At 42.6% G+C, this 55,206-nt stretch carries 59 protein-coding genes and 2 tRNA genes; 1 reads left to right on the top strand and 60 read right to left on the bottom strand.

Translation table 11 applies throughout. From position 1 onward, the window contains the following. Positions 1-281: 281 nt before the first annotated feature. From lysS to metG, 47 genes are all read right to left on the bottom strand, one after another. Entirely contained in the window at positions 282-1,781 is a 1,500-nt protein-coding gene (gene lysS / locus V6D41_RS20715; RefSeq protein WP_333519487.1) for a lysine--tRNA ligase, read from the bottom strand. 91 nt (positions 1,782-1,872) lie between these two features. Continuing rightward, entirely contained in the window at positions 1,873-2,874 is a 1,002-nt protein-coding gene (gene dusB, locus V6D41_RS20710; protein ID WP_333519486.1) for a tRNA dihydrouridine synthase DusB, read from the bottom strand. A 13-nt stretch (positions 2,875-2,887) separates the two neighbouring features. After that, positions 2,888-3,106 carry a helix-turn-helix domain-containing protein gene (locus V6D41_RS20705; RefSeq protein ID WP_014112324.1) on the bottom strand — a complete coding sequence of 73 codons (219 nt, stop codon included), beginning with the start codon at positions 3,104-3,106 and terminating at the stop codon, positions 2,888-2,890. Continuing rightward, positions 3,058-3,561: a 2-amino-4-hydroxy-6-hydroxymethyldihydropteridine diphosphokinase gene (gene folK, locus V6D41_RS20700; RefSeq protein WP_148964478.1), complete on the bottom strand. Its 504-nt coding sequence runs from the start codon at positions 3,559-3,561 to the stop codon at positions 3,058-3,060. Before folK ends, V6D41_RS20705 begins: the two co-directional genes overlap by 49 nt. Continuing rightward, on the bottom strand, positions 3,558-3,920 hold the full coding sequence (gene folB, locus V6D41_RS20695) for a dihydroneopterin aldolase (protein ID WP_148964477.1): 363 nt from the start codon (positions 3,918-3,920) through the stop codon (positions 3,558-3,560). The genes folK and folB overlap by 4 nt, the downstream gene beginning before the upstream one ends. After that, positions 3,913-4,770, bottom strand: a complete 858-nt coding sequence (gene folP, locus V6D41_RS20690) for a dihydropteroate synthase (RefSeq protein WP_333519485.1) — start codon at positions 4,768-4,770, stop codon at positions 3,913-3,915. Before folP ends, folB begins: the two co-directional genes overlap by 8 nt. Then, positions 4,752-5,633 (bottom strand): aminodeoxychorismate lyase, encoded by an 882-nt coding sequence (gene pabC, locus V6D41_RS20685; protein WP_333519488.1) that lies wholly within the window; start codon positions 5,631-5,633, stop codon positions 4,752-4,754. The genes folP and pabC overlap by 19 nt, the downstream gene beginning before the upstream one ends. Continuing rightward, positions 5,633-6,217: an aminodeoxychorismate/anthranilate synthase component II gene (gene pabA, locus V6D41_RS20680; protein ID WP_148964475.1), complete on the bottom strand. Its 585-nt coding sequence runs from the start codon at positions 6,215-6,217 to the stop codon at positions 5,633-5,635. Before pabA ends, pabC begins: the two co-directional genes overlap by 1 nt. 13 nt (positions 6,218-6,230) lie before the next feature. Beyond that, positions 6,231-7,643, bottom strand: a complete 1,413-nt coding sequence (locus V6D41_RS20675; RefSeq protein WP_333519484.1) for an anthranilate synthase component I family protein — start codon at positions 7,641-7,643, stop codon at positions 6,231-6,233. A 163-nt stretch (positions 7,644-7,806) separates the two neighbouring features. After that, a complete protein-coding gene (gene cysK / locus V6D41_RS20670) occupies positions 7,807-8,733 on the bottom strand; it encodes a cysteine synthase A (protein ID WP_148964473.1) in 927 nt (308 codons plus the stop codon). A 75-nt stretch (positions 8,734-8,808) separates the two neighbouring features. Beyond that, positions 8,809-9,702, bottom strand: a complete 894-nt coding sequence (locus V6D41_RS20665; RefSeq protein ID WP_333519483.1) for a peptidyl-prolyl cis-trans isomerase — start codon at positions 9,700-9,702, stop codon at positions 8,809-8,811. Between the two features lie 48 nt (positions 9,703-9,750). Next, positions 9,751-10,626, bottom strand: coding sequence for a redox-regulated molecular chaperone HslO (hslO, locus tag V6D41_RS20660; RefSeq protein ID WP_333519482.1), 876 nt, complete (start codon positions 10,624-10,626; stop codon positions 9,751-9,753). Between the two features lie 11 nt (positions 10,627-10,637). After that, complete coding sequence (locus V6D41_RS20655) at positions 10,638-11,414, bottom strand: type III pantothenate kinase (RefSeq protein ID WP_333519481.1); 777 nt, start codon at positions 11,412-11,414, stop codon at positions 10,638-10,640. Between the two features lie 190 nt (positions 11,415-11,604). Then, positions 11,605-13,518 carry an ATP-dependent zinc metalloprotease FtsH gene (ftsH, locus tag V6D41_RS20650; protein ID WP_148964469.1) on the bottom strand — a complete coding sequence of 638 codons (1,914 nt, stop codon included), beginning with the start codon at positions 13,516-13,518 and terminating at the stop codon, positions 11,605-11,607. Positions 13,519-13,615: 97 nt separating this feature from the next. Then, complete coding sequence (gene hpt / locus V6D41_RS20645) at positions 13,616-14,158, bottom strand: hypoxanthine phosphoribosyltransferase (RefSeq protein WP_333519480.1); 543 nt, start codon at positions 14,156-14,158, stop codon at positions 13,616-13,618. Continuing rightward, positions 14,155-15,573 (bottom strand): tRNA lysidine(34) synthetase TilS, encoded by a 1,419-nt coding sequence (tilS, locus tag V6D41_RS20640; RefSeq protein WP_333519479.1) that lies wholly within the window; start codon positions 15,571-15,573, stop codon positions 14,155-14,157. The genes hpt and tilS overlap by 4 nt, the downstream gene beginning before the upstream one ends. A 103-nt stretch (positions 15,574-15,676) precedes the next feature. Further along, positions 15,677-16,693: a protein kinase domain-containing protein gene (locus V6D41_RS20635; RefSeq protein WP_333519478.1), complete on the bottom strand. Its 1,017-nt coding sequence runs from the start codon at positions 16,691-16,693 to the stop codon at positions 15,677-15,679. Next, a complete protein-coding gene (locus tag V6D41_RS20630) occupies positions 16,659-17,396 on the bottom strand; it encodes a VWA domain-containing protein (RefSeq protein ID WP_333519477.1) in 738 nt (245 codons plus the stop codon). Before V6D41_RS20630 ends, V6D41_RS20635 begins: the two co-directional genes overlap by 35 nt. An 84-nt stretch (positions 17,397-17,480) precedes the next feature. Then, a complete protein-coding gene (gene spoIIE / locus V6D41_RS20625; RefSeq protein ID WP_333516850.1) occupies positions 17,481-19,964 on the bottom strand; it encodes a stage II sporulation protein E in 2,484 nt (827 codons plus the stop codon). A gap of 200 nt (positions 19,965-20,164) precedes the next feature. Next, positions 20,165-20,236, bottom strand: a tRNA-Glu gene (locus tag V6D41_RS20620). A 9-nt stretch (positions 20,237-20,245) separates the two neighbouring features. Beyond that, a tRNA-Met gene (locus V6D41_RS20615) sits at positions 20,246-20,322 on the bottom strand. A 167-nt stretch (positions 20,323-20,489) separates the two neighbouring features. Beyond that, the gene (locus tag V6D41_RS20610; protein WP_003218379.1) at positions 20,490-20,876 is read right to left on the bottom strand and encodes a S1 domain-containing RNA-binding protein; all 387 of its coding nucleotides are present in this window, start codon (positions 20,874-20,876) and stop codon (positions 20,490-20,492) included. A gap of 80 nt (positions 20,877-20,956) precedes the next feature. Next, entirely contained in the window at positions 20,957-21,334 is a 378-nt protein-coding gene (divIC, locus tag V6D41_RS20605) for a cell division protein DivIC (RefSeq protein WP_087991866.1), read from the bottom strand. A gap of 17 nt (positions 21,335-21,351) precedes the next feature. Next, the gene (gene yabQ, locus V6D41_RS20600; protein WP_087991867.1) at positions 21,352-21,987 is read right to left on the bottom strand and encodes a spore cortex biosynthesis protein YabQ; all 636 of its coding nucleotides are present in this window, start codon (positions 21,985-21,987) and stop codon (positions 21,352-21,354) included. Further along, positions 21,984-22,286 (bottom strand): sporulation protein YabP, encoded by a 303-nt coding sequence (yabP, locus tag V6D41_RS20595; protein ID WP_087991868.1) that lies wholly within the window; start codon positions 22,284-22,286, stop codon positions 21,984-21,986. The genes yabQ and yabP overlap by 4 nt, the downstream gene beginning before the upstream one ends. Before the next feature lie 78 nt (positions 22,287-22,364). After that, entirely contained in the window at positions 22,365-22,625 is a 261-nt protein-coding gene (locus V6D41_RS20590) for an RNA-binding S4 domain-containing protein (RefSeq protein ID WP_087991869.1), read from the bottom strand. Between the two features lie 2 nt (positions 22,626-22,627). Further along, positions 22,628-24,097 (bottom strand): nucleoside triphosphate pyrophosphohydrolase, encoded by a 1,470-nt coding sequence (mazG, locus tag V6D41_RS20585; RefSeq protein ID WP_333519476.1) that lies wholly within the window; start codon positions 24,095-24,097, stop codon positions 22,628-22,630. Beyond that, positions 24,087-25,685 (bottom strand): putative polysaccharide biosynthesis protein, encoded by a 1,599-nt coding sequence (locus tag V6D41_RS20580; protein ID WP_333519475.1) that lies wholly within the window; start codon positions 25,683-25,685, stop codon positions 24,087-24,089. Before V6D41_RS20580 ends, mazG begins: the two co-directional genes overlap by 11 nt. 188 nt (positions 25,686-25,873) lie before the next feature. Continuing rightward, complete coding sequence (spoVT, locus tag V6D41_RS20575; RefSeq protein ID WP_333519474.1) at positions 25,874-26,410, bottom strand: stage V sporulation protein T; 537 nt, start codon at positions 26,408-26,410, stop codon at positions 25,874-25,876. A 135-nt stretch (positions 26,411-26,545) separates the two neighbouring features. Continuing rightward, entirely contained in the window at positions 26,546-30,079 is a 3,534-nt protein-coding gene (gene mfd / locus V6D41_RS20570; protein ID WP_333519473.1) for a transcription-repair coupling factor, read from the bottom strand. Positions 30,080-30,148: 69 nt separating this feature from the next. Beyond that, positions 30,149-30,379, bottom strand: a complete 231-nt coding sequence (gene fin / locus V6D41_RS20565) for an anti-sigma-F factor Fin (protein WP_087991873.1) — start codon at positions 30,377-30,379, stop codon at positions 30,149-30,151. A 59-nt stretch (positions 30,380-30,438) separates the two neighbouring features. Next, positions 30,439-31,005, bottom strand: coding sequence for an aminoacyl-tRNA hydrolase (gene pth / locus V6D41_RS20560; protein ID WP_333519472.1), 567 nt, complete (start codon positions 31,003-31,005; stop codon positions 30,439-30,441). A 106-nt stretch (positions 31,006-31,111) separates the two neighbouring features. Continuing rightward, positions 31,112-31,729, bottom strand: coding sequence for a 50S ribosomal protein L25/general stress protein Ctc (locus V6D41_RS20555; RefSeq protein WP_148964458.1), 618 nt, complete (start codon positions 31,727-31,729; stop codon positions 31,112-31,114). Positions 31,730-31,812: 83 nt separating this feature from the next. Next, complete coding sequence (locus V6D41_RS20550; protein ID WP_064814082.1) at positions 31,813-32,766, bottom strand: ribose-phosphate diphosphokinase; 954 nt, start codon at positions 32,764-32,766, stop codon at positions 31,813-31,815. Positions 32,767-32,788: 22 nt separating this feature from the next. Continuing rightward, positions 32,789-34,159, bottom strand: coding sequence for a bifunctional UDP-N-acetylglucosamine diphosphorylase/glucosamine-1-phosphate N-acetyltransferase GlmU (gene glmU, locus V6D41_RS20545; RefSeq protein WP_333519471.1), 1,371 nt, complete (start codon positions 34,157-34,159; stop codon positions 32,789-32,791). A 191-nt stretch (positions 34,160-34,350) separates the two neighbouring features. Continuing rightward, positions 34,351-34,644: a septation regulator SpoVG gene (gene spoVG / locus V6D41_RS20540; protein ID WP_087991877.1), complete on the bottom strand. Its 294-nt coding sequence runs from the start codon at positions 34,642-34,644 to the stop codon at positions 34,351-34,353. Between the two features lie 197 nt (positions 34,645-34,841). After that, positions 34,842-35,219, bottom strand: coding sequence for a 2-iminobutanoate/2-iminopropanoate deaminase (gene ridA, locus V6D41_RS20535; protein WP_003218344.1), 378 nt, complete (start codon positions 35,217-35,219; stop codon positions 34,842-34,844). Beyond that, positions 35,216-36,073: a pur operon repressor gene (gene purR / locus V6D41_RS20530; protein ID WP_087991878.1), complete on the bottom strand. Its 858-nt coding sequence runs from the start codon at positions 36,071-36,073 to the stop codon at positions 35,216-35,218. The genes ridA and purR overlap by 4 nt, the downstream gene beginning before the upstream one ends. A gap of 55 nt (positions 36,074-36,128) precedes the next feature. Next, positions 36,129-36,998, bottom strand: coding sequence for a 4-(cytidine 5'-diphospho)-2-C-methyl-D-erythritol kinase (ispE, locus tag V6D41_RS20525; RefSeq protein ID WP_148964481.1), 870 nt, complete (start codon positions 36,996-36,998; stop codon positions 36,129-36,131). 146 nt (positions 36,999-37,144) lie between these two features. Beyond that, positions 37,145-37,330, bottom strand: a complete 186-nt coding sequence (locus V6D41_RS20520; RefSeq protein ID WP_003218333.1) for a small, acid-soluble spore protein, alpha/beta type — start codon at positions 37,328-37,330, stop codon at positions 37,145-37,147. Positions 37,331-37,491: 161 nt separating this feature from the next. Continuing rightward, positions 37,492-37,752: a biofilm formation stimulator Veg gene (gene veg / locus V6D41_RS20515; RefSeq protein WP_003218330.1), complete on the bottom strand. Its 261-nt coding sequence runs from the start codon at positions 37,750-37,752 to the stop codon at positions 37,492-37,494. Positions 37,753-37,955: 203 nt separating this feature from the next. After that, complete coding sequence (prtG, locus tag V6D41_RS20510; RefSeq protein WP_087991880.1) at positions 37,956-38,828, bottom strand: sporulation-specific protease PrtG; 873 nt, start codon at positions 38,826-38,828, stop codon at positions 37,956-37,958. A gap of 159 nt (positions 38,829-38,987) precedes the next feature. Next, positions 38,988-39,866 (bottom strand): 16S rRNA (adenine(1518)-N(6)/adenine(1519)-N(6))-dimethyltransferase RsmA, encoded by an 879-nt coding sequence (gene rsmA, locus V6D41_RS20505; RefSeq protein ID WP_087991881.1) that lies wholly within the window; start codon positions 39,864-39,866, stop codon positions 38,988-38,990. Then, a complete protein-coding gene (gene rnmV, locus V6D41_RS20500; RefSeq protein ID WP_333519470.1) occupies positions 39,859-40,419 on the bottom strand; it encodes a ribonuclease M5 in 561 nt (186 codons plus the stop codon). Before rnmV ends, rsmA begins: the two co-directional genes overlap by 8 nt. 145 nt (positions 40,420-40,564) lie before the next feature. Then, positions 40,565-41,878 (bottom strand): ubiquitin-like domain-containing protein, encoded by a 1,314-nt coding sequence (locus tag V6D41_RS20495; RefSeq protein ID WP_333519469.1) that lies wholly within the window; start codon positions 41,876-41,878, stop codon positions 40,565-40,567. Positions 41,879-42,033: 155 nt separating this feature from the next. Further along, the gene (locus V6D41_RS20490) at positions 42,034-42,801 is read right to left on the bottom strand and encodes a TatD family hydrolase (RefSeq protein WP_148964453.1); all 768 of its coding nucleotides are present in this window, start codon (positions 42,799-42,801) and stop codon (positions 42,034-42,036) included. 78 nt (positions 42,802-42,879) lie between these two features. Then, on the bottom strand, positions 42,880-44,874 hold the full coding sequence (gene metG / locus V6D41_RS20485; RefSeq protein WP_333519468.1) for a methionine--tRNA ligase: 1,995 nt from the start codon (positions 44,872-44,874) through the stop codon (positions 42,880-42,882). A 500-nt stretch (positions 44,875-45,374) separates the two neighbouring features. Between metG and abrB the strand changes: the two genes are divergently transcribed. After that, positions 45,375-45,659, top strand: coding sequence for a transition state genes transcriptional regulator AbrB (gene abrB, locus V6D41_RS20480; protein WP_087993958.1), 285 nt, complete (start codon positions 45,375-45,377; stop codon positions 45,657-45,659). 46 nt (positions 45,660-45,705) lie between these two features. On the opposite strand, the gene rsmI is transcribed toward abrB, so the two are convergent. The 13 genes from rsmI to csfB all read right to left on the bottom strand — a co-directional run bounded on the left by rsmI (position 45,706) and on the right by csfB (position 54,973). Next, entirely contained in the window at positions 45,706-46,584 is an 879-nt protein-coding gene (gene rsmI / locus V6D41_RS20475; RefSeq protein ID WP_333519467.1) for a 16S rRNA (cytidine(1402)-2'-O)-methyltransferase, read from the bottom strand. Next, positions 46,559-46,858 (bottom strand): GIY-YIG nuclease family protein, encoded by a 300-nt coding sequence (locus V6D41_RS20470; protein ID WP_148964450.1) that lies wholly within the window; start codon positions 46,856-46,858, stop codon positions 46,559-46,561. The genes rsmI and V6D41_RS20470 overlap by 26 nt, the downstream gene beginning before the upstream one ends. Beyond that, positions 46,845-47,588 (bottom strand): tRNA1(Val) (adenine(37)-N6)-methyltransferase, encoded by a 744-nt coding sequence (locus tag V6D41_RS20465; protein ID WP_087993955.1) that lies wholly within the window; start codon positions 47,586-47,588, stop codon positions 46,845-46,847. Before V6D41_RS20465 ends, V6D41_RS20470 begins: the two co-directional genes overlap by 14 nt. Positions 47,589-47,646: 58 nt before the next feature. Beyond that, positions 47,647-48,006: a replication initiation-control protein YabA gene (gene yabA, locus V6D41_RS20460; protein WP_087993954.1), complete on the bottom strand. Its 360-nt coding sequence runs from the start codon at positions 48,004-48,006 to the stop codon at positions 47,647-47,649. A 14-nt stretch (positions 48,007-48,020) separates the two neighbouring features. Beyond that, positions 48,021-48,848, bottom strand: a complete 828-nt coding sequence (gene ricT / locus V6D41_RS20455; protein ID WP_060397760.1) for a competence/sporulation regulator complex protein RicT — start codon at positions 48,846-48,848, stop codon at positions 48,021-48,023. Positions 48,849-48,850: 2 nt separating this feature from the next. Further along, positions 48,851-49,840, bottom strand: coding sequence for a DNA polymerase III subunit delta' (holB, locus tag V6D41_RS20450; protein ID WP_087993953.1), 990 nt, complete (start codon positions 49,838-49,840; stop codon positions 48,851-48,853). Positions 49,841-49,851: 11 nt separating this feature from the next. After that, positions 49,852-50,292 carry a YaaR family protein gene (locus V6D41_RS20445; RefSeq protein WP_087993952.1) on the bottom strand — a complete coding sequence of 147 codons (441 nt, stop codon included), beginning with the start codon at positions 50,290-50,292 and terminating at the stop codon, positions 49,852-49,854. Positions 50,293-50,304: 12 nt separating this feature from the next. Next, positions 50,305-50,634, bottom strand: a complete 330-nt coding sequence (gene darA, locus V6D41_RS20440; protein WP_148964448.1) for a cyclic di-AMP receptor DarA — start codon at positions 50,632-50,634, stop codon at positions 50,305-50,307. 74 nt (positions 50,635-50,708) lie between these two features. Continuing rightward, on the bottom strand, positions 50,709-51,347 hold the full coding sequence (tmk, locus tag V6D41_RS20435) for a dTMP kinase (RefSeq protein WP_148964447.1): 639 nt from the start codon (positions 51,345-51,347) through the stop codon (positions 50,709-50,711). Then, complete coding sequence (locus V6D41_RS20430) at positions 51,344-52,783, bottom strand: aminotransferase class I/II-fold pyridoxal phosphate-dependent enzyme (RefSeq protein WP_333519466.1); 1,440 nt, start codon at positions 52,781-52,783, stop codon at positions 51,344-51,346. Before V6D41_RS20430 ends, tmk begins: the two co-directional genes overlap by 4 nt. Positions 52,784-52,865: 82 nt before the next feature. Next, a complete protein-coding gene (locus tag V6D41_RS20425; RefSeq protein WP_148964445.1) occupies positions 52,866-54,014 on the bottom strand; it encodes a toxic anion resistance protein in 1,149 nt (382 codons plus the stop codon). Positions 54,015-54,032: 18 nt separating this feature from the next. Further along, a complete protein-coding gene (locus V6D41_RS20420; protein WP_148964444.1) occupies positions 54,033-54,647 on the bottom strand; it encodes a 5-bromo-4-chloroindolyl phosphate hydrolysis family protein in 615 nt (204 codons plus the stop codon). Between the two features lie 131 nt (positions 54,648-54,778). Then, a complete protein-coding gene (gene csfB, locus V6D41_RS20415) occupies positions 54,779-54,973 on the bottom strand; it encodes an anti-sigma-G factor (RefSeq protein WP_148964443.1) in 195 nt (64 codons plus the stop codon). Between the last annotated feature and the right edge of the window lie 233 nt (positions 54,974-55,206).

Genomic DNA, 55,206 nt, shown 5'->3' with positions numbered 1-55,206 from the left:
GCTGTGCGATTTATATAAAAAATGAATTAACAGGTACGTTTTGTCTTGTTTAGTTTTCAAAGATCATTTTGTTCACTTCGTTTAAGCGACTTTATTATTATATCTCGTTAACTCAGTGAAGTCAATAACTTTTTTCAAAGTTTTTTTCGTTATCGCCTTGTTTAGCGGCAACGAATAATAATATACCACCTTGTAAATAATAGTGCAATAGTTTTTTTGAAGAAATACTTAAGAATTTAAAAAGAGCGACATCCCTTAAATAGAGATGCCGCTCTTCTTTATTAACGCTGTCTCATTTGTGGGAATAACAGCACATCGCGAATAGAAGGTGCATTGGTCAGCAGCATAACCAGACGGTCAATACCGATGCCTAAACCTCCTGTTGGCGGCATACCGTATTCCAGAGCTTCAACAAAGTCTTCATCCATTAAATGAGCTTCATCGTTACCGGCTTCACGTTCTTTTAATTGCGCTTCAAAGCGCTCTCTTTGATCAATAGGATCGTTCAGCTCAGTAAACGCGTTTGCATGTTCACGGCCAACGATAAACAGTTCAAAACGGTCTGTGAAACGCGGGTCCTCAGGATTTTTCTTAGCAAGAGGAGAGATTTCTACAGGGTGTCCGTAGATAAACGTTGGCTGAATAAGCGTTTCTTCAATTTTTTGTTCGAAGAATTCGTTGATGATATGGCCTACTGTCATAGAATCTTTTATCTCTACGCCATGTTCATTTGCGTATTCACGCGCTTGTTCAACAGAAACCTCTTCCCAGAAATCAACGCCAGTCGCTTCTTTGACCGCATCAACCATGTGGATTCTTTTCCATTCCGGTTTAAGGTCGATTTGTTCTTCCCCGTATTGGATCGTAGTTGTTCCAAGCACTTCTTGGGCGATATGAGCAACGAGGTTTTCAGTTAAGCTCATGATATCTTTATAGTCCGCGTATGCTTCATATAACTCAATCATCGTGAATTCAGGGTTATGACGTGTAGAGACACCTTCATTACGGAAAACACGGCCGATTTCATATACTTTTTCTAATCCGCCGACAATCAGACGTTTTAGGTGCAATTCGATTGCGATGCGCATATAGAGCGGAATATCTAACGCATTGTGATGGGTGATAAACGGACGTGCAGAAGCGCCCCCAGGAATGCTGTGCATTGTTGGTGTTTCTACTTCTAAGTATCCGTGATCATCAAGGTATCTTCTCATAGCTTGAATGATCTTGCTTCGTGCGATGAACGTATGTTTGCTGTCTGGATTTACGATAAGGTCCAAGTAGCGCTGACGATATCGCTGCTCAACATCTTTCAAACCATGGTATTTGTCAGGAAGCGGACGAAGCGCTTTTGTCAGCAATTCAAAAGAAGTTGCTTTAACAGATAATTCGCCTACATTTGTTTTGAAGACTTTTCCGGTTACGCCGATAAGATCACCGAGGTCAGAAGACTTGAAGACTTCGTATTGCTCGTCACCAACACTGTCTTTTCTTACGTAGATTTGGATTTGGCCTTCTAAGTCCTGAAGATGCGCAAAGCCGGCTTTTCCTTTGCCGCGTTTTGTCATCATACGGCCTGCGATTGTAACTTCAATCGCTTTTTCTTCCAACTCTTCTTTAGTTAGATCTTGATATGCCGAAATAACTTCCTGAGACTGATGAGTTCTCTCAAAACGTTCGCCGAACGGATCAATGCCGTTATCTCTCAGCTGATTCATTTTATCGCGTCTGACTTGCAGCTGGTCGTTCAATTCTTCATGGTTTTGCTCTTCTTGACTCATTGTTATCACTCCATTACAGATATTGTTTCATGAAAGAAGCAGAAAAACTGCCAGCACAAAACTGGCAGTGAGCAGCAAATAGAGGTGAGTATTATCCTACTTTTGCGTCTTGAAGCTCTTTTGCCTCAACTTCAACAGTAAATGCATCTAAAAGCTGTACAAGCTCTTCTCTTGTCTCGCAATGATTGATTTCATTACGAACATTTGCATTGCCTTTTACACCTTTTAGATACCAAGCAGCGTGTTTTCTCATTTCTCTTACCGCTACGTTTTCACCTTTTAAGTTAATCAGGCGGTCAAGGTGTAGTTTGCATACCGCCATTTTTTCGCGTACTTGCGGCTCTTCTTTTAATTCACCTGTTTCAAGGTATTGAACCGTACGGTAAATCATCCACGGATTGCCCAGTGCGGCCCGTCCAATCATGACACCGTCTACTCCTGTTTCCTCAAGCATACGCTTAGCATCTTGCGGCGTTTTGACATCTCCGTTTCCGATAACCGGAATCGATACTGATTGTTTTACTTCTTTGATGATGTCCCAGTTTGCCGTTCCTTCGTACATCTGAACTCTTGTACGGCCGTGGAGCGAAACTGCTTTCCCGCCCGCACGTTCTACAGCTTGTGCGTTTTTTATTGCGTAAATGTGGTCTTCATCCCAGCCCATTCTCATTTTCACTGTAACTGGTTTATCAACCGCATCTACTACTGCAGAAACCATTTCGTAAATCTTATCAGGATCGAGAAGCCATTTCGCTCCCGCATCACATTTTGTAATCTTTGGTACAGGACATCCCATATTAATATCAATAATATCAGCAGTTGTATTTTGGTCTACAAACTTTGCCGCTTCCACAAGGTTCTCCTTTTTTCCTCCGAAAATTTGAAGGCTGAGCGGTTTTTCACGTTCATCAATGTAAAGCATACCCATGGTTCTTGCATTGTTGTAAAGGATCGCTTTGTCACTGACCATTTCAGCGCATACCAATCCAGCACCGAATTCCTTTACAGTCAATCTGAATGCCGAGTTGCAGACACCAGCCATTGGGGCAAGCACAACACGGTTTTTCAATTCAATATCACCGATTTTAAACATTTTTAACCTCCCTTCATTTGTTATCTTTTTCTGGCGGCGCTAATTCGTCCGCGCTTATATTTAAAACATCTGCTGCACCCTGAATGATGGCAGCTGACGGCAATCGGTTTCCGCGTTCAATTTCGCCGAGAATAGAAACTGATATACCTAACGCTTTTGCAAATCCTTCTTGAGTATAACCTTTCAGCTTTCTGAATGCACGAATTCGTCTACCCCAGATTTCTGCTTCCATACTCTTACACCTTCTTGGTCTGTTTCCGCGCTTGTTGCCTCTTTTTCAACCTGCGGGCAAATTTCCGCAAGCGGAGCAAGGACAAACAAACGCTCATACATTCTTGGGTGCGGAACAATTAGTTGCTCTGTTTCAATATTTTCACGATTAAACAGCAAAATGTCAAGGTCTGCCGTCCGCGGTCCCCATCTTACTTCCCTTGTTCTGCCTAACTCATTTTCTATATACTGCGTCAGTTCAAGAAGTTCAAAAGGGTTCAGCGACGTCTTGATTTCAACAGCCATATTCAAAAATTCATCTTGATCTTCGTATCCGACCGGGTCAGTTTCGTAAATAGAGGATACTTTAGTCACTGTCACCGCATCATGCTGGTGCAGCAATGCCACCGCTTGCCTTAAATACGTTTCTCTATCTCCAATATTAGACCCAAGCGCAATATAAGCTATGTTGTTCATGATTTTTTTCTCGTGATTTCAACCGCTACTGATTTATAGTGTCCGGGAATTGGCGGATCGGGCTTAATGACTTTCACAGTACATTGCTGCACCGGCTGAAATTTCTCAAGAACAGTTTCAGCAATACGTTCCGCCAGCGTTTCCACCAATTTGACAGGCTCCCCTTCTACGATATCTTTACATACGTGATAGAGCTCAGCATAGTTGATCGTTTGTTCAAGGTCGTCTGTTTGTCCTGCTTTGCTTAAATCCAGCTCAGCGGTTAAATCAACTTTAAACCGCTGACCAAGCTTATTTTCTTCTTCGAACACACCGTGATATCCATAAAACTCCATGCCTTCCACATAGACCTTATCCATGGTGCTCCCCTCCCTTATTCAGCATCGCGTCCATCATTTTCGCCATTCTGGCAATTTGTTTTACGTCATGGACCCTGACAATGTCACAGCCTTTTTGAATGCCGAGACACACAGTCGCACCTGTGCCCTCAGTCCGCTCCTCAGGCGGAAGATCCAGAACACGTCCGATGAATCTTTTTCGGGAGGTTGCCAAAAGCACCGGATACCCCAGTCCGCTGAAAATCTCGAGTTTGTTCATCACTGCCAAATTATCGTGATAGGTTTTCGCGAAACCGATTCCCGGATCAAGAATGATGTTCTTCTCCTCCACACCGGCCTCAACAGCGATTTTCACACTCTCCAATAAGTCCGATAGCATATCAGGTAATAAGTCATTGTAATTTCTCTCTGGTCGGTTATGCATGAGAACAATTGGAACATTGTGTTCAGCTGCAATAGAAGCCATCTTCGGATCATGTTTCGCTCCCCAAATATCATTGATGATGCAAGCGCCGGCTTTAACAGCTTCATCTGCGACAGAAGCCTTGTACGTATCTACAGAAATCGGCACGCCCAGTTCTTTTGTGATCCGCTGAATCACAGGAATCACTCTGGACATCTCCTCATCCTCTGAGACATACTCGGCGCCGGGCCTTGTGGATTCTCCTCCGATATCAATGATATGGGCACCGTCCTCGATCATCTCTTTCGCGTGCAGCAGCGCCTTGTCCAAGCTGTCATATTTTCCGCCGTCTGAGAAAGAGTCAGGCGTTACGTTTAAAATACCCATTACCAGTGTCTTCTCTTTATATGATAAAGCGCTGGGCTTAGTGTGGATTACTTGTGTTTGGTCTATCGTTTGCCGCGCCATTCTCTTCCTCCCTTTTCATGAATCATGCTCTTTATTTCTTTTTTGTAAAGCGTTTGAAGAGCAGAAGCTGCTTCTCCGCTTTGGCCCGCATAGTTTACTTCTTCTATTTTAGTAAACGGGATGATTTCCAGAATCGAGTTTGTCATCCACGCTTCGTCAGCTGTCAAAAGAGTTTCCAGCTCGTATCGGCCCGTTTTAAGCTCTAGTCCTATTTTCTTTGCATTTTCAATGACAAAACGTCTCGTGACGCCGTCCAGAATACCTGTGTTAATTGACGGAGTGTAGATGCAGCTCCCTTTTCTCCAGAAAACATTCGATATGATGCCCTCCGCGACAGCTCCATCCTCCGTTAAGAAAATCCCTTCGACACGCGGATCATTTCCGATTTCCCTTTTCGCATACATATTATTTAAATAATGATGAGATTTTAACCGGAACGGCCCTTCTGGTGTGTTTCTGCGTATCGATAAAACCTTACCTTCTTTTTGGAATGGAAGGCTTTCTGGTTTTAGCTGGTTCACAATGCATAAAACGGTTGGGTTATCGTAAGTCTGGGCAACAAAGCCTTTATCGCTGATTCCGGCTGATATGTTCAATCTGACGCGGGCATTGCCATCCCTGATATCATTCAGCCAAAGCAGCTTGTCCAGCATCTCAAGAATCTCATGCTTTGAAACAGTATATTCGATTTGCAGATCCTGAAGCGCACGCTCAAGCCTTTCTATATGCCAATCAAACAAAAATGGGCAGCCTTCATAGAGCCTGAAGGTTTCGAAAACACCGATCCCATATAAAAATCCATGGTCAAAAGGAGAAAGAACTGCATCTTTCTCCTCTATATACCGGCCGTTAACATATATCATCACGCAATAACTTCCTTGCGGTATGTCTCAATGAAATTTCTGAGCATTTCTTTCCCAAAGGAGGTCATAATAGACTCCGGGTGAAATTGCACGCCCTCTATCGGGAGGTCATTGTGGCGAATCGCCATGATTTCTCCTTCTTTCGTTTGGGCTGTTACTGTAAAACAGCTTGGCAGCGTCTCAGGTTTTACGATCAGCGAGTGATAACGAGTCGCGACAAGGGGGTTTTTCAAACCTCCAAAGATTGTCTTGCCATCATGCTCGATATCCGAGGTTTTTCCGTGCATAAGCCGCTCTGCCCTCACCACGTCACCGCCAAACACTTGTGCGATGGACTGATGTCCGAGGCATACACCGAAAATGGGAATTTCCCCTGCAAAATGCTTAATTGCTTCAAGACTGATTCCTGCCTCATCGGGGCTGCACGGTCCCGGTGAAATCATCAGAAAATCCGGAGACAGTTCGTCTATTTCTTCGATCGTGATATCGTCATTGCGTTTCACAATCAGTTCTTCCCCAAGCTCGCCCAAATACTGCACCAAGTTGTACGTGAATGAATCGTAGTTATCAATCATTAAAATCATTTCTCCGCTCACCTCATCTGATTTTTGTCTCTGCTTTGCTCAGCTCTAACGCCTTTTGCATCGCAAAAGCTTTTTTGAATGATTCTCTGTATTCGTGCTTTGGAACAGAATCAATCACAACTCCTGCGCCGGACTGCATGAATGCCTGCCCTCCGGTTGCATAAATGGTTCGAATGACGATATTAAACTGCAGATCGTTGTTATATCCAAACCACCCTATAGATCCAGTATAAAGCCCGCGGCGTGTCGGCTCAAGCTCTTCTATAATTTCCATCGTTCTTACTTTGGGAGCACCTGTAATGGTCCCCCCGGGAAATACAGCATGAATAATATCCACAGCATCATATCCATCCTGCAGTTCACCTTGCACGTTAGACACAATGTGCATTACATGCGAGTATTTTTCAATGGCCATGAATTCATTTACGCGCACGGACCCGTACCGTGATACTCTTCCCAAGTCATTTCGCTCAAGATCAACCAGCATGACATGTTCAGCACGTTCTTTTTCATTGTGGATCAATTCGTTTACGAGTGCCTTGTCTTCTTCATCGGTTTTCCCTCTGGAACGAGTGCCTGCAATCGGTCTCGTCTCTAATAATTTGCCCTTTTTGCTGACAAGCAGTTCAGGTGATCCGCAAATGATTTGGAAATCAGGTGTTTCCAAATATGACATATAAGGAGAAGGATTTACTTCTCTCAAGGCTTTGTAAATTTGATATGGGTGGGCAGACATTGACTGTGACTGCCTAATTGATAGATTGACTTGAAACACATCTCCGCTGGCAATGTATTGTTTAATTTTCTCTACAGCTTGCGAGAATCCATCCTCGGTAAATGGCGCCGCGAAGGAACCGTCTGTTTCATGCTTCAAATCTCGCGAAGGGACAACCTGAAGCTCAGCCAGCCACATTCGCTCCAGCTCAGATAACTTTACGTCCGCAGATTCGTGATTAGAACCATTAACATGAGTAATCAGCCACAGAGACTCTTCTTGATGGTCATAAACTGCTATATCATCAAAAACAAGAAAATAAATATCTGGCGTTTCCAAGTCATCTAGTGAGAGCATTTTAAAGTTTTCAATGTAACGTGCGTAATCATAGCTGAGAAACCCGATTGCCCCGCCTTGAAAATCTGGAAGCTCGTGATTTGTTTCTGTTTCCAGCGTTTTAAACCAGCTATGGAAGGCTCGTAATGGATCACCTTCTTTAAACAGTATTTCATCTCCATGCTTAATCGTGGTAATCCCGTCTTTTCCTTTTACTGTCGCAATTGGATCAAGACCGGCTATACTGTATCTGCCGCCTCTTGCACTTTCAAGCAGCACATGCTGTTTTTTGGATCGCGCAAGTTTCTCAAATTGTTGTAAGAATGAATCTTTTTGAAAAGGTACTTTTTTGCCTGCCGGTCTGCGTTGTGCCATTTATATCATTCCTCTATTTTCTTTTTTGCTTGTTTTTTATTGTAAAGCAATCTTGTTAGTGAAAAAAGTGAATTTCTCTTCCAAGAATAACATTCGTCACAGACACAGCATATTTGATGCACGAATATAAAAAAACTCCCGGCGGACCGGGAGTTTGACTTTTTTAATCGAATTGATACAGCGGCGTGCTCAGATAACGTTCACCGTTACTTGGAATGACGGCCAATACTTTTTTGCCTTTTCCGAGTTTTTTCGCTACTTGAAGAGCAGCATAAATTGCCGCGCCTGATGAGATGCCTCCGAGAATTCCTTCTTCACGTGCAGCTCTGCGCGCATATTCGAATGCTTCTTCATTCTTCACAGGGAAGATTTCATCGTATACTTCTGTATTTAAGATGTCAGGCACAAATCCAGCTCCGATTCCCTGAATTTTATGAGGGCCTGGTTTTCCTCCTGAAAGCACGGGAGAGTCTGACGGTTCAACAGCGTAAATTTTGACGGAAGGGTATGCTTCCTTCAGAACTTCGCCCGCTCCTGTAATCGTTCCCCCTGTACCGATACCGGCTACAAATGCATCAAGCTGATCATCACCAAATTGCTCAACGATTTCTTTACCCGTTGTTTGGCGGTGAATTTCTGGGTTAGAAGGATTATTGAACTGTTGCGGCACAAAGTATCCGTGCTTTTCAGCAAGCTCTTCAGCTTTCTTAATCGCGCCTTTCATGCCTTCCGCGCCAGGAGTCAGCACAAGCTCAGCACCGTATGCGCGAAGAAGGTTGCGGCGCTCCATGCTCATTGTATCAGGCATAACCAAAATGGCTTTTAATCCTTTAGCCGCAGCAACCATCGCAAGCCCGATTCCAGTATTTCCGCTTGTCGGTTCAATGATTGTGTCACCGGCTTTTAATTTCCCTTCTTTTTCAGCAGCTTCAATCATAGCTAAACCGATACGGTCTTTTACACTGCTTCCAGGGTTCATGTATTCAAGCTTTAGATATACATCTGCACTGTTTTCATCTGCAAGGCGATTTAATTTAACGATTGGCGTATTCCCGATTAATTCAGTAATGGAGTTTGCTACACGTACCATTCTCGACACCTCAATTTCCGACTATTTATATTGGTATTATGTATATAATCTATCAATTTCAAAATTTTTTGTCAATCATTTAGTACTTTTTTCCCCATAAAACCAAGATACATCGGCTTCTTTCCAAAGCGTTTTGACTGTAGCTTTATCACCTAACTGATCCATTGCGATTTGCCGTCTGATCTGATCCTTCACTTCATCATATGAGAATGTTCTCGCCTTTAGTTTTTCTTTCAGCTGAATAACGGCATACCCATTACTGACCTTTATCGGTTCGTCAGACCATTCATCCTCTTTGAGTGTTTTTGCTTCTTCAATATATGCTGACGGAATGTTGTCTGATGCTTCTGTGACAAAACCTAAATCTCCGCCGTATGGTGATGTGTATCTGTCTGTAGACCTTTCCGCCGCAACAGCTTCAAAGCTTGAGCCGCCTTTCAGTTCCTTCAGGACTTCTTTCGCTTCTTCTTCATCTTTTACAACAATGTGCCGAATTCGATACGAATCATCAAACTGATACAGTTCTTTATTTTTATTATAGAATGATTTCATTTCTTTGTTTGAGATATCAATATCCTTTGTTAACAAGTCTTCAAGGAGGATATTATAACGAATTTGGTCTTTCCACTCTTTCTCTGTTGTACGTTCGTCTTCGTAAAAGGAATTGTTGACCGCTTTAATCAGCAAAAACTCCCCATCAATTTCGCTTTTAGACACTTTGAGATTGTTCTTTTTGGCGAGCTGCTCAACGACTCGGACATTGATCATATCTTCAAGTGTCGATTTCCCATATTGATCTTCCATTTCTTTCAGCCATTCTTGTCTTGTCACACTTTTGCCTCCGACAGTCGCAATAGACTCATCGGATGGCGATGCACCGGCTTGGGATTTTGTCAGCGTATATGCAACGGCAATACAACAAGCCAACAGCGCCCCTAAAATAATGGTCCAGATTGTTCTTGATTTCAAACCTGCTTTCAGCCCCTTTTCTCAAATTCAAAAAACCCGCTAAAGAGCTTAGCGGGTAGTTTGGTCACGAAGCCCTTCCAGCTCTTCTTTTGTAAATAAGTACTTTTCATTACAAAAATGGCATACTGCTTCGGCTTGTCCATCTTCTTCTATCATATCTTGTATTTCTTTTTTGCCTAGTCCTAAAATGGCTGTTTCGAAACGTTCTTTTGAACAAGGACAATGGAATCTAACAGGCATCGTTTCCAAAATCTCAGGCTTCTCACCTAGGACTTCCTCTAATATTTCTTCTGGTGTAAGGCCTTTTTGGATGAGCTTAGAAATCGGCTCTACTCGGGATAGACGCTGTTCAATTTTTGTGATGGTTTCATCATCGGTTCCCGGCATAAGCTGAATAATAAAGCCGCCTGCCGCAAGAATGGTGTTGTCAGGATTCACGAGCACACCGACACCCACAGATGAAGGAACCTGCTCCGAAGACACAAGATAGTAGGTGAAATCATCTCCCAATTCTCCTGAAACAATTTCTACTTGTCCTGTGAAGAACTCACGCAACCCTAAATCTTTTACGACACTTAATGTTCCGCTTGTTCCAACAGCACGTCTAACATCAAGCTTGCCTTGCTCATTTAAATCAAAATGAACTTGCGGGTTAGAGACATATGCTCTGACTTCCCCTTTTGCATTGGCATCAGCCACTATTGCTCCGATTGGACCTCCGCCCTCGACTTTCACAGTCAGCTTATCATCGCCCTTCAGCATAGCCCCGAGCATAAGCGAAGCTGTCATTGTACGGCCCAGTGCAGCGGATGCTGTCGGCCACGTGCCATGTCGTCTTTGTCCCTCGTTTACCATATCAGTTGTTCTCGCTGCATAAGCGCGCACTTTTCCGTCATACGCAAGTGCTTTTATTAAATAATCCATTACAAAACCTCCTATACACTTCCTACGCGGTTTCGTTCATAAATCAATTCCAGCCCTTTTAGGGTTAGGAATGGATCAACGATATCTATGCAATCTGATTCATTTGCAATGAGCGACGCAAGGCCTCCTGTCGCAATGACCTTTGGTTCCTGTTTTGCCTGCCATTTCATTCGCTTGACGATTCCTTCCACTTGACCGACATAGCCAAATAAAATTCCAGATTGCATCGCGCTAACAGTGTTTTTTCCGATAATATTGTCAGGCCGGGTGATTTCGATACGTGGAAGCTTTGCCGCACGCGAGTATAGCGCCTCTGTTGAAATCGTAATCCCAGGAGCAATCGCCCCGCCCATGTATTGTTTGTTTTCATCAATATAGCAATACGTTGTGGCAGTTCCAAAATCAACAATAATTAACGGATTGCCGTATAAGTGTATCGCAGCGACAGCATTTACGATTCTGTCTGCTCCCACTTCTTTCGGATTGTCATATTTTATATTTAAACCTGTCTTCATACCCGGACCGACAATTTGCGGTTCGATATGAAAGTATTTTGTGCACATTCTTTCTAATGCAAACATGATCGGCGGCACTACTGATGAAATAATAATGCCATCTATCTGTTCAAACATGAGCCCGGAATGCTCGAATAAGGAGCGCAAAATCATACCAAACTCATCTTCTGTTTTATGCCTGCTTGTTTCTATACGCCAGTGATATTCTAATTCTCCCTTATGGTATACACCAAGTACAGTATTGGTGTTCCCCACATCAATAACCAGTAACAACCTCTATCACCACTTTTGAATAGTTTCTCTGCATTACTTTTACAAACATTCTACAATACCTTACACGATCAGCGGCTCATTTGTAAACAAATCGAAACCAGAATTGGATGATTGTAAAAGCAGCTGCTGAGGCGGGATTTACATAAAAAAACTGCCAGCGTCAGCCGGCAGTTTTTAGAAAGAAAGCGAATTACTCTTTTGTATCGTCTTTCTTTTCGTCTGTTTTTGTCAGAATGTTTACTTTCACGTCATCGTTCTTCTCATCATCAGAGAAATTGCGTTCAGGCAATGATCCATGATCGACAAGGTGTTTGATTTGTTCAGCATCGAGTGTTTCAACTTTCAGAAGCGTTTGAGCAATCAATTCAAGCTTGTCACGATTTTCAGTCAGGATTTGTTTCGCGCGCTCATAACATTCTTTGATAATACGCTGAATTTCCTGATCAATTTCGTAAGCGATTTGATCACTATAGTTTTGTTCGTTGTTGAAATCACGGCCTAAGAATACCTGACCGCCCTGAGACTGTCCAAATTGCAACGGACCCAGTTTTTCTGACATACCGAATTCTGTAACCATTTTTCTTGCAATATTCGTCGCACGCTGGAAGTCATTGTGCGCTCCTGTGCTGACTTCACCGAAGATAATTTCTTCAGCTACACGTCCGCCCAAGAGGCCGACAATTTTATCAAGCAGCTCCGGCTTTGTCTGGAAGTAACGGTCTTCTCTTGGAAGCATAACCGCATAACCGCCAGCCTGGCCGCGGGGAACAATCGTTACTTTATGAACCATGTCAGCCTCATCTAAAACGAGTCCGATAACGGTGTGTCCGCCTTCGTGATAAGCCACGATGTTGCGTTCTTTCTTGGAGATGACGCGGCTTTTCTTAGCAGGTCCAGCAATCACACGGTCCGTCGCTTCGTCAATATCACGCGCATCGATTTTTTTCTTGTTTTGACGAGCCGCCACAAGAGCAGCTTCATTCAAGAGATTTTCTAAGTCAGCGCCTGAAAAGCCAGGTGTTCTCATGGCAATTGACTTCAGGTTAACCGTTTCATCCAGCGGTTTGTTTCTCGCATGGACTTTCAATACAGCTTCACGGCCAATGACATCTGGGCGGTCCACTGTGATTTGACGGTCAAAACGTCCCGGACGAAGTAAGGCTGGGTCCAAGATGTCCGCACGGTTCGTCGCAGCAATGATGATAATGCCTTCATTGGCGCTGAATCCGTCCATTTCAACAAGCAATTGGTTTAGCGTCTGTTCACGTTCATCGTGTCCGCCGCCGAGACCCGCTCCACGCTGGCGTCCAACTGCGTCGATTTCATCAATGAAGATCAAACAAGGCGCATTCTTTTTCGCATTTTCAAACAAGTCACGCACACGGGAAGCACCGACACCTACAAACATTTCAACGAAATCAGATCCGCTGATGCTGAAGAAAGGCACGCCAGCTTCACCTGCACAAGCTTTGGCAAGCAATGTTTTACCGGTACCCGGAGGTCCGACTAAAAGCACGCCTTTTGGTATTCTTGCGCCAACCTCGGCAAACTTGCGGGGATCTTTCAGAAAATCAACAACTTCAACGAGTTCTTGTTTTTCCTCGTCCGCCCCTGCAACGTCTTTAAATTTGACGCGTTTCTTTTCCTCTGTATACAGCTTCGCCTTGCTCTTTCCAAAGTTCATGACACGGCTGCCGCCGCCTTGAGCCTGATTGAGCAGGAAGAAAAACAGAATAAAGATAATGACAAACGGGATGATGGTCGTCAGGAACGTCACCCATCCGCTTGTTTCTTGAGCGGGCTCAACCTTTACGTCTGTCTTTTTCAAAGCATTAAATATCTGGTCTGCTCCCTTTCCTTCAGGAACATGACTCAAGAAGTATTGATCTTTGTCGTAGTTTTTCAGCTGTCCTTTTACCTCATAAACACCTCTGACAGGCTGAACCGATACGCTATCAACTTTCCCGTCATCCAGATTTTTGATAAACGTACTGTACGACATATTTTCTGTTTTCGGATTTGAGGTCTGGAAGTAGCTCACAACCCCGATTACTACTAATAAAATAAGTAAATAAAAAATGGTATTACGGAAGACCCGATTCATTCCTTACCTCCTCCCACAGTAAGCACAACTATGTTCAATAGTACCATAGAAAAACATTCCAATACAAACAATAACCATCTCGGAAGCAGGATGCCGATCAGCTTTCATAAACTGCCGGTTTTAACACTCCGATATAAGGCAGATTGCGATAGCGCTCAGCATAATCAAGTCCGTAACCCACTACAAACGCGTCAGGGACTTCAAAGCCTACAAAGTCTGCTTTAATGTCCGCTTTTCTTCCGCTCGGTTTATCCAAAAGGGTAACAATCTTAATTGATTTTGCTTTACGGTATCGGAAGAGCTCTACTAGATAACTTAAGGTTAACCCACTGTCGATGATATCTTCAATAATTAAGATGTCCCGGCCCTCTACAGATGTATCCAAATCTTTGATGATTTTTACTTCTCCAGAAGAAACCGTGGAATTTCCGTAGCTTGATACATCCATGAAATCCATTTCCAAATATGTATCAATATGCTTGATAAGATCCGCCATAAAAGGAAGCGCTCCTTTTAACACACCGATTGCCAGCGGAAATGTATCTCGATACTCGCTCGTTAAGTCTGCGCCTAACTCTTTTACTTTCTCTTGTATCTCTTCCTCTGAGATCAGTACTTTCTCGATATCATGTTTCATCATGATTTTGCTTGCCCCCTACACTTTTCATGCTGTCTATATTGTAATACAATGCGGTTGCTGTTTGGAATCACAAGATCTTCAAAAATTGATTTTTTCAAGCCCGGTATCCAGATAATTTCACCGCTTGCATCTGTCACAATCGGCCAGTTGTCTCTTTCTCGGAGAGGCAATTTCTTATCAATAAATATATCCTTTACCTTTTTCGAGCCGTTCATCCCTTTTAGTTTGATCCGGTCTCCAGCTTTTCTTGTCCGAATCGTTAAGGGAAATCGCACCTTTTTTTCACTTGTAATAAAAACAGCATTCCCATGTTCTTCAGGCGATTCCGCATAACGCTTTGCCTCTATCAGAAATCCATTGGGGAGCACTGCCGTTTCATCAGCAGCTCCGCTTATTTGGTATTCAAAGGGAACATTTTTGCACTGCCATTGTTCAAATGTAAACAAACATGTCTGATATGATTTGACCACCCTCAATCCTTTCGGAAAATCCAATACTCCTGAAGGACTGCCCTTTTCCGCCCAATCGAGAAATTGCTGAATGTGATGAGCTGAAAAGGATGATGGAACGTTTTCATAAAGATAGTTTAATATTAGTTGAACTCCTCTTCTTTGTAAAGGCATCGGGAGGGCAAGCAATTGAGAGGAATTGATTTCAACTGATGTATTAGACTGGCTTGTGATTACTTTATTCATTTCGTCTTTCGTTAATGACTGTAAGAAATGCTCATCTTCCGTCAGTGCCTCGCTTACTTTCTGAAATCTTTTATGCACATCCGGGGACTCCTGTTTCAAAAACGGGAGCACTGTTTTTCTAAATCTGTTTCTTGTGTAGTCATCTTTGGCGTTGCTTTCATCCGTCCGGTACCTCAAGCCGTTTTCACGGCAATATTGAAGGACCTCTTCCTTTGTAATGGTTAAGAACGGCCTGATGATCCGCCCCGTCCCAAAACGTCTGACCGGCTGCATTCCCGCAAGTCCCGCTCCAAGCGTGCCCTTAGCCAGTCTCATAAGCATCGTTTCAACCTGGTCATCACCATGATGCGCAAGCGCCAGATAGTCCGCTCGATGCTTCGACATGATGTCCTCAAAAAACTGATAGCGGCAATCACGTGCTGCAGCCTGCTTATTAAGAGCTTTTTCCTGTGCATAGGCAGTTACATTGATTTGGGCTGTTTCGCACGCGAGCTGTTCAGCCTTGCAATAAGCTTGGACAAAACGCATGTCCTCCTCGGATTCAGCGCCCCTGAACCGATGGTCAACGTGGGCCGCAATCATATTCACTGAACGGCCGTATAACGTATGCAGCGCGTGAAGAAGAGCCATTGAGTCCGGACCGCCAGAAACGCCTACAATGATTGTCGCCCCTTTTAACGCAAGATTGTGTTTGTTAAAAAAATCTTTGACACTTTTCACAATGTCCTCCTCGCAATGAGCAGGTATTTTAAAGATATTCATATCCTATCACTTTCAATCCTTCCAAGCAAAGAAGAAGCATAGGCTTTGCAGATTGTGCCATTCAGATTAAGAAAAAGATAATGTAGGCGAAATAAAACGCTAAAACGCTGATCACGATAAGCGCTGTTTCAAATAACCCTCCCGACTTAGCCGCTTTCTGTTTAGGGGTATATCGCGTCTTCGTTACTGTCCCTTGACGCGGTTTTTGCTGTCTTTGTCTTGTGACAGGCTGCGGCGGTGCTTTTGCAGCTTGTTTTCCCTGTACTGCCTTTTGCCCTGCATCGAGCATATCCTTCTTCATTTCTTCTGCGGATTGGTAATCTCCGTTCAATGCTGAAAAAAGCACTTTTTTGTACTTTTGCAGCAATGTGTTTCCTTCGATTAGAGATCTAAGCTGTTCCTTAGGCTGGTTTGTTTTCTTGAATTCTTTTTTATGCACGCTGTTGATCATAATCATGGCAACTGCGAACAGATCGTAGGAGGGCTCAGCTTTTCTTGTTCCATACCCCCAATAGCCCCTGTCGTAAAACTCGGTATACTCTTTTATCGCCCGGCCTTCCTTTGTTGTGCCGCCTACATCAATGCATCGGATTCTTGCGGGCGGACCAGTTACGATCAGATTATCAGGTTTAAGATCGCCGAATATCCATCCTTGCTGGTGAAGCACCGATAAGCTGGATAACAGCTGAATCATCAATACCGGTATCCATTCTGCTCCTTTATCACTGATATAATTCAAAAGCAGCGGCCCTTTTATGTATTCCATTGCGTAAAATGAAACCTTCGTATTGGTAGTGGGAATATAGGCATCATCTGTATCAAAAAAAGAAGGCCCCATCGTAACGGACTGGGCCTTTGAGAAAGATTTCAAGACATTCACTTCAGAAGTAATAGACAAGCTGTCATCACTCACCTTTAAGGCAACATGTCCATCTGATGCTTCTGCCAAATACACAATTCCATTGGCCCCTTTTCCAAGCTGTTTACGCAATGTATAAGCGTTTCCGTTCCACTTGCCTTTGATTGTCATACCCGGCTTAAGGCTACATGCCAAACTCGTCAAAGCGTCGTTCATCATCTGCCAGTATGCTCCTTCTTGAGCGGATTTTTTCAAACTGCAGTGTCGCTTCGCGTATCGCCGGACCTGTTGGGGTGATGCCCCCTGTAGACAGCTTTGCAAAGAGCGTGGAAAGAGATTGCAGCTTCGGTGTCCAGTTCAGCACAAGCTCAACCTCTTGTTTTTTCCCGGGAAATATACACATCGCAAATTCGTTATTCCCGATTCGGGAATTGAGGCTGACAGACAAATCAATCAACGCCTCTTTTACAGTTGGAAGCTTAGGCGCCATACTTGCACTTGTATCAACAAGAACCAAAACCTGAAGATGAACCGTTTCTCCAAGCTCGTCAACCACTTCCATGACTTCACCGCGTTTTTCGGGTGAAAGCTCCTCCATCTCCACATTCTTTCCGAGGATTTGTTTCAGCTCTTGATTGACTACACCTTGTAAGGTTTGCGTCATCGCTTTTTTTGTTACCATTTGCACGGTTTGTGAAAGCTGAGATGCATAAACGACTTGATGCACGCCGCCTCCGGCAAGCGCAATCCCTTCGACTTCCTTCATCGCTTCAGGATCAATTTGGTTTTCTTCCATTATACCAATGACGTTTACCGTAATCCCCTGTTCTTTAGCATAAGCAGCCATTGCAAGCGGGTCTTCCCCATGATTCGAGCAGCCATCCGTTATCAGCAAAATTTGATTTAAATGTCCGTTATTCACATTCATTCCTCCTGGAGAATACGAGGATTCTCAGATTCATATATTCCCATCTTCGCCAGAAGAAATTTGATTTATACGAAAGCGTTATGAAATTTCTTGTTTGTTTTGAAAAATGGCCGGAACAGGAATGGATGCCCACTTCGGTGTATTGTGGTCAATCCGGACGACAACAACTGTCATATCATCCTCAATTTGGCCGGATCTCGTGCGAATGACTTCCTCCATGAGCAAATCGGCAATCTCCTGCGGGTCATCTGTTTTTAATCCCTTCATTTTGCGTTTCATCCATAAATCATGATTTTCCACATGCTTAGGGCCCTCAAAAATGCCGTCACTCATCATAATCAAGAGGTCGCCCGCTTTCAGCTGCTCACTCACAACCTCCACATCGAATTCATTAATAATACCGATTGGCAGATTGCTCGCTTGAACTTTCATTACCTGGTCGCCCCGTTTGATAAAGCTAGGCGTCGAACCGACCTTCAAAAATTTACAGCTGGCATCTTGAAGATCGATAATAGATAGGTCAAGCGTGGAATATATCTCGTCAGTTGTCCTTAGGGACAGTATGCTGTTGATCGTTTTAATTGCTATTTTTTCATCAATGCCGGATTCAAGGATTTTCTCAAGAAGCTTGATCGTTTCATTGCTTTCGAAGTGCGCCCTTGCACCATTGCCCATACCATCACTAATTGCCGCAGCATATTTTCTGGCTCCAAGCTCTATCATGCTGTAGCTGTCGCCGGAGACAAGGCCGCCGCCCTTCGCAGCGTGAGCAGCACCTGTAGATACCCTGTATGATTTTGTTGATCCAAAGGCGACATGACTGTACCCATTCGGATGCGGGGAGTGCTGTTCGGCTTTCACAAGAATTTGTTCTTCCAAAATATCAGAAAGCATAGGAGCAATGATTTTTTCACTTTCTCCATGTCCGCTGAACGGAATGGTCATTTCAATATCGATGTTTCCTTGCTCAAGACTATAGATCTCCACATGCTGAATCTCGATTCCGAAATGCTGAAGCGCCTCTATGATTTGTTCTTCCTGCAGAAAGTGCTGTTCTCGCTCTCTTTTTATTTCCCGAGAAAAGTCTGCCATGACTTCAGAAACACCTAAAAGCTGTTCAGCAACTAAACGTCTGCTGTCCTGCACTTTTTTCTTGAGTGTCAAATGGGCATGGTGATGTGCGAGTTCGTCCTCAATCAGCTCTTCAACCTGCTTTGATTTAGAACAATACTGATGAAACTCTTTTTTCAGCCTTCGGTTTGATGCATATTCTTTTTCTTCTGTTTCAAGCATAACTTGTTTCATTAAGTCATATGTTTTATCAAAGTTCTGTACCCAGCACCTGTTTTTCTTGTAGCACGTCTGGCAGGAATGCTCTGTGATTTTGCTTAAAAACAGATCAACTTCGCTGTCATCTTCCGGTTCGTCTGATGCTTGATAAAAGGTGGCAAAGCTTTCAGACAGCGCATGGAATACATTGGAGAACTGGTCTACCTTTTGAGCAGTGACATCTCTGATTTTCCTTGCATATTGCTGCTGCTCCTGAAGATGCTCTACAGTTCCCGGAATATATCTCGCCACTTTCTTTGTAATTGATTGAGGTGTAAGCAAAAACAGGCCGACTGCGATTAATGACTCATAGAGTGTTGTCATCAGACCGGCAGAGCCTTCACCATATAAAGAAATAAGAAGTGATCCAACGATTAGCCCGATTGCTGCGCCCGCTTTTTTCCCTTCCTTCAGCAAACCGCCTAATAAACCGGAAAAAGCGAGCAGACTCATTTGATAGAGATTTCCGATATTCGCCAAACCAAGAATCAGACCTGTCACGACACCAACCGTACAGCCAATGCTTGCACCGCCAATAAAGGAAAAACTCAACACAACATAACGTGCCAATATATGTTCTGCCTGCATACCTTGGTAGGACAAGCCGGCAAGCCCTGTCAGAACGGAAGCAATTAGGATCATAAAGCAAATAATTTCTTCTATTTTCAATGATTGTTTCACTTTTTTCATGGTAAAAATCGGAAGGCTCTGAAGGAAAATCAGCGTCAAAATAAAGGATAGTCCAGCTTCAACCACAGCCATTACATAATCATAGGTTGTAAACACGCCATTTTGAGCGTACACAAATCCGGCTCTTGCTGCAGCCATGGAGAAAAACACGACAATCGGGAGTGCTTTCACGCGATCGTCGGTGATGAAGGCGGCCACTTTAGAACATACGAAGAATGCCAGCAAAGCCGCTAGTATGAGCAATGAGTGCTTCGGAGAAATGGTCAGCGCACCCGCAAGCACAGCCAGCACCGCATAAAGCGCCTTGTCTCTTCTGATAAGAAGCATCGCTCCAAAGAAAGGAAGTGCGAAAGGAAGCACCTCGGATAATATGAAAGCACGTCCAAGCAAAAATCCGATGACGACATAAATGAACCCTTTATAGAAAAACAGTGAATGCATATGATGAGTCACTAGCTTCGCGCCCCTGTTAAAAAACGATTGGAGTTTTTCCAAAGCTTGTCCCGCCATTGGCCCGTTCACTCTTCTTTCTGCTTTTTCCATTCCTCTCATCTCCCACCTGTTATATTCGTTGCCTGTCATTATAGCGAAAGCACAGATAGGATTTTGTCAAAAGAAGGGAACAAGACCAAAGAAGTCTTCGACGGTTTCTGCCTAGATATTCGGTTATCAAAAGAATATCCGGAATGTTGTCTAAAAATGAAAAAAACCGGTTTCTGTATCAGAAACCGATTTCCTTAGGATGACCCGTACGGGATTCGAACCCGTGTTACCGCCGTGAAAGGGCGGTGTCTTAACCGCTTGACCAACGGGCCAAACAAATATGGTAGCGGCGGAGGGGATCGAACCCCCGACCTCACGGGTATGAACCGTACGCTCTAGCCAGCTGAGCTACACCGCCATATTGTTTTATGCTTCTAAGCACAAGTTATATAATACAAAGGTTTGTCCTTTTCGTCAACAGAAACTTCAATGTTATAATTTTCTGATTTTTAAAGCAGGGGCGAATTATAAAAAAGCATCCGTCGGGATGAACGGATGCTTCATTTATTTATAGAAAGCAGCAAGTTATCCTCTTCTTGCTCCGCGCCCTCCACGTTTTGATTCCGTATTGCGTTTTAAAGATGACAAGCGATCTTCGCTGTCTTTTAAAAACTTATTCATTTTCTGTTCAAAAGATTCTTTCGGACGGAAATCATTTCTAGGTCTGGCTTGCGGACGGTCTTTAGCTTTTTTAATAGATAAACCAATTTTCCCGTCTTTTTCAACGTTGATGACTTTCACTTCAACTTGGTCGCCGACTTTTAAGTGATCGTTAATGTCTTTGACATAGTTATCAGCTACCTCACTGATGTGAACGAGACCGGTTGAGCCTCCAGGCAATTCAACAAATGCTCCAAAATTTGTAATACCTGTAATTTTCCCTTGCAACTTGCTGCCAACTTCAATCGACATAAAAAAAGTGCTCCTCCTTAGGCTTATAAAAAGATCGTTTGCTTAATTATACCTAAATAAAAATTTAAGTGTCAACAAGGCTACTTGCTCTTCTTCTCCACATTGAAGATAATTTCTCCGTCTCCGGACATGAATAAGTCCCGTCTGGCAAGCTCTGTGACGTAATCCTCATCCTTCAATTTGGATATTTCTTCTTTTAAATCCTCTTGTTTTGTCTTTAAACTTTTTAGTTCTTTTTCAAGCTGTTCTTTCTTTTCTTCTTTTGCGCTAAGGGAAGATGTTTGGGACCATACAGAGCTCGCCAGCACTATTGCCGTCAGAAATACTAGGGCGCCGAATACAGTCAACCGCCTGTACAGCCCTTTGCGTCTTCTTTTCTTCAGCTGATTTTGCCGCTCTACCTGTTCTTTATAGTCATTTTGTATTTCAGTTATCGTTCGTTCCCTGGAAAAATTCAAACCAGACGGTCCTCCTTTCATCTCTTCAAAAAACGTGTAATGGTCGTTCTTATGGTTATCAATAGTTTCTTCTTCTTTTTGAGAAATCCTGCACCTTTTTCTAAATAACGCCTCATAGTTAGACGTATTTTTTCAGGAAGAAGTTTCAAACATTGTTTTGCGATAAAACGGATCGGAAAACACAGAACCATAAATATTTTATATAGACACAACAAGAGAAAAACGATCAGGCGGTATGTTTTCTTTAATAAAAACGCCGCTAGCCAAATAATCGCTCCGCATGTCCACAAAATAGGACGAAATAACACGTGCTGAATAAGTTTTTTGAAGAATTGATAAACAGAAACTGCAAGGTAAATGACGAATTTCAATGTTTTTATATAGATTCGCTTGCAAAGGCTCTGATACGTCGCAATGCCCAGCAGAACCGCTAAAAAGATATACAGCCTGAATTCTCCCTCATTTACACTAAGCAAGACATAAAAGAAAAGCAGCCCCTGCACAATCCAGAAAAGAATATCATGAATAAATAATAGCCATCTGGCAGTTTTGGCACGAATGACAAAGAGCCGGTATGTATCAAGCGACGCGCCAAGCCAGAGACCCATACCGGACATCGCCAGCATTGTATAGAATTGTGTCGTCAGCGTCATTTAAACAACTTGCTAAAAAACCCTTTAGCTTTATCCCCTTGTTGTTCGTCTAAGTACACTAAATCAAATACCCTGCCTTTAATAGATACAATCCCTTTTTCCACATCTAAATTTTTCATCTGCAGGTTTTGGCCTCTGACTGAGAGCATTCCCATCACCGTTTCCAGCAGGAACTCTTCATTGTCAAAGCTCTCCACATGCTTAACCCCTGAAATATCTAAATGCTTCCGGCCTTTCATTGTCACATCGTGCTGTTCCGGAACAGACGAAGAACCGTTTTGATCATAATATGAATTCATCTATTCAGCCCCCATATCCTCGATACTTTTAGCATTATTACTGCATTGTATGAGGCGGGGGATATTTTTAGAACAAGCCTATTCGCCGAGTTTTTCTTCTTTTAGAATCGTATACATGTTTGCAGCTTCTTCTTTTTTCGTCGTGTCCTTCAACTCATTTACTTGAACCGTTACAAGCTTTTGGCCGAAGCGGACCTTTAGTTCATCTCCGGCTTTCACGTCAGAGCTTGCTTTTGCCTGGTTTCCGTTAATAGAGATTCGTCCTTGGTCAGCTACTTCCTTTGCTAGTGTACGTCGCTTAATCAGCCGTGATACCTTCAAAAATTTATCTAATCTCATATTTATGATCTCCTCTCAGTTTCTTTTGCTTCATTCCACAGTTTATCCATGTCCTCAAGAGACATATCGGCCAGCTCGATTTCTTGTTCCTTCGCTGTTTTCTCAATATACGAGAACCGTCTCCTGAATTTGTCATTGGTCATCGCCAGTGCTTCCTCCGGTTCTATTTTGTAGAAGCGGGCTGCATTCACCAGTGCGAACAACACGTCGCCAAACTCAGCCTTGAGATTGTGTTCATGAGGATCTTCAGAAATCTCAGCAGAAAATTCCTTCATTTCCTCGTTTACCTTTTCCCAAATATCGCTGACGTCTTCCCAGTCAAAACCTACTTTTGCTGCTTTTTTCTGCAGTTTAGCGGCTTTCGAAAGAGCTGGAAGGGTCTTCGGCACGCTGTCTAATAAGGATGCTTCCGATGTATTTTTTTCGGCTTTTTTTATGTCTTCCCAATTTGCCAAAACATCGTTTTCATCCTGAACCTTAACATCTTTAAACACATGGGGATGTCTTCGGACCATTTTTTCACTGATTCCTTTTATGACATCATCAATTGTGAAATAACCTTCGTCTTCACCGATTTGCGCGTGAAGTAAGACCTGAAGCAAAACGTCGCCAAGCTCTTCGATCATATGGTCTGTGTCTTCTTCGTCAATTGCTTCGAGAAGTTCATAACACTCTTCAATCATGTACTGTTTTAATGACTGATGAGTCTGCTTTTTATCCCACGGACATCCATTAGGCCCGCGAAGCTCTCTAATGATGCTTCGGAACGCGGAGAATTCGTGATAAAGCAGCTTCTCTTCTTTAATCGGCGGAATATACACACTTGTTAAGTTATTCAAGGCGACATTGCGGTCCAGCTCAAATAAAGGCACTGTCTGGATCTCCTCGTCACGGCTTCCTGCTGCAGTCACAATCACAACCTCATAATCATCAGGCAGCTTCTCCATCAATGTCAGCTTGACTTCAGAAGCCGTCATTTGGTCGTAAACCTGACAAATGATCAGATGATGTCTGAGCTCAAGCTCATCCGCAGACAATGTGCCGGCATCCACAAATTGAAAGCCTTCAATCGGGTCAATTTGCAGGGCATTAAATGTGGCATCAAGAAAACTTTGTCCTCCTGCGACTTTTACTTGCACGTTTTTCTCTTCCTGCCGATCCGTCAGCAGCTGTACTGTTTTTTCCGCAACAAAAGGGTGTCCCGGCACAGCATAAACCACGTCCTCTTCCTGCGCCGCTTCAAAGAGGATATCAGCAATTTCTTCATATACGGCATCGAATTGGTCGTGTTTCTCATATATATCGTCAAAAAAAAGGATGTTCTTCGTATCTTTTTCAAGCTCCTGAATTAAGGGATGATCCTTGGTTCTGACATACAGCGTATCTGCCTTCGTCAGCAGCTTATGTATGCCAATTGTCAATTGGTCCATGTCTCCAGCACCAAGTCCGACAACTGTAATATTACCCGCCATTTTGTTCTCTCCTTCTCCTGATTTTGCTTAACTTACTGCCAAAAGGCACACTGTTCAGCTCTTCATCTGTAAATATTCCCAACTTCATCATACAACAAATAAACACCGCGCCACCAATGGCGACAGCAGACAGACTTTCAATCGCAGCCGCTCCTCTTCCTGCTGCAGGAATCAAGAAAGTCCAGAGACGCATATATACAAGCAAGACAGCCGACATCAAAAGGGCGGATCCAATGATCGGAATCATAACGCCTCTGAGCTTACCGAGCCATTCCTTTTGCCGAAGCAGATACAAGTTAAGAGCGGCGACAGCCGCAAAGGAAGCCGCTGTAGCAAGTGATGCACCTTCAATCCCATAGCGCGGAACTAAAAGAGTATTTAACACCCATTTCACTGCCACACCTGCGCCCACCGCTATCGCAGGAAAAACTGTGTATCCCGCGCCTTGCAAAACTGCGGCTGCCGTGACCGCCAGGGATGCAAACAAAATGGAGCAGCTCAATACTTGTAACGCAGCTGTCCCTTCACCATTTTGAAACAGCATGATGTTGACCGGCTCAAGAATGCAAATCAATCCAGCCGACGCGCCTGTACCCAGCACAAGACACAACTTTAAAGATGACGCGGCTTTTTCTTTCATGATCTTAAGCTCTTTGTTCTTTACGGCCTTGGAAATATACGGAACGATTGATGTCGCTATGCTCACCGCGAAAACGGAACCGAGCTGCAGCAAAGGCTGCCCCCGATCATAAATCCCCTTTAGGCGTTTTGCTTCTTCGCTTGCCTCACCACCCGAAAGCAAAGCATATAAAATCAACGCATCGACAAGCTGGATCAACAAAAGGAGCAAACTGCTTATACAAATGGTAATAGAATATAAAAGCAGTTTTTTTACCAATTCTTTTGTTGTTATGACATTTTCATTTTGGCTACCCGTTTGTTTGTCTCTTTTCGTTTTGAACCAAAAAAATCCAAGTATGACCAATGCAACTAAACTTCCGGCAAGAGACCCGGAAGCGGCTGCCGCTCCGACAGTATAAAGCGAGGCTCCCTTTTTGACGAGCCAAAATGATAAGCCCAGAAGCACCGCAACCCGCAGTAACTGCTCTGTCATCTGCGATAAGGCCGAAGGGAGCATGTCATGCCGCCCTTGAAAACCGCCTCTAAGCAACGCGACAAACGGGAACAGCAAAAATGAAAACGCAGTCACTTGAATTAACACGGCGAGATGTGAATCTCCCATAAAAAGTGCGATTGGAGCAGCACCCATATATAAGCAAAGAAATAATAAAATACCGATTAAAGATAAAAACACCGCTGATATTTTTAATATGGTGTGATGGCTTTTTTCACTATAATCATTCATCAGTTTCGAAATAATGACCGGAAATCCTGATGTTGACAGCATGACCCCAATACCAAGAAAGGGATATACCTGCTGATATATATAAAATCCAACATCGCCGACAATGTTTTGAAACGGGACTCTGTAAACGGCGCTTAATATTTTTGAGATGACGCCTGCCAGAATTAAAACAACAGCCCCCTGCCAAATCCAATGCCGTTTGACGCCTATTGAATCGTCCATCCAAAAGCTCCTTCCCAACGTCAGGGACAATACGAATACGGTTCACGTATTGCCGCGGCACAAATAAAAACGAGGTTATTATACCACATCCCAACCCTCGGAATCCTTTCTGGGCATGCACGAAAAAAGAACAGCGTCCCCAGGAGAGCTGTTCTTTTCATACCTATTTTCGATAAAAGGAATAAGACCTACTGTTCCATTTGTCGCGCCAAAAATCCTGCTGCTGTCTCAACGGCTTTATGCTCTACTTCGCCCATTGTCTGATCCTTTGAAAAAATAATCACTGCGCCTATCGGATCACCATTTGCCACAATCGGGCAGACAGTGTAAGAATTCATGTCCTCATCTATGCCATTAACGAGCTGTACTGATTTCGTATCACTCTCAAGCACGGAACTGCGCTGATCCATTGTTTTTTCCAGCATTTCACTGATCGGCTTGTTTAAGTAGTCTTTTTTCGAGCTGCCGGACACGGCAATATAGACATCACGGTCACAAATCAGTACTGAATGTCCGAGACTGTCATAAAGCGCGTCTGCATACTCCTTTGCAAAGTCTCCAAGCTCACTGATCGGAGAGTACTTTTTCAAAATGACTTCTCCGTCACGATCTACAAAAATCTCAAGCGGATCGCCTTCCCTGATTCTCAGAGTTCTGCGAATTTCTTTAGGGATCACGACCCGACCTAAGTCATCAATACGACGTACGATACCGGTTGCTTTCATCTCTGGTGCCTCTCTTTCATTTGATGGTATATACATGTGGGAAAGACCTAAAGCAGTTACTTTATGTACCTTCCGCCTCGCTTGAAATTAGTATCCGTCACATCAAATGTAATATACACCAGAGAGTAACAAAATTTACGTTGAAGAAATGGTTTGCTTTTTCACATTTTTTAAGCCTTTCAGCATGCCCAGCACGGTTTCGAGCCATTCATCGGCACTGCGGCCTTTCGTCTGTATGGAAATTTTGAGTTTTTTTCCTTCCATTCCCAGTCCGATTTGTCTGCCATATTTATTGCCGAGCTCAAACAGCTTCTGTCCGTCAATTTCAGCACTTGCTTCTTCAGAAATCGTCAATCTGACAGCATCTTTATCCTGCTTAATCAGCTCAACACGTTCATGTTTCGCATGAACCTTCATTTCTGCAACAGTAAACAAGTATTCAACTTCTTTTGGATAGTTTCCAAATCGGTCGATCATTTCGTCTTGAAGTTCGTTCTTTTCTTCGATTGTAGCCACAGACCTGAAGCGTTTATACATATCAATTTTCTGTTTTCCGTCTTGAATATAAGTTTCAGGAATATAGGCATCAAGCTCGACATCAATTTCTGTTTCAAACTTCTCCGTTTTCGCTGTGTCTCCTTTACGCTCTTCAATGGCCTCCTTCAGCATTTGTGAATAGAGGTCAAATCCGACCGAGTCGATGAAGCCGTGCTGCTGGGCGCCGAGAAGATTCCCGGCTCCGCGTATCGTTAAATCACGCATTGCGATTTTAAAACCGGAACCAAGCTCTGTGAATTCTTTAATGGCCTGCAGCCTTTTTTCAGCAACTTCTGTCAGTACTTTATCGCGGCGGTACGTAAAGTACGCATACGCCACACGATTAGAACGGCCGACACGCCCCCGCAGCTGATAAAGCTGAGAAAGTCCCATTTTGTCGGCGTCAAATACAATCAGCGTATTGACGTTCGGGATGTCTACGCCGGTTTCAATAATGGTTGTGCTAACGAGAACGTCTGATTCTCCTTCAAGAAAACTTAGCATAACGGTTTCTAGTTCGTTTTCTGTCATTTTCCCATGCGCATACGCTACCTTCGCGTCAGGGACCAGCATAGAGATCTCATCCGCTTTCCGTTCAATATCCTCAACCCGGTTGTACAAGAAATAGACCTGGCCTCCGCGCGCAAGCTCACGTTCAATCGCCTCTCTGACAAGGGCGCCGTTGTATTCCACAACATACGTCTGTACGGGGAAGCGGTTTTCCGGCGGAGTCTCAATGACTGAAAGATCCCTTACGCCAAGCATAGACATATGCAGCGTACGTGGAATAGGCGTCGCGGTTAATGTTAATACATCCACATTGGCTTTGATCTGCTTGATCTTTTCTTTATGGGTTACACCGAAACGCTGCTCTTCATCAATGATAAGGAGCCCTAAGTCTTTATAAACGACATCTTTGGATAGCAGCCGGTGCGTTCCGATGACGATATCAACAGTACCGTTTTTCAATCCTTTGAGCGTTTCGTTCGCTTCTTTCCTCGTTCTGAATCTGCTGAGCAGGCCGATATTAATCGGATAGTCCTGAAAGCGCTCAGTAATGGTTTCATAGTGCTGCTGTGCCAAAATTGTTGTCGGAACAAGCAGCGCTACCTGCTTTCCGTCACCTATCGCCTTAAATGCAGCACGTATAGCAACCTCTGTTTTTCCATAGCCCACATCTCCACATAGCAAGCGGTCCATCGGACGTTCTCGTTCCATGTCCTTTTTGATTTCGTGAATGGAACGGAGCTGATCCTCAGTCTCTTGATAAGGGAACGCCGATTCAAATTCCCGCTGCATCTCATGATCAGGAGTAAACGCGTAGCCTTTGCTCGCTTCCCTTTCGGCATAAAGCTTAATTAAGTCGTCAGCAATATCCTGAACCGATGTCTCTACTTTTTTCTTGACCCGCTTCCATTCGCTTCCGCCTAATTTATACAGCTTCGGCTCTTTTCCTTCGGAGCCAACATACTTTTGCACTTGGTCAATTTGCTCGACAGGTACGTATAGCTTGTCGCTTCCCTGATAATGAATGTTTAAATAGTCTTTGTGGATCCCATTGATTTCAAGGGTTTCAATCCCCAAATACTTTCCGATCCCGTGATTAATATGAACGACATAATCACCGATTTGAAGCTCGGAATAGCTCTTGATGCGCTCTGCATTTGTAAGCTTCTGTTTACGAGGCTTCTTTTTCACACGGTTTTTGAACAGTTCTTCTTCTGTAATAACAGCAAGCTTCATTAATGGCAGCTCAAATCCCGATTGCAGCTCACCTTCCATGATATAGACCTGTCCCTGCACAAGCGCTTTTTTGCTGTCCGTCACGGCGGCTTCGATTTCATAATCAGACAGAACAGAAGATAACCTCTGTGTACGTTCCTTGTCTGCACCTAAGAATACAACGGTGAAGTTTGATTTTTTAAAGCGTTCCATTTCACCCGCGAGCACGTTCATTTGGCCATGAAAACTCTGCATTTGTCTGCTTGACACATTGACGATATTTTGCGGGCTCGTATGCTGTACATGCCGCAAAAATAAAGAATAGTACAGCAGAGACCGTTTTTGCTCAGATACTATTTTTTGGAAGTTGAATGACAAACTGATGTCATGCAAAATCTTCCCTTCCTCAAGAAGGTTTGTTATGAACTCCGCTTCTTCTTTTTGGAGCTGCTCTTCCATCTCATGAATCCGGCTAACTTCATCTAAAATCAGAAGTGTGTTATCAGGTGTATAATCTAGTAAACTAGCAGGCTTTTCATAGAAGTATGAGAGATACTTCACCAGTTCCTGATCTGTCTGACCTTCAGACAAGCGTTCTTTGTCATGAGAAATATTCGTATGAAGAATTTCTTTTTGCTTGTCGTTCTTTAATTTTTTTAGGCTTGCGGCAAGGCCTTTATCAATTCTCTCCATCGCCCGAACTTTTTCTTCAGATCTGATAATCAGTTCCTTAGCAGGACCAACATTGATAGAGGTAAGGGTCTCAATTGACCGCTGATCATCTGAGTTAAAGCTGCGGATTGAATCCACTTCGGTGTCAAAAAGTTCAATTCTCACCGGATGCTCTGAAGTTAGCGGGTATATGTCAATGATTCCTCCCCGAATGCTGAATTCCCCGGGTGCAGATACCATATCAGACCGCTCATATCCTACCTCTACTAGCCGTGATGCGAGCTGATCAGGTTCGATATCATGGCCAACTTGAATGAGCATTTGACTGTTTTTCCACACCTCTACAGGCGGCAGCATTCTTCTGATTGCAGCTACAGGAGCAACGACAATTGGCGCTTCTCCATTCGTTAATCTATTAATGACATCTAATCGCTGCGCCCGTAATTCGGGGCTTGCGACTGCTATTTCTGATGAAATGAGTTCATTAACGGGGTACAAAAGGACAGATCGATCCCCTAGGAGTACAGTCAGATCATCCGTTACTTTCTGGGCTTGATATAAATTATGGGTGATTAGAAAGATAGGCTTATTCGTTTCATTAGCCAAGGCAGAAGTAAAAACAGAACGCGCGGAACCCGACAGACCCGCGAGCAGCTGTTCCTTCAGCCCCTCGTGTAAACCGTTGATGATGGATTTAAAGTCATCGCTTTCTTTTATAAAGGTTTGAATGTTGTCCATATGGCCCCTCCTCTCTGTTTCCTGTGAGAACAGAAAAACGCTTTGGTCTAGTATCTACACCAAAGCTTTTTATTGAATAAATGTGTGATGTTCGTGGTAATGCGGATTTCGGTCAAGCGCCTCTTGGCAATCTTCACATATGGTCAAAACTTGAACATCTCCATTTTCTTTATAAGAAATCATATCGTTTCTTTCTTCGTTTGTTAAGTGCTGAAAACCGAGTGAGTCAGTCGATACCATGGAAGATTCGAGACTGCCTACTTTCACTCCGCAATGACGGCAATAATAATGCAAAGCCATACAAGGGACCTCCTGATGAAAAAGTTATTTTGGTGTAGTATGGGCTTTGTTGATTCATTTTATACCTTTGCGTTAAATTCGTTCATGACTTCTAAAAACGGCTTGCTCAGAGAAGCTTCACAAGCCTTCACAGATTTTTCGATCGCTTCACCAATATCAGGTGCCTCCTCCTTGGTGAAGGAGCCTAACACATAGTCAACGACCTTCACGCCGTTTACAGGCCGGCCGATTCCGATGCGGATGCGATCAAACTCGGATGTTCCAAGATGCTGGATCAATGATTTGATGCCATTGTGTCCTCCGGCGCTTCCTTTTGTTCTTAAACGGATCTTGCCAGCCGGAAGATCAAGATCGTCGTAAACGACTGTTAAATCTTCGTTTTCGACATCATAATAGTCCATTAAAGGCCGCAAACATTCTCCTGATAAATTCATATATGTAAGCGGTTTAACAAGTAGAACCTTTTTGCCGGAAACAAATCCGGTTCCGTATAATCCATTAAATTTACTTTGATTCAGCTCAATATTCCATTCCTTCGCAAGCTGATCTATCACCATAAATCCGACATTATGCCGTGTGTTTTCATAGTTTTTCCCCGGGTTTCCGAGACCGGCAATCACAAGCATGGCGAATCCTCCCTTAGTCACATAAACTCCCGTCTGCATAGCGGGCTATAATTCTTCTCATTCTAGCACAAAAGACGTAACCGCGGGAGGGTTACGCCTTAAGCTATTATTGTTCTTTGTTTTCACCTTCAGGCTGAGCATCGGCAGATTCCTCTTCATCTATCTCAGCTGCTTCCTGCTGCTGCGGAGGAAGGATAGAAGCTACAACCTCATCTGATTCTTGATTAAAGGCGTAGTCACCGTCAGCAGCCAGATCCGCAATAGTGAGTACCTCATTTACATCAAGGTTTGAAATATCAGCCTCAATCGTTTGCGGAATGGCTTTTGGCTTTGCCTTTACAGTAAGTGCATGCAGCGGCTGCTGCAATACGCCTCCGTTTTTCACTCCGATGGCTTCTCCGGTCAAATGAATCGGAACTTCCACCTCAATGTCTTCACTCATATTGACCACTTGAAAGTCAGCATGAGTGACTTCATTTTTCAGCGGGTCCGTTTGCAGGTCTGTCACCATGACAGAATGTTTTTCTCCGCTGACGTCAAGCGTGATAACTGTATTTTTACCTTCGTCCCTCAGCGTTTTGATCAGCTCCACACTGTCTAATGATACAGGTTTGTTTCCCGTGTCTTTCCCATATATGATACCTGGAACATGTCCTGAAGTACGGATATTCCGAAGAGACGAACGAGTAAAATCCGTTCTTTCTTTTGCCGTTAAAGTTGCCATATTCAGCACCATCCTATAATCGTTTTATTGTCCTACTACAAACAATACCCATAACGATAAGGATTTAAACCTCAAAAGTCGGTTTAGCTGAACAGATAGCTGACTGATTGCTGCTCATGAACACGAATAATGGCTTCAGCCAAAAGCGGTCCGACTGAAAGCTGCTTAAACCGTTCAATTTTCTTTTCTTCAGGAAGCTTGATGCTGTTTGTCACAACAAGCTCTTTGATTGTTGAATTATTAATACGTTCAACAGCAGGACCTGATAGTACAGGGTGTGTGCAGCATGCATATACCTCTTTCGCTCCGTTTTCAACGAGCGCATTAGCAGCAAGTGTAATGGTACCTGCAGTATCGATAATGTCATCGATAAGGATAGCGGTCTTCCCTTCGATATTACCTACAATATTCATGACTTCCGCCACGTTTGGACGCGGACGGCGTTTATCGATTATCGCAATCGGCGCTTTTAGTCGGTCAGCCAGTTTGCGGGCGCGTGTCACACCGCCGTGGTCTGGTGAAACAATGACGATATCTTCAAGGTTTTTGCCTTCAAAATATTCTCCTAAAATCGGAACACCCATTAAGTGGTCAATCGGTATATCAAAGAATCCTTGAATTTGCGGCGCATGCAGGTCAAGTGCAATTACGCGAGTAGCACCAGCTGTTTCAAGCAGGTTTGCGAAAAGTTTTGCTGTGATTGGTTCACGGGATCTTGCTTTTCTGTCTTGACGCGCATAACCATAATAAGGAATAACAATGTTAATCGTTTTTGCAGAAGCACGTTTTAACGCATCTACCATAATTAACAGTTCCATAATATGCTCGTTAACGGGGGCACTTGTAGACTGGATGATATAGCAGTCACATCCGCGAATACTTTCTTCGATATTAATTTGGACTTCCCCGTCACTAAATCTTGTGACAGAACATTTCCCTAATTGAACTCCAACTATATCTGCGATTTCTTTTGCAAGCTCTGGATTCGAATTCAAAGAAAAAATCTTTAAATTCTTATCTCCGTATTGATTAGACATGGATAAACCTCCGAATTTAGGATTATTTTTTATGAATATTTTTCACATAATCGTCTTTATTTACTTGTCTCGCTCTGGCAATAGCAAGCGCTTTTCCAGGTACATCTTCCGTAACAGTTGAACCAGCAGCAACATAAGCGCCTTCTCCGACTGTGACAGGGGCAACCAAGTTGGAATTGCAGCCGATAAACGCGCCGTCTTCAATTTTCGTCAAATATTTATTCTTTCCATCATAATTGACAGTTATTGAACCGCAGCCCAAGTTTACATCTGTGCCTACCTCAGCATCACCGACATAGCTTAAATGAGAAGCCTTGCTTCGGTCTCCGAATTGAGTCTTTTTGATTTCAACAAAATTTCCGATCTTCACTTCATTCCCGATGACAGAATCAGGTCTGATGTGAGCAAAAGGTCCTATGTTTACATCATTCCCCACTTGACTGTGATTGACTACCGATTGTTTAATCACCGTACGGCTCCCAATAGAACTATTCATAATCTCCGTATGAGGTCCGATAATCGTATCTTCTCCGATTTGCACCTCACCTTTAATCACTGTTCCAGGATAAATAACAGTATCGCTTCCGATAACAGCGTCAGGAGAAATATACGTGTTCATCGGGTCAATCAGCGTTACGCCATTTTGCATATGCCGTTTATTAATACACTCTTTCATAAATTGTTCTGCCTGAGAAAGAGCGACTCTATCATTAACTCCGAGTGTTTCTTGGAAATTACCAGTCTGGTAAGCGGCAACAGTTTCGCCTTCGTTTTTAAGAATCTCTATGACATCCGGCAAATAATACTCACCTTGAGCATTATCATTAGACACCTGATCAATGGCCCGGAATAGCGCTTCATTGTCAAAACAATACGTACCGGTATTGATCTCAGTTACAAGACGTTCTTCTTCAGAGGCGTCCTTATGCTCAACAATTTTTTGAACCGCTCCATTTTCGCTGCGAATAATACGTCCGTATCCGGTTGGATCTTCTGCAACCGCAGTTAAAATCGTAGCTTTCGCTTCTCTTTGTGTATGTTCTTTCAGCATCTGTTCCATTGTCTCAGCTGTTAAAAGCGGCGTATCTCCGCAAATGACAATTGTGACGCCTTTTTCGTCAGCAAGAAATGGCTGTGCCTGTTTTACAGCATGAGCAGTGCCAAGCTGTTCTGCTTGAAGCGCATACTCGCTTTTATCACCAAGCTGCTTTTTCACTTCTTCCGCACCATGTCCGACAATCGTGACAAGCTTCGATAAAGATAACTTTAAGGCTTCATCCACGACGTGCTCTGCCATAGGCTTACCGCAAACTGGATGAAGGACTTTATAAAGCTTCGATTTCATTCTTGTTCCTTGTCCAGCCGCTAAAACAACTGCAAACCGCTTATCCATTTATTGGCCTCCAATATCCCTTTTATCCATAGAAAAATATATCCTAAATATCTTCTGATTTCAAGGAGACTTCATGAAGTGCAAGAATTTTCTATTGAGAGAAATTAAGTTTGAAAAATCAGAATTAAAAAAGGACTGCCGGCAAAGGCTTTTGTCAGCCCTTTCAGCAGTCCTTGCTTTTTGGTTATTTTTTAAGAAGCTCCAGCTTCTTCGAATTCTAATGCTTCAGTGTCACCCATACGATGATACTCATTTAACACGGCATCTTGAATCTTTCCTCGCGTGCTTGAATTAATAGGATGAGCAATATCTCGGAACTCTCCATCAGGGGTGCGTTTACTCGGCATCGCAACGAAAAGACCATTGTTTCCATCAATCACACGAATATCATGAACAACAAATTCGTGATCCAGCGTGATGGATGCAATCGCTCTCATGCGACCATCGGTATTCACGCGGCGTAATCTTACGTCAGTAACTTCCACAGTAGTTCACCACCTTTTCCCTATATAAAAGCATTAGTGTATCAATTCCACGATTTTTTCTGAAATCCTGCTCGTTTTTAAAATATTTTTTGAAAAAATAGGATATAGTTACACAATTAGGACATAACGCTTTTATTTCGGGCATAAGGTAAATAAAAAAAGTGATTCCGAGGATCTCCCAGAATCACTTATTATTATTATTTCACCAATGCAATAACTTCGATTTCGACTAGGGCGTCCTTCGGCAGTCTCGCGACTTCAACACAAGATCTCGCCGGTTTGTGAGTGTCAAAATATTGCCCGTACACTTCGTTTACTTCTGCAAACTGTTCCATATCCGCAATAAATACAGTTGCTTTTACAACTGTTTCTAAAGAAGCGCCTGCTTCTTCCAGCACCGCTTTTAAGTTGCTGAATACTTGATGAGTCTGCTCTTTAATATCACCGTTCACCATTTCACCTGAAGGAGTCAAAGGAATTTGGCCTGAGCTGTAAAACATATTATTTACGATAATCCCTTGTGAGTAAGGCCCGATTGCCGCTGGGGCATGTTTTGTGTGGACTGCTTTTGTCATGATTCTGTCTCTCCATTCTTTAAAAGATTGTCTTTAAAAAAACGCAGAAAATTGCCATTCTGAATTTCAATGGACTTCTCTTTCATGTTGATGGTTGAAAGAGTAAGAAGTGACATATATTCATCAACAAGACGTTCATCTACTCCTTCGGCTTCAACCAAGACGCCGATCCCCGCCACATTTGCGTTAAACTCATCTAACAGGTTAATCATACCATTAATTGTGCCGCCTGCTTTCATAAAGTCATCAATAATGAGTACGTTTGAACCCGTTTTCATGCTTCTTTTCGCAAGTGACATCGTTTGAATGCGGTTTGATGAGCCTGAGACGTAGTTAATGCTGACTGTAGAGCCTTCTGTTACCTTGTTATCTTTGCGAACAATGACGACAGGCACATTCAGATAGCTCGCAGCCGCGTACGCCAGAGGGATGCCTTTAGTGGCAACGGTCATGACAACATCAATTTTGCGCTCTGCAAACACAGAAGCAAACAGCTTCCCTACCTTAGAGAGTACAGATGGCTTTCCTAAGATATCCGTTAAATATACATAACCGCCCGGAAGGATACGTTCAGGATTTGCCAGCGACTGTCCAAGTGTCTGCACAAACTCTTCAGCTTCAGCCTGTTTCATTTTCGGAATATATTTGACGCCTCCGGCAGCTCCGGGAACAGTAAGCAAAGTACCAATCCCCTGCTGCTCAAAGGTTTGCTTAATAATTGTTAAATCTTCACTGATCGATGATTTTGCAGATTCATACCGCTCAGAAAAAAAGGTTAGCGGTATTAACTCGTGCGGATGGGTTAACAAGTAATTTGTTAAGTCCACCAATCTGCCGCTGCGACGAAACTTCATGAACTTACCCCCAAAATCCGAATATTTTAAGATCAATATAACTTAACATACGGATTTAATCAAGAGCGTTCTGTTCGCCGATCATTCTCACCGCATAAACCTGATCGCAGAAGCCTCTTAACCCGTTATAAATTCTCTGCACCTTCGACTCATACTGAACCAGTCCAAACACGGTCGGTCCGCTCCCGCTCATTAACACGGCGTCTGCGCCAAAGCGTTTCATCTGGTTTTTGATCATCGCAACTTCAGGATGTATATCAAGCGTAACAGATTCAAGCACATTGCCTAAACGGCTGCACATCTTTTGAAAACTCTTTTCCTCTATAGCTTCAATCATGCCATGTACATCGGGATGCTCAACATCATCCAGCTTCAGCTGTCTGTACACTTCAGCAGTTGAAACACCGATTGTCGGTTTCGCTAAAATGACCCAGCAGTGCGGAGGCGTGCTGATGTGTTTAATTTTCTCGCCGCGTCCAGTTGCCAGTGCAGTTCCGCCATAGACACAAAATGAAACGTCGGAGCCAATTTCCGCTCCAAGCTCGGCAAGCGTTTCTGCAGAGAGATTTAAATTCCACAGTCTGTTCAGCCCTCTGAGCGTCGCCGCCGCATCACTGCTTCCGCCGGCAAGACCAGCAGCCACCGGAATCATCTTCGTAATCATGATGGAAACTCCCTTTTTTACGTTGTATCTGTCCTTGATCAGTTTGGCAGCCTGATAAGCTAAGTTTCTTTGATCATCAGGCACAAAACGGTTGTGGGAGGAGACTCTCACTTCATCCTCTGCCAGCTCCGTCAATTCAATCCGATCCGCTAAATCAATCGTCGTCATGATCATTTCGACTTCATGGTAGCCATCCGGGCGTTTTCGGGTGACATCAAGTGACAGATTGATCTTCGCTGGCGCTTTTTCTAAAATACGCATAGCTTTCACCTACTTCTCCATCTAAACATAAGTATGAACATTGTATCACATTTGAAGTACAGGATGAACATATCCATATTGCAGCCTATTATGTATTTATATCCAAAATAAAAACCGGGGAACAGCACGTCCCCCGGGTCACATCCTTATCGGTTATTCTGATTCTGAGCCATTTGCTGTTCAGCGATTTCAATGGCGCGCTTTACCATGTTACCGGCATCGCGGGCGCGAATTTCGCCCCAGCCGCCATTTTTCACTGTGTCATAAAAACCAAGGTCTTTAGCCAGCTCATATTTAAACTCATCTGACATAACTCCACGACGTCTGCCCAAACGAAACAACCCCTTTTTTAGAAGTGATAGCCATTCGTGCACGTCACGATAATATGTGACCGTTTTTATCTTTTGTTAATAACAGATGAAACTTTCGTTAAAATTAATGGAAACAAAAAAAGGGCAAAACAAAAAGCAGTAAACAAAAGGTTCACTGCCCGTTAAAATGCCACTGAGCTTGCGGCGTCATCATTAAAAGTCAGCTCAACAGTCTCAGTCAAAATATCAGCGTAACTGTATGAAACTCTTTCAAACGAGTTCTCGTCTTGATCTAGTTGTATCACAAAAACAGAAGGGTACGTCTCAGCTAAAATGCCCGAGCGCTCAATTGTTTTTCGGCGGCCACCGTTTGCCTTTAACGTCAGCCTTTTACCTAAATTCCCATCAAGCGATCTTTTAATGTCGGACAACGTCTTCGCCATTGCATCCACCTCACTATACTTATTGTACAACATGAGCCCATTTTTGTCAAATAAAATTTAAATTATATCAACGTTGATAAGACGTTGTCAACAAAATTATTTTGACAAAATTCTATGATTCCTCAATTATTTTCCGCAAGTTTCGGTAAATTATGTATCATTATGTAAAATAAAAAACCCGCATAGATGCAGGTTTTCATCTGTTAATTGGACTTATATGGCATTCCAATTCTCAGTACTCCTCTTGTTTCTATACCTCCAAGCCCTTTCTCTCTTGTCAGCGTATTACGGAGCACTTCCCATACATTAATTCGTTCCATAAACGGCGTAAAGCTGATTTTCGCGACGATATACACCGGATCAAGCGCATGAATGTTTACTCTTGACGGTGAACTCGCGAAATTTGCCCCCGCCCTTATGAGCGATTCAAAGTGGGATTGGCAAGCCCCCGCAAAAATAACAAGCTGATCTAAGTGAGGGATCTTTTTTCGGGCGTTTTGAACCGTTTCAACAAAATGCTTTGAATGTCTGTACGCGTTCAAATCATCAATCTCACCCTTTTGCTTTGAGTATGCATCATGCCCTGTTATCACCAAGATGTCAGGTCGATATTTGTCGAGTAATTCTTCAATAGAAGCAGACATTTTCTTTTCATGGCAATGGATGCCATAGACGGGCACTCCAATTTTTTTATAGACATTCAGGCATTTTTTCAGATATGCTTCATCGCCGTCCAAATGAAGCACCTTGCCCGGCATATGGAAATAATGCTCCTGATGCTGATACTGGCTTGTCGCATAGTACTCCTGCTTTTCTCTGAGCAGCTTATAATCTTGGCGGAGCAATTCGAGCGATTCATTCATTCTGCTCTCATCTTTCTTTTTCCGCATCATTTGCTCATCTTTTTTTACTGCTACAAGATCAGAAATATCCGCATCAGCAATCAGCCTGACTTCATCACCATGCAAAATAGCGATTGAATTTCCTTTGCTTGTTTGCTCTATTCCTATAATGCGAAACAAAACATCCATTTGATAGGATTTTCTGGCTACCATATCTCCTATTTGAAATTGCACGTTCCTCACTCCACACATAGACTAAGCCTCATCATGAAAGAAAGAGCCTTGAGAAAGCGCCTTTTTTCGCTGAGTCCAAGTTTTTCTTCTCATTGAATTTAAGGTCCTTCTCTAGCCTATGTAGCGGCAGTCCAAGTGGTGCGCAAACAAAAAGCCCTTTTAAAAAAGGGCTTTATACAATCCGTTAGACAGCGCAGCAAACTCCTCGATAGACAGAGATTCACCACGGCGCTTGCCGTCAATATTTGTCTCTTCCAGCACTTGCTCAATCTTTGATTTTTGTGCTTTTCCATCAGGCAGATTGTTGACTAAGTTATTGAGCAGCGTTTTACGGCGCTGAGCAAAACTTGCCTTGATCAACTGAAAGAAAAAGGCTTCGTTTTCCACGTCGACTGCCGGGCCATCGCGTAGGATTAGCCGAATGACTGCGGAATCTACATTAGGCTGAGGAACAAACACGGTTTTTGGAACGGTCATCACCGTTTTGGCTTCTGTATAAAATTGGACCGCGATTGAAAGTGAACCGTATTCCTTAGATGAAGGGTCTGCCGCCATGCGCTCAGCTACTTCTTTTTGCAGCATGACAACAATCCCTTTCAGCGGGAGATGTTCTTCAAGCAGTTTCATGATAATCGGCGTTGTCACGTAATAAGGAAGGTTGGCTACAACCATGATTTCATCACAATCTTGAAATTGTTCTTCAATGACGGATTTGACGTCAGCCTTTAATACGTCCTGATGAATGACGGTGACATTGTCGTAAGGAGACAGCGTATCCTTTAGAATCGGCAATAATCGCTGGTCAATCTCAAATGCCGCGACCTTTTTCGCCCGCTTGGCGAGCTGCTCGGTCAAAGCCCCGATTCCCGGGCCGATTTCAATGACACCCGTTTTCTCCGTCACTTCCGCGTGATCGACAATTCTGTCTAAAATGTTCGTATCAATTAAGAAATTCTGTCCTAAGCTCTTTTTAAAAGAAAAACCGTATTTTTTCAGTATCTCTTTCGTTCTTATCGGTGTCGCAATATCTTTATTCATTCTGTTCCTCCCGCATAACGGTATCGAGCGCGCTCATAAAATCACTTTTTTTAATTTGAAACATTTGTAGCCGTTTTTGAAGCTGTTTTCCATTTGTATAGCCGATTTTCAATAGATCACCCAGTCGTTCGCGGCGGCGTTTGGCCGCAGATCCGCCAATCAGCCCGGCATGAATCAGATCCTCAGCTGAAATGTCACTCGGCTGCGCCTCCATCTCTTCGTGCACGTTTTCTAAACATGCCCTAATGCTTTCAACCGATGCGTGCTCCACACCGATTCCCCGCTTGTTTTTAGGTTTGGCAAGATGTTTTGGCAAAAATGCATGCTTGCAGCCGGATACAGCTTCTGAAATGGTTTTGCGGATCTTCTCACCCGGGAAATCCGGATCTGTTAAAATAATGACACCTCTGGTCTTCTGGGCCAAACGGATTTGGTCAATCACATGATCATCGATGGCTGAACCATTTGTTTCAATTGTGTCTGCATCAACAGCCAATTTGATGCGGGCCGTATCGTCACGCCCCTCGACCACAATGATCTCTTTAATTTTCATTATTTCCTCCAAGACAAATTAAAAACTTTTGTATATTCATGAAACTTTTTCTTGTGTCGAGCGTCTAATAAAGCAGAAAATACACTTTGTCTATTATAACGAAAAAAACAGAGGGCGCAAAACCCTCTGAATACATAAGTATATATTAATTTAAGATTTTAATTTTGACTGTTTTATTTCCCCATCGGTACGCCGATGATTTCTCCGGGAAAAAGACGTCTATTTTGCTCCCTTTAATCGCTGAACCAGTATCTGCAGCAATGGCATATCCATAGCCTTCAACGTGAACTTTGGAGCCTAGCGGAATGACGTTTGGATCTACAGCGATGACTTTTGCATTCGGATTATTTTTTAAGTTAACGCCTGTAGCTGTATGTCCTGAACAACCGCTGCAGCTTGCCGTATAAGCCGTAGATGATACAGTCATCACTTTGCCTGTTGACTCATTGCTACGGGACACAACTGTTTTTGAATCGCTGGAAGCATTGACCTTTTCAACCTTTGGACTGCTTTGCTTTGTGCCGACAGCAATCACTTTATCTTTGCTTTGTTCAGCCGTTTCTTCTTTCACAAGCTCTCTGGAGACTTCTTTGCCGTTTTCTTTAACGACTTCGAAGTGTTTTTTAAGCTTGCCTTCTTTTCCTTTTTGGACGACCTTTTCTTTCCCTTTGTCAAGAGAAGCGTCTTCTTGTTTTTTTACATCGAACGCGATTTTCTCTTCAACTACATCGGTGACCTTTTCGATACGAGTAATTGTAATATCAGCCTTTGCTTTCGTCAGCTTTGCATCTAACGCAGGCTTGATTTTATCTTCGTCTTTTATGTTCATCTTTTGCTGTTTTAAAAAGTCAGCGACGGTAGTCGAAGTCGTCCAGATCTTCTTTTGTTTTCCTGCATCATTTACAGTAACCTGGAATGCGGGTTCTATGTTAATCTTCATGTCTTTCGAAATATCAGTATCTATTGCGGGATCAATTTGATCGTGTTTTTTCACATCAACATCTTGTTCGTCCAGTAATGCACCGACCGTTTTTGCTGTTGACCATAATGTCTTTTCTTCCCCGTTTATTGTAAGCTTGACAGGTTTTGCAGCCTCATACACAACGGTCATATCTGCTGTTATGTTTGTCTGTTTAGCAGGTGTGATCTTGTCTTCGTCTCTTGTCTTTATATCAAGCGTATCTAAAAGATCACCGACCGTTTTTGCGTGTGTGCGTATATGTTTCTTTTTGCCATTGATAGAAACTGAGACTGATTGTTTCGTCAGCTCATGAGCCGCGTACGCAGTCCCGCTTCCCGCCAAAAGCAAACAAGCAGCAACCAGAATGACTTTGCTTTTGCTAAGCTTTACGGAAAACAGCTTTTTCATTTTTTGTGTGATGAAAAACGCCTCCTTCTCCTCGGAGAGATTATATAGAGTATCTAAAAGGCTGTCAACCCTCCTCTCTCTTTCTCCCAAAAGCCCAGTGTCTTCTTCATTATCCTGAAATACACTGAGAAACGGAAGAAAGACTTGTCGACAACCCTATCCTATGAGGAGAAGAAAGCATGTAGAACTTTTATGAATAAGCGCTGAAAAGGACAAGCTCTTACAAAACCCGCTAGCGTTTTTTGTCAGTTTATACGGAAAAGTCTTTTTGCATTTTCAGTCGTAATTGAAGCAACCTCTTCGAAAGTCATTCCTTTTAATTCAGCAATTTGCTCTGCCACATATTTTACATAGCTCGGCTCATTTCTTTTTCCGCGAAAAGGATGAGGGGTGAGAAACGGGCAATCAGTTTCAATCAGCAAACGGTCATTCGGAATTTCCTTCACGACTTCCTTAGGCTTCTTCGCATTTTTGAAAGTCACCGGTCCCCCAAATGATAAATAAAAATTCATTTTCATGCACTCTCTCGCCACTTCCGCACTTCCTGTAAAGCAGTGCATGATTCCGCCCACAGCTTCTGCGCCTTCCTCCTTCAAAATGGTTACGACATCCTCCGTTGCATCACGGTTATGAATGATAATAGGCAGATTGACCTCTTTCGCTAAGGCGATTTGTTTTCTGAATACCTCTTTTTGGATCTCTTTAGGAGATTTGTCCCAATGATAATCCAATCCCATTTCACCTATCGCCACCACTTTTTCATGAACAGAAAGCTCTTTTATCCACGCTAAATCTTCCTCAGTCATGTCGATTGCATCAACAGGGTGCCAGCCGATGGCTGCATAAATAAAATCATATGCCTCAATCATTTCCATCGCACGTGTGATGGTCGGACGGTCAAAACCCACTACGACAATTCGATTCACTTGTTCAGCTTTTGCCCGTTCAATAACCTCTTCTAGATCAGTATCATATTGTTCTGCATTTAAATGCGCGTGTGTGTCAAATAACATAAGTAAAAAACTCCTTTCTTGTCGAAACACAAAAGGTGTTCGACGAATTGTTACACGTGAAACACCTTTTGTTTGTCATTATTTAATTCTTGTGCCTTTCGGTAACGACTGATCGATAGATACGACTTTTAATACGCCGTCTGCTTCCCCCGCAAGGATCATACCTTCAGAAAGCTCTCCTCTCAGCTTAACCGGCTTTAGATTTGTTACACATACGAGTTTTTTCCCAACAAGCTCTTCAGGCGTATAATGCTTCGCAATACCGGATACAACTTGGCGTTTTTCAAAACCAAGATCCAGCTGCAGCTTCAATAAACGGTCTGCTTTTTTTACCGGCTCAGCCTTAATGACCTCTGCCACACGAAGTTCTACATCCATGAATTGATCAATCGTAATTTCGGGTAAGCGATCAACCTCTTGCGGCTCCTCTTCTTTTGTTTCTTCTTTAGCTGGCACGGAGCCCTGCATCTTGCCTTTGATGTAAGCAATTTCTTCTTCTGCCTCTAAACGAGGGAACAACGGCTCACCTTTTTGTACTTCTGCATCTTGCAGTCGGCCGAAAGCTGTAATGCTGTCCCAAGATTTCAAAGTTTTATCAGTAATGCCTAGCTGCTCAAACATTTTTTCCGGTGTTTTTGTTAGGAACGGCTGAAGCAGCACTGCTGAAATACGCAATGACTCAGCCAGATGGTACATGACCGACTTCAGTTCTTCTTCTTTTTCCGGATCCTTCGCAAGCACCCATGGAGCTGTCTCATCAATATATTTGTTAGTACGGCTGATTAGCTGCCATAATGTTGAAAGAGCTACTGAGAACTCCATGTTTTCCATTGCTTTCTCGTAAGACTTCACTGTTTCATTAGCGACTGAAGCAAGCGTTTTGTCAAATTCCGTTACAGCACCTTTGTAAGAACCGATTTGTCCTTCGAAATACTTATTGATCATCGCAACTGTACGATTCAATAGATTTCCTAAATCATTCGCCAAATCATAGTTAATCCGCTCAACAAAGCCTTCCGGTGTAAAGACACCGTCAGAACCGAACGGTACTTCGCGAAGCAGGTAATAACGAAGCTCATCTAAACCATAGCGTTCAATTAATGTAACCGGATCTACAACGTTCCCTTTTGATTTCGACATTTTTCCATCTTTCATCAAAAGCCAGCCATGCGCAAATACTTGCTTCGGCAGCGGCAGATCGAGTGCCATCAGCATAATTGGCCAATAAATGGTGTGGAATCGCACAATCTCTTTACCGACTAAATGAACATCGGCAGGCCAATATTTTTGATAAAGCTCATCATTTTCTGTATCATAGCCGAGTGCAGTTAAATAGTTAAATAGCGCGTCGATCCAAACATATACAACGTGTTTTGGATTTTCCGGCACCTTCACACCCCAATCAAAAGTGGTACGTGATACAGCTAAATCCTCAAGTCCAGGCTTGATAAAGTTGTTAATCATTTCGTTTTTGCGTGATTCCGGCTGGATGAATGTCGGGTTTTCTTCATAATATTTCAGAAGACGATCCGCATATTTCCCCATACGGAAGAAATAAGATTCCTCTTTGATTAATTCAACTGGGTGTCCGCTGTCAGGACTTTTTCCGCCGATGACCTCTCCCTTTTCATTCCGCTCGATATCATCTAACTGAGTTTCCGTGTAGAATGTTTCATCAGGGATACTGTACCAGCCTTCATATTCATCAAGATAGATGTCCCCGTTATCAAGAAGCTTTTGAAATACCTTTTCAATCACAACTTTATGTCGTTTTTCTGTTGTACGGATAAAGTCGTCGTTTGAGATTTCAAGCTGTTTCCATAGTTTCTGAATATCTGCCGCTGCGCGATCCACATACTCCTGAGGTGTAATGTTTTCCTGCTCAGCTTTTTGCTGGATCTTTTGTCCATGCTCGTCCGTTCCCGTTAAATAGCGAACATCGAACCCTTTTAATCTTTTGTAACGTGCCATTGCATCTCCTGCGACTGTCGTATATGCATGGCCGATATGTAATTTTCCGCTCGGATAATAAATCGGTGTTGTAATATAAAATGTATTGTTTTCTTGCGGCATCTTGAAACCTCCCAATCAGAATGTCAAAAAGCTCCCGCCCAAAGGACGAGAGCGGCGATAAGTGCAAATCAAAAATGATTATTATTTATATTTATCCTTTATCTATGATACCATCTTAGCCTTTAAGATCAAGAATATATACGTATGCCTTGAAAAAGAATAATTAAAATTAAAAATCTCTAATGAAAATAAAAAAAGTCTGTTCATGTCGAATTTTGTCGTATATAATCAAATGAAACAAAAAACCTTGGTTCAAAAGTCTTGATTTAAAAGGATTTTTAGTAGGATAATAGCTTTATTATAAATTTATAAAAAGCTGTTATTTCAGTAGTTTCTGATACATTACTGACTATAAGAACTAATTCTTACAATCAATAGTAAACAAAATGATTGACGATTATTGGAAACCTTGTTATGCTATGAAGGTAAGTATTTTGTCGAATAATGACGAAGAAAAATATAATTTAAACAAATAATCATCTCTTGGGAGGAGAAAGTTTATGAAATCTACTGGTATTGTGCGTAAAGTTGATGAATTAGGACGTGTAGTTATTCCTATCGAATTGCGTCGTACTCTTGGAATCGCAGAAAAAGATGCTCTTGAAATTTATGTTGATGATGAAAAAATCATCCTTAAAAAATATAAACCAAACATGACTTGCCAAGTAACTGGTGAAGTTTCTGATGATAACCTTAAACTTGCTGGCGGTAAATTGGTTCTTAGCCAAGAAGGCGCTGAGCAAATCATCAGCGAAATCCAAAAGCAGCTTCAAAACCAAAAATAATTCTTTTTACAAAAAACGTTCTTGTTATGACACAAGAACGTTTTTTTTATTGCTGAATATGGTAAGCATCGTACACTTCACGCTTTGGAATATTGCGATCGACTGCAGATTTTTTAATGGCTTCTTTAGAAGTAGCACCTTGCGCAATGTAATGCTCGACATGTTCTTTAGGCGTGAGGGTTTCCCACCATTGTGCTTCCTCATCTGATTCTTCATTTTTATTGCCTTCTACTACAAGACAAAACTCACCGCGTATCTGATCCTCGTTTGCCCATTCGATGACCTCAGATATCGTGCCTCTGATAAACTCTTCATATTTCTTAGTAAGCTCACGCGTAACAGCAATTTCCCGATCTCCCAAAATCTCGGCCATCGCCGACAAGGTTTCCTTAAGTCTGTGGGGCGCTTCATAAAAGATAATCGTTTCCTGCCGTTTTTTAAGTCTTTCAAGCTCCTTCTTCTTTTCTTTTTTCTGCCTGTTCAGAAAACCGTAAAAGAAGAAAGGCTGCGGTACAATACCTGAAGCGATTAGAGCCGTTAATGCAGCATTCGCTCCCGGCAGCGGAACAACATAACCGCCTATCTCGCTAAAATCCTTCACGATTTCCGCTCCCGGATCAGAAATCGTCGGCAGTCCAGCGTCACTGACAAGGGCAATGTTTTTTCCGGATTTCAGCCATTCAATGATTTTGTGGCCGCTGCTTTCTTTATTATGTTCATGATAACTGACAAGCTGTGTTTCAATTTCGTATACATGGCAAAGCTTTTTCGTTTGTCTCGTATCTTCCGCAGCAATCGCATCCACTGATTTTAGCGTGTCGATCGCCCGGAATGTCATATCCTCTAAATTTCCGATTGGTGTTGGGACCAAATAAAGAATTCCCATGTCTGACTTTCCATTAAAGCTCATTTGGCGCCTTAACATATACAGCCTCCTTGCTGTTCCGCTTTTCTTCTATATAAAGCTCTTTTTTCTTTCGAGTCAGTTTTTTGAAATAATATTCCGCCTGCATGGCTTCCCGCTTCGTTGTGAAGGCTTCGGCAAAAATCAATTCAACCGGACGTCTTACTTTTGTATACTTTGCGCCCTTTCCATCATTATGTGTGTTTACCCGTTTCTGCAGATTGTTGGTATACCCGGCATACCAGCTATTATCTCTACATTTCACGACGTAGAAAAAATGGTTATTTGTCTCCATATAAAATGGTCCTGATTTCTTTTGTATATTCATTTTGTTCGTCATAAACGAACAAAGGGGGAAGAATTTTTAAATCCGGACGTCCGCCTTTGGTTCCTTCAACCAAAATGGTATTTGCTTCTTTCCCTTGTTTCGGGTAGACAAATTGCACACGCTTCGGCTCGATTTGGTAAGCCTTCATCAGCTCAAAAATCTCTAAAAGCCTGCCCGGCCGATGAACAAGGGCTGCCTTTCCTCCTTGCTTAAGCAACTTGCTGCTGACTGAAATAACATCCTCCAGTGTGCAGTGGATTTCATGCCTTGCGATCCGGAGATGCTCATTCATGTTTTGTTCAGTTTGTTTCGGTGTTTTAAAATACGGCGGATTGCAGGTGACAACATCATATCGATTATGTCCCAGCTTCTCCGGCATGTTTTTCAGATCATCATGTATCATCTGAATTTGTTCCTGAAGCTTATTGTATTCGACACTGCGAACAGCCATATCATGAAGTCTTTCTTGAATTTCAACTCCAATAATGTCTGCTTTTGATCTTGTGCTGAGCAGAAGTGGCACAATGCCATTCCCCGTGCATAAATCAACGATTTTTCCTTTCTGAATCGGAACGTATGCGAATTTGGAGAGAAGCACAGCGTCCAATGAAAAGGCAAAAACTGTTGGACTTTGTATGATTTTCATGTCCTCTGCCAGCAAATAATCTAATCTTTCATCATCACGTAATGAAACCATCTTCTTATCCTTTCAGTACCTTTGAAAAAGGCTCCCGTCTTATGCGGAAGCCTTTTCCTTATTTTTTATTTAAGAATGACAGACAGAACAGACAATCTTCTTTTCGAACACTTCCATAGTGGACATTGCAGATATGAAATCCTTCTTGATATAGACGTGCCAGATTATCATACCCTTCGCCTATATCAGATTGCTCTGTCTTCTGTGTTTTTGATTCTTTTTTATCAGCTTTGAACTTTTCAATCTGCTGCGTCGTATCGTCCAGCCGTTTGCGCAAATGCTTATTTTCAAGCTGCAAATGATGATTCTCTTCAATCATCTCACCAATATGCTGCTTTAAATCCCCCAGCTGTCGGTACAGTGAGCCAATTTGTTCTTCTAAGTTAATGACGGTATCAAATAACTCTTTTTTATCCAAGGTTCCACACCTCGTTAATCTGTGGTTTGTGCGGATACGACGCCCTCTTCCAAGAGCTCTTCCCAAGTATATTCTATCACTTTTTCACGGTTTATCAGTTCCACCTGAAGCACCCGTTCCAGAATATTAAGTCCGACGACCTTCGCAGGGCCGTTTGCTGTCGTAATCATTTCTCCTATATCAGGAAGCTGCTCTTTTGCCGTCTCATATTCATCATTCTCGTATTTTAGACAGCACATCAAGCGTCCGCAAAGACCTGAAATCTTCGTAGGATTTAAAGATAAGTTCTGATCCTTGGCCATTTTAATGGAAACAGGTTCAAAATCTCCAAGGAACGTTGAACAGCAAAGCATTCTTCCGCAAGGACCGATTCCTCCAAGCATTTTCGCCTCATCCCTTACTCCGATTTGGCGCAGCTCAATTCTTGTTTTAAAGATAGAAGCCAAATCTTTTACAAGCTCTCTAAAATCTACTCGGCCGTCAGCAGTGAAGTAAAAAATGACTTTATTGCGATCAAACGTGAATTCAACATCAACCAGCTTCATATCCAAGCCATGTTCAACCACTTTCTTTTGGCAGATGTCAAATGCTGATAAAGCTTCCTGTTTATTTTCTTCTACGATGAGAAGGTCGCGCTCGTCAGCCACACGTATCACTTTTCGAAGGGGCAGCACGACATCATGCTCATCCACCTGTTTATTTGCAATCACGACCTGGCCGTACTCAACGCCTCTGACAGTTTCTACAATTACGCAGCTGTCATGTTCTATATGAAATCCATTCGGATCAAAATAATATATTTTACCCGCTTTCTTAAAGCGGACTCCAATTACATTGTACAAGCTTATCCCTCCTGCAACATTAACACCAAGTGCTCCATTAATCCTTGTACATTCACATTGGAATGAAGCCGTTTCTTTGCTTCTAAAACAGCAAGAATCTGATTCGTAACGCTTTGTTGTGTTGATTGTAGCGCATGCTGTTTTATTGATTGGAATAAGTCTTGATAAATCAATTTATCTTCATTTCCTATTTGGATGGACAACACATCGCGATATATCAATAAGAGCATATCAAGACCCATTTCTTGATGGGTTTTTTCTTTGAAAAAGGGCATCCATTGATCTTGAATAAAGAAAAAGGCATGTCCTTTCCGCTGGTGTAGGACTTCATACAATTTTATCACTTTCGCTCTAGACTCTGCAAACTCATCATTTCGACTTAATTCGACTGCTTCTGCTACATTGTTGGTCATGTTGGCGAGAAGCCTTGCCATATGAGGCGAGACTTCCTGTTCGATTAGTCTATCTTCAATTGCTTTGGGCTGCAAAGGCTGAAAAGGAAGGGTTTGGCATCTTGAGATGATGGTATCCAATAACCTTTGGGGCTGCTCAGTGATGAGGATGGCCATTGTATCTTTATTCGGTTCTTCTAAAAATTTCAGCAGACTGTTCGCCGCATTCGCTGTCATTTGATCTGCGTGCGAAATAATATAAAGCTTTTTATGCGATTCAAGCCCTGTCTTAGAAAACTCTTCTTGCAACGCTTGAATTTGTGCCTTTTTGATCGATAAACCATCAGGCTGAACAAGATGGAGATCAGGGTGGTTCCCTGACTCTATCCGTTTACAATTTCGGCAGCTCTCACAAGGCTCCGCGCCGTCCTCCAGGCAAAAAAAGCTTTTCGCAAGAAGCAGCGCGGCATCAAGCTTTCCTGTTCCTTTTTTTCCCTCAAACAAATAAGCGTGTGATAGTCTGTCCTTCTCAATACTATTATATAAAAGCTTCATCACTCTGGGCTGAAGCTCGTTCATTTCGTTCCAAGATATTGCCATTGTATCACTCTCTATGTGTAAAGGTTAATCAATAAACCTTTTATTTCGCCAATACGCTCCAGCAAATCAATTGCCGGTTTTTCCTGATCCATCATCTCTTCCGTAAGCTGTATCAATTTGTCATCTATTTCTTTTACAAGTCCCAGCGTTCTGCTGTTTCCGTACAGGTCAAAACTTTGCGACGTTTCATGTGAAAGACCGCTGTCTACGGCTTCTTTGACAAAACGTTTCACAAGTCCTTTGAATCTCGCTAAGTCTTTAAAATTCCGGGATTTTGTCAGCCTTTTTCCAAACGCCTCTATATCCGATAACAGCCTGGTGAGCTGATCAAATTTCAATTTGCTGCTTTGATTTTCCATTGATGTTTTAAACGACGCTGTGATCTCAGATGTTTTCACAGAAGGAAGCTGCTTATTATCTATAAATGTACGTATATCTTTATTAATTTTCACAGTTTCAAATCCTTAAAATTGATAAAATTCATCGACTGGAAGGACAAATACTGTCGCTCCGCCAACTTCAACTTCGACTGGATAAGGGACATATGAATCAGCATTCCCGCCCATCGGAGATACAGGGGCAATCATCTGATCACGTTTCTGTCCGTTTTCCTTAATGAGACTCAATGCTTTATCGACGCGTATATCCTCGACACCAATCATAAACGTTGTATTGCCTGATTTAAGAAATCCTCCCGTCGTTGCAAGCTTTGTAACTCTAAAGTTGTGATCCGTTAAGGTTTTCAACAGCCGGTTGCTGTCCTGATCTTGTACAACTGCCACTATCAATTTCATCTGTGAAGGCCTCCTTTAGATTGGAAACAACAATGATCTCGTTTACATTATTATATCAACTATCGGGAAACAGGTCACAATTGAATTTTTTTCAACGCTTCATTGATTACCTTCATGACGTCCTGAACAACGAGGTCTTTGGATTGGCTGGCATCAACTGAGTAAAATCTTTCCGAGAATCGCTTCATCAGCTCTTGATAACCTTCCTGTACCTTTGTATGGAAGCTTAATTTTTCTAAATCAAGCCTGTTTTTCTCCCGCAAGCCGTTTGCATGAATGCGCTTCAGTCCTTCTTCCGGATCAATTGAAAAATAAACCGTTACATGGGGCATCATATCGCCGATGGCAAACTCATTAATTGACAGGACCTCATCAATCCCAAGTCCTCTTGCGTATCCTTGGTACGCGAGCGAACTGTCTATGAATCTGTCACAAAGAACAACCTGCCCTTGTTCTAATGCTGGTTTTACTTTTTCAACTAAATGCTGGCGTCTTGCAGCCGCATATAAGAGAGCTTCTGTTTTTGGGTCCATTAATGTGTTGTTCTCATTCAGAATAACCTCTCGAATTTGTTCTGCAATATCTATGCCACCCGGCTCTCGAGTTGCTGTAACTTGAAGGCCTTCTGCTGTCAGTATGTTTTTGATTTCCTGCAGAACAGTCGTTTTCCCCGCACCTTCAGGACCTTCGAATGTAATAAATAAACCGCTCATGATTTCTCCTCTTCTATATAAACAAGTAGTTGTTTCTCTTTGATTTTCGTATTCCCTTGAACATGCGTTTTCATGCTGATCAAGCGGCTGAGCTTTTGCACACTTTCTTTCGTTATTCTTTCTCCCGCCATGATCATCGGTATACCTGGAGGATAAGGTACGATATCCTCAGCGTTCAGCCGGCCTGCCGCTTCATTAAAGTCCACATATTCTTTCGTAAACGTTTGTAAGACCTTTTTTTGATAAGGCAAGACTGTAACAGGCTGCAATCCCCATTCTGCAGAGGCAAACCTCTGATCTGGAGGCGTGTTTTCAACCTCTGCATCAATGGTTTTCATTATTTCAGCGTTTATTCTGCGATTTCCTCCCAATGGAAGAACGAGCAAGACTTGATTTTCATCCGCAAGCTCAGTGAATATGTTAGCACGCTCTAATATGTTTTGCAGCGTATACCCAGAATGCCCCCGCTTTGAACGAATTGTGAGTTTCAGCGGATCCGTTATCGTACGTGGATCTGCCGGTTTGACAGCTTCTGCATTTCTAAGTGAATCAAACGTTTGTTTAAGTGATTGTATGCGTTGCAGAATGTCAGAAAGCTTATGTTCTTCTATCATACGCTGTACATAAGCGCGGGCAATGTCTAATGAAGCCATGATCGGATAAGACGGACTGCTGCTTTGTAATCGATTTAAATACTCTGCCACCCGATTCCGGTCAACTCTGCTGCTGTTAAAGTGCAAATAAGAGCCCATCGTCATGGCAGGCAGCGTTTTATGAGCCGACTGAACAACGATATCTGCCCCCATTTTTAAAGCTGAGGGCGGAAAAGGCTCCCCTAAAACAAAATGTGCGCCATGCGCTTCATCCACTAAAACAGGAATCCCGTAATGATGAGCTTCTGAAATGACTTCGGTCAAATCAGCACTATGCCCGTAATATGTCGGATTGGTCAGCACCAAGCCTTTCGCATCTGGATACGCTGCCAAGGCTTCTTTAATTGTATTTAGCGGAACATGCGTAGGCACATGCATCGCTGCATCAATGTCAGGTGCGAGATAAACCGATTCAGCACCAGCCATATCAACAGCATGAAAGACAGATTTATGGCAGTTTCTTTGAATCAGAATAATATCACCCGGTTCACAAACAGATAAAATCATCGCTAAGTTTCCGACAGTTGTTCCATTCACCAAGAAAAAACTTTCCGCCGATCCATATAATTGACTGACAAGCTCTTGTGCTTCCTTAATCACCCCAGAAGGATGATGGAGGTCATCCAGCCCTGTCAGTTCAGTTACATCAATAGTGAGCAGCGGATTGAATATCGACTTAGCGTCATCAAAAAAGACATCTCCATTGTGATGTCCCGGAACATGAAATGAATGAGAATTTCTTCTCGCGTGCTGAATCAATGCTGTATATAAAGGTGTGTTCATTAAAACAATCCTTTGAATATGTTTTCTTACACTTTATTATATCGTTCCTCTGACAGAACTTAAAGATAAGACTTGCTGGTAACTACCTTTCCTTCATCGTAAGCAGCTTGTGCTTCAGATCGTCTTCCATCACCATGAGTTCTTCTTCTGCTTGACGGCGTTTGTCTCGTCCTTCTTCTTGTATGGTCAGCGTTTCTTCAAGCGTACTGATTAAGCTTTCCTGCACCTTTTTTAAAGTATCGATATCAACTAGGCCTCGTTCATTCGCCCGCACAGTTTCAATTGTATTGGTCTTCAAAAGCTCCGCATTTTTCAGTAAAAGCTCGTTGGTTGTATCAGATACTTTCTGTTGGGCATCCACTGCATTGCGCTGCCTTAAAAGCGTCAGCGCAATCGCAACTTGGTTTTTCCAAAGCGGAATTGCTGTCACAATGGATGACTGGATTTTTTCAGCTAACGCTTGGTTTGTATTCTGAATTAGCCTGATTTGCGGAGCACTTTGAATTGTAATTTGCCTGCTCAGCAGCAAATCGTGCACCCTTTTATCTAAACGGTCAGCAAATTGAACCAAATCGTTTACTTCTTGAACAGCCATTTGATTGTGCTCCTCTGATTCAGCCTGTTGCTTCAGTTCAGGGATTGTTTTTGTTTTTAATTTCTCCAGCTTCAGTTCCCCTGCAGCAATATAAACATTCAGCGCGGTGAAATACTCTTTATTTTTTTCGTATAGCTGCTCTAACAGCTTATTGTCACTGATTAAAGCATTTTTAGAGTGTTCCAGCTTCAAACTGATTCTGTCTATCTGTACGCTGGTCTTTTGATATTTAGAAAGCACCTCCTGAAGAGAATTCGATACTCTTCCAAACACACGTGCCAAAAAACCCTTTTTCCTAGACTGAAGATCATCAGGATTTACTTGCTCCAGCTTTTTCATCAGCTCTCCAAGTATTTCGCCAATCTCCCCGACATCCTTCTTTTGAACATGATCAATCATAGTGTGAGAAAAATTCAGCAGTTTCGACTGAGCTTGTGAACCGTATAAGACAATGCTCTGCATATTTTTATGATCAATCTGTTCAGCGAGCTGAATTGCTTTTTCTTTGTTTTCCTCAGGTAGAACATCAACAAGGCGTACTTGCTGCTTCTCTGCTTTTACAGCCTCCGCCTCTATTTCTCCAAAAGGGTCCGCCAACAACTCATCAATATGAAGGTCGCTCTGATCTCTGTTCATCGCTCTTACCCTCTTCCATTATTTCTTTAATGAATGTTTCGCCGCATCTAATTCAAATTGCAGTTCGTCAATATCATCACCCATTAATTGAGTTAAATCTTCCTCTAAACGCTTTGTCAATTCAGCAAGTGTGATACGCGCCTCACTCAGTGACATCGACAGCTCTTTGCTTTTTTTCGGATGAGATGATAAAAAGGCATACTTCTCTGTCAGTTCAACAACTGAATCGAGCGTTTGGTAAAAAAATCGCTCAGCCTGATAAAACCGCTTCGGCTCTTTGTTGGTGAGGATATAAATCCTTCTGACAAGCCTCAGTATTTCTGCATTTTGTTTAAACATTTGAATGCTTTTTGCTTGAAATAAAGCTTTTCGAAGGCGTATGATTTTCTGCCTTGCTTCCTCTAGATTTTTCTTAATATAGGCATATTCTCTTCCTGTCAGCGCATGCTTTTTAAGAAACAACCGTCTCGAATTCCAAATGCCAGCTGTATATACGACTGCTCCTGAAGCGAACCCATAAACAAAAGATAAAAAAAGCGGCTGATTTAAACCGAAAAAGCTCAATATTCCTATGAAAACAAAAGTCGCACTGCTCGTTAAACTCCATATTAAAAAGTGAAAAAATCTCTGCATGAGATCATCGACTCCTGTGTATACTCAGTTTTAATATTATTATCTACTACGTTCAATCCCTAAACAAGTTTCATCTTCTCTTTATTACCAATATCTTTATGAAAGAGTATAAAAAAAGACCTTTTCAGGTCTTAAGAATATAATGGCGGTGTATGAATGCTCTTTAGTTTTTTTACATAAAAGGCATAGTCAGGATCGGAAGTTGATGTAGAAATTACTTTTCTCTCACAATCTAAGCATATGAATTTCGTATAAAGATGAATGCCTCTATTCTTCTCTTGATCACAAATCACACATGTATGATTAGGTTTACGTGTTTCGTCCAATCGTTCCCACCTCCGTACAATTAGCCTTCCCTTAAATCGTATATTGTATACACTATTTAGATCTTTTTGAAACTTGAAATCAGTATATGGGCTATATAAGCTGTCGGTGTTTGTATTTGTTTGATTTTATCACTCTTAAATAAACAAAAAACCCAGCTCAATGAGCTGGGTTTTACCTGCTTGGCGGCGTCCTACTCTCACAGGGGGAAACCCCCGACTACCATCGGCGCTGA

The organism is Bacillus sp. 0102A, assembly GCF_036765155.1.
GTDB classification, from domain to species: Bacteria; Bacillota; Bacilli; order Bacillales; family Bacillaceae; genus Bacillus; species Bacillus subtilis_G.
This window is presented reverse-complemented; position numbering and strand designations above follow the sequence as displayed.

Excerpts from the sequence above, each read along its gene's own strand:
- lysS (WP_333519487.1), bottom strand. The coding sequence starts at position 1,781 with ATGAGTCAAGAAGAGCAAAACCATGAAGAATTGAACGACCAGCTGCAA.
- dusB (WP_333519486.1), bottom strand. The coding sequence starts at position 2,874 with ATGTTTAAAATCGGTGATATTGAATTGAAAAACCGTGTTGTGCTTGCC.
- V6D41_RS20705 (WP_014112324.1), bottom strand. The coding sequence starts at position 3,106 with ATGGAAGCAGAAATCTGGGGTAGACGAATTCGTGCATTCAGAAAGCTG.
- folK (WP_148964478.1), bottom strand. The coding sequence starts at position 3,561 with ATGAACAACATAGCTTATATTGCGCTTGGGTCTAATATTGGAGATAGA.
- folB (WP_148964477.1), bottom strand. The coding sequence starts at position 3,920 with ATGGATAAGGTCTATGTGGAAGGCATGGAGTTTTATGGATATCACGGT.
- folP (WP_333519485.1), bottom strand. The coding sequence starts at position 4,770 with ATGGCGCGGCAAACGATAGACCAAACACAAGTAATCCACACTAAGCCC.
- pabC (WP_333519488.1), bottom strand. The coding sequence starts at position 5,633 with ATGATATATGTTAACGGCCGGTATATAGAGGAGAAAGATGCAGTTCTT.
- pabA (WP_148964475.1), bottom strand. The coding sequence starts at position 6,217 with ATGATTTTAATGATTGATAACTACGATTCATTCACGTACAACTTGGTG.
- V6D41_RS20675 (WP_333519484.1), bottom strand. The coding sequence starts at position 7,643 with ATGGCACAACGCAGACCGGCAGGCAAAAAAGTACCTTTTCAAAAAGAT.
- cysK (WP_148964473.1), bottom strand. The coding sequence starts at position 8,733 with ATGGTACGTGTAGCAAACTCCATTACTGAATTAATCGGGAATACGCCA.
- hslO (WP_333519482.1), bottom strand. The coding sequence starts at position 10,626 with ATGGATTATTTAATAAAAGCACTTGCGTATGACGGAAAAGTGCGCGCT.
- ftsH (WP_148964469.1), bottom strand. The coding sequence starts at position 13,518 with ATGAATCGGGTCTTCCGTAATACCATTTTTTATTTACTTATTTTATTA.
- hpt (WP_333519480.1), bottom strand. The coding sequence starts at position 14,158 with ATGATGAAACATGATATCGAGAAAGTACTGATCTCAGAGGAAGAGATA.
- V6D41_RS20635 (WP_333519478.1), bottom strand. The coding sequence starts at position 16,693 with ATGATGAACGACGCTTTGACGAGTTTGGCATGTAGCCTTAAGCCGGGT.
- spoIIE (WP_333516850.1), bottom strand. The coding sequence starts at position 19,964 with ATGGAAAAAGCAGAAAGAAGAGTGAACGGGCCAATGGCGGGACAAGCT.
- V6D41_RS20610 (WP_003218379.1), bottom strand. The coding sequence starts at position 20,876 with ATGTCGATTGAAGTTGGCAGCAAGTTGCAAGGGAAAATTACAGGTATT.
- yabQ (WP_087991867.1), bottom strand. The coding sequence starts at position 21,987 with ATGACGCTGACGACACAATTCTATACAATGCTGGCGATGTCCGGTATG.
- yabP (WP_087991868.1), bottom strand. The coding sequence starts at position 22,286 with ATGAATTCATATTATGATCAAAACGGTTCTTCGTCTGTTCCGGAACAG.
- V6D41_RS20590 (WP_087991869.1), bottom strand. The coding sequence starts at position 22,625 with ATGAGATTAGATAAATTTTTGAAGGTATCACGGCTGATTAAGCGACGT.
- mazG (WP_333519476.1), bottom strand. The coding sequence starts at position 24,097 with ATGGCGGGTAATATTACAGTTGTCGGACTTGGTGCTGGAGACATGGAC.
- V6D41_RS20580 (WP_333519475.1), bottom strand. The coding sequence starts at position 25,685 with ATGGACGATTCAATAGGCGTCAAACGGCATTGGATTTGGCAGGGGGCT.
- spoVT (WP_333519474.1), bottom strand. The coding sequence starts at position 26,410 with ATGAAAGCAACCGGTATCGTACGTCGTATTGATGACTTAGGTCGGGTC.
- mfd (WP_333519473.1), bottom strand. The coding sequence starts at position 30,079 with ATGGACAACATTCAAACCTTTATAAAAGAAAGCGATGACTTTAAATCC.
- fin (WP_087991873.1), bottom strand. The coding sequence starts at position 30,379 with ATGGCTTTGCATTATTATTGCCGTCATTGCGGAGTGAAAGTAGGCAGT.
- pth (WP_333519472.1), bottom strand. The coding sequence starts at position 31,005 with ATGCTTGTGATTGCCGGTCTCGGAAACCCGGGGAAAAACTATGAAAAC.
- V6D41_RS20555 (WP_148964458.1), bottom strand. The coding sequence starts at position 31,729 with ATGGCAACTTTAACGGCAAAAGAAAGAACGGATTTTACTCGTTCGTCT.
- V6D41_RS20550 (WP_064814082.1), bottom strand. The coding sequence starts at position 32,766 with ATGTCTAATCAATACGGAGATAAGAATTTAAAGATTTTTTCTTTGAAT.
- glmU (WP_333519471.1), bottom strand. The coding sequence starts at position 34,159 with ATGGATAAGCGGTTTGCAGTTGTTTTAGCGGCTGGACAAGGAACAAGA.
- ridA (WP_003218344.1), bottom strand. The coding sequence starts at position 35,219 with ATGACAAAAGCAGTCCACACAAAACATGCCCCAGCGGCAATCGGGCCT.
- purR (WP_087991878.1), bottom strand. The coding sequence starts at position 36,073 with ATGAAGTTTCGTCGCAGCGGCAGATTGGTGGACTTAACAAATTACTTG.
- ispE (WP_148964481.1), bottom strand. The coding sequence starts at position 36,998 with ATGCGTATTTTAGAAAAAGCGCCAGCGAAGATCAATCTGTCACTTGAT.
- veg (WP_003218330.1), bottom strand. The coding sequence starts at position 37,752 with ATGGCGAAGACGTTGTCCGACATTAAAAGATCGCTTGATGGGAATTTA.
- rsmA (WP_087991881.1), bottom strand. The coding sequence starts at position 39,866 with ATGAATAAAGATATTGCGACACCGATAAGAACGAAAGAGATACTGAAA.
- rnmV (WP_333519470.1), bottom strand. The coding sequence starts at position 40,419 with ATGAAAATTAAAGAGATCATTGTGGTCGAGGGGCGTGACGATACGGCC.
- V6D41_RS20490 (WP_148964453.1), bottom strand. The coding sequence starts at position 42,801 with ATGTTATTTGACACACACGCGCATTTAAATGCAGAACAATATGATACT.
- metG (WP_333519468.1), bottom strand. The coding sequence starts at position 44,874 with ATGCCGCAAGAAAACAATACATTTTATATTACAACACCGATTTATTAT.
- abrB (WP_087993958.1), top strand. The coding sequence starts at position 45,375 with ATGAAATCTACTGGTATTGTGCGTAAAGTTGATGAATTAGGACGTGTA.
- rsmI (WP_333519467.1), bottom strand. The coding sequence starts at position 46,584 with ATGTTAAGGCGCCAAATGAGCTTTAATGGAAAGTCAGACATGGGAATT.
- V6D41_RS20470 (WP_148964450.1), bottom strand. The coding sequence starts at position 46,858 with ATGGAGACAAATAACCATTTTTTCTACGTCGTGAAATGTAGAGATAAT.
- V6D41_RS20465 (WP_087993955.1), bottom strand. The coding sequence starts at position 47,588 with ATGGTTTCATTACGTGATGATGAAAGATTAGATTATTTGCTGGCAGAG.
- holB (WP_087993953.1), bottom strand. The coding sequence starts at position 49,840 with ATGGCAATATCTTGGAACGAAATGAACGAGCTTCAGCCCAGAGTGATG.
- darA (WP_148964448.1), bottom strand. The coding sequence starts at position 50,634 with ATGAAATTGATAGTGGCAGTTGTACAAGATCAGGACAGCAACCGGCTG.
- tmk (WP_148964447.1), bottom strand. The coding sequence starts at position 51,347 with ATGAGCGGTTTATTTATTACATTCGAAGGTCCTGAAGGTGCGGGGAAA.
- V6D41_RS20430 (WP_333519466.1), bottom strand. The coding sequence starts at position 52,783 with ATGAACACACCTTTATATACAGCATTGATTCAGCACGCGAGAAGAAAT.
- V6D41_RS20425 (WP_148964445.1), bottom strand. The coding sequence starts at position 54,014 with ATGAACAGAGATCAGAGCGACCTTCATATTGATGAGTTGTTGGCGGAC.
- V6D41_RS20420 (WP_148964444.1), bottom strand. The coding sequence starts at position 54,647 with ATGCAGAGATTTTTTCACTTTTTAATATGGAGTTTAACGAGCAGTGCG.